The organism is Anoxybacillus sp. UARK-01 (genome assembly GCF_002075365.1).
In the GTDB taxonomy this organism is placed as follows: Bacteria; Bacillota; Bacilli; order Bacillales; family Anoxybacillaceae; genus Anoxybacteroides; species Anoxybacteroides rupiense.
This window is the reverse complement of the sequence record NZ_NASY01000041.1, coordinates 57,672-115,342: the sequence shown is the minus strand read 5'-3', so window position 1 is coordinate 115,342 and position 57,671 is coordinate 57,672. Positions and strand designations below refer to the sequence as shown.

The following is a 57,671-nucleotide window of genomic DNA, read 5'->3' as shown; positions in this document are numbered from 1 at the left end:
CCACAATGGCTTTTTTGCCAAGCTTGTTCAACGCCTGCCCCAACCCTACTGTAACGGTTGATTTCCCTTCTCCGGCAGGAGTCGGGTTAATCGCTGTCACTAAAATCACTTTCCCATCTGGCTTGCTGGCTAACCGTTTCATCACATCAAGCGAGATTTTCGCCTTATAGTGACCATATGGCTCAAACTCCTCCTCTAAAAGACCAAGTTCCTGCGCAATCTCCTGAATGCGCTTTAATTTGATTTCTTTGGCAATTTCAAGATCTGTCTTCCATTTCGTTTTCGTTGTCATCGCTTTTCCTCCATCTATTCAACAGCTTGTTCTATTAGTATTTATTTTATCATTTAGAGAAATGTGAAAAAATTGATTGAACAAAATTCGTAATGTTCTTATAATTAAATTATTTAGAAAAATAAGGAATGGAGGATGAGACGATTGCCTATTAATATTCCCAAAAATCTACCTGCTAAAGAAATATTAGAGCAAGAAAACATTTTCGTGATGGATGAAGAACGGGCTTATTCCCAAGATATCCGCCCGTTGAATATAGCGATTTTAAATTTAATGCCACAAAAAGAAAAAACAGAAACACAGCTATTGCGCCTGCTCGGCAACTCGCCGCTGCAAGTGAATATTACCTTTTTGCATCCGGAAACACATGAAGCAAAAACGACAAGCAAGCATCATCTCGAACAATTTTATACGACCTTTCCTTCGATTCGACATCGCAAATTTGATGGAATGATTATTACCGGAGCTCCTATCGAGCATTTGCCATTTGAAAAGGTGGACTATTGGCGCGAGCTTCGAGACATTATGGAATGGACAACAACCAATGTGACCTCGACCTTGCATATTTGCTGGGGAGCGCAAGCGGGGCTTTATTTCCATTATGGCGTTCCAAAATATCAGCTGCCGCAAAAATGCTTTGGCGTCTTTGAACACTCGATCAAAGCAAAAAATATCAAACTATTACGCGGGTTTGACGATGTATTTCGCGTTCCGCATTCGCGCCATACTGATATTTCGCACAAAGATATCGAAGCCGTTCCAGAGTTGACGATTCTAGCGTCCTCCGATAAAGCAGGAGTATGTCTCGTCGCCTCAAACGATGGCAAACACATTTTTCTAACAGGGCATCCAGAATACGATGCCACTACACTCCAAGAAGAGTACGAGCGGGATCTCGCTAAAGGCCTGCCTATTCAAATTCCGGAATCTTATTTTCCAAATGACGATCCGACCAAACCGCCGTTGAATACATGGCGTGCTCATGCCAATTTGTTATTTGTCAACTGGCTCAATTACTACGTCTATCAAGAAACGCCTTATATTTGGGAGTGATGTTATTCTTTTTTCTTCGTGTTTATCTAATTGAAGAAAAAACTTGATTTAATAGGTTTTTTCCACCTATCTTCCCTTATTGTTTTTATTGTATTTAACTCATTTTCACCTAATTACGTGGTCAAATGCGTGGTCAATGTGGTCACAGAAAAAGCGGGAGCAATCCCGCTTATTTTTTAGATATCATATTTACATAGAATTTCACAAAGAACGTCATATATTTGGGAGTAAGTCGATTCTTTTTCTTTAGATTCGGCTAAATTGAAGGGCTTATCAAATTAATATTTTTCACTTATTTTCCTATCATTCATTTTAATGTACCATCATCCACCGGGAAGTTTCCCCACCTCTTACGGAATGGAGGTGGGGGCATATTCTGCTTACCATTTTTTATCTCTCCGTCTATTCCCCCTGCATAATCCCGCTTATCGTACAAAATGAACGCCAGATCCTTATGTAGGCCTTTCGATCATTGACAGAAGCCGAGCTTCCTTGATATAATCCAAGGTAATTGAAGAGGCGATGGAGTTCGCCGTAATTGCCTTTGAGCTGATGACTCCTACCGGTATGCAAATACTGGTGGAGTCTTTTTTTGTCCAAACTATTGAAGGGGTGGAAAAAATGATTTATATTGTTGTTGGCATCGCTGGCATGATCGGAGCGTTGTCTCGCTATTATTTGGGGCTGTTCGTGGATATATGGTGGCATCACCCATTTCCGTTTGCCACATTGTCCATCAATCTGATCGGCTGCTTTGCAATCAGTTGGATCACCATGTATTTAGCGCGTTTGCATAGACTCCCTTCCGAGCTTATAACAGCCATTAATACCGGATTTATCGGTTCGTTTACAACATTCTCCACATTTAGTGTGGAATCGGTAAGACTCCTTCAACAATCCGAATGGGCCATCGCCCTTAGCTATATTTTCAGCAGTTTAGCAGGAGGGCTTGCAATGTCTTGGCTGGGAGCTCAGACAGGTAATTTCCTTTTTGTTAAATCAACACAAAAGCATCGTTTCGAAGGAGAAAAAAAGTAATGCTCAATCATTCTGCTTTATTAGTAGCGATCGGTGGATTTTTTGGCGCCATTGCCCGATTCAGTATAAACAATTGGTTGAAACGGAGTGGAAGCACCCCTTTTCCAACGGGTACCTTTGTAATCAATTTAGCGGGAGCTTTTCTATTGGGATACATCTTAGGCAAAGAGCTGAATCAAGGCTGGCAGCTGCTATTAGGCACTGGGTTTATGGGAGCTTTCACGACCTTCTCTACATTTAAATTGGAAGCGATTCAGCTGCATGCGAATCGGAAACGGAAAATGTTCCTTCTATACTTAGGCGCAAGTTATCTATTCGGGATGCTTCTCGCCTTTTTAGGCATGAAATTAGGCCAGCGATGACGTCTGCTGGCTGCATGTAAGACTTTAAATTAAAAATTTGTTATAATGTTTAAATGGTTGCTTGTCGACAGTACTATACTGATTCCTTCTACACAGCAAAACTTCTTATATCTCGACAAAAACAGCTAAAGGGTTCGACACAAAAAAAAGAGAAATAAAGAAGAAAGCGATTCAGCACAGAAAAAAGAAAGGGATGACATAGGGATGAGAGCCGAACGAAGAAAACAATGGAAAAGTCATTGGAAAAAGTATAAGCACCTATATAAAGGATCGCGGATGGAACGGCGCAACAAATGGCGAAATAAGTGGGAAGATAAATATATTGCCAGTTAAATAAAAAGCAGGTTGTAGACAAAGTTGATGTTGACGTTGTCTACAACCATTTTAATTTCAAGAGGCTTAACAAACAAGGAGCATAGCCGCGTAAAGACGCAAATCGAACAAGAAACGTTCATGAGCGGATGAATAAGGCCAATGACGCAGCCTAAAAGGGCTTGCCTTTGTTAATAGGCAAACCCTTTTAGGCTTTTTATAATAATAATATAGTAGATACTCGTGGTGCCAGAAGAACGGCTCACGCCGCTTTAGCGTTTGCGCAACATAAATAGCCACATAAATGTCAGCGCCTGTTTTAACTCTGTCGGCAGACCGGAAACAGCCTCTTCATCCACTTCTTTTTTATACATGCCTTTCCCGTCCACAAGTTCCCAGCCATTCTCTTGCGCCAGTTTTTCAAACTCCCATGGCATCATCGTATTGCAAATGACCGACTTGCCGTATAGACGCTGATAGCTGTTGGCTCGAGGGCCTGCTGTCGGACCAAGCAGCCCGACACATAAATAGTGGCCGCGCTTAATGACCCGTTTCATTTCATTTAACGCTTTTAACGGTTCTTCCGTCCATTCAAGCGAATTAATCGCCATCGCTCCGGAAAACGCTTCATCATCAAAGGGCAAATGAGTCAAATCCCCTTGAATAAACCGAAGCTGCTCATTTTCTCCTCTTATTCTCGCTTTTTCCACCATTTCATACGATAAGTCGATGCCTACCACTCGGTAGCCTGACTGCGCCAGCTTCCAGCTTCCATATCCGTCTCCGCATCCTAAATCAATCATTTCGCTCCCAATGGGGATATAGGAGGCAAGAAACGGCAAAATCGTTTTCCTGCTGCCGCGTTCCCACATGTCCTCACTGCTTTTATTCCAAAATTCGGCCCGTTCGTCCCACTGCTTTTTCGCTTCTTCGTGCCATTTAAACATGTTCATGTTCGCTGCTTCCATCTCCTCTAAGTGAAAAAGTGGCTGTAAACCGATTATACATTGATCTTCAATGATTGAGAAGGACCACATGCTTTAGACTAGCATGATAGCAAACTTTATTTTTTCGCTCCCCCCCTCTCCCACTTCCACTCTTAGGGTGAGAGACTCGCGGCGGATTAGGTTAAAACTCGATTCCCTTAACAGCGGAAATCCCTTCATGATAATCATGCTTCACCGCTTGCATGTTCGTTACAATATCGGCTAGAGCTATTAATTCCTTTGCGGCTGAGCGCCCCGTAACCACCAGATGAAGATGGGAGGGGCGCATTTTCATCAGCTCGACTACCTCGTCCAAGGAAAGAATATCATCAATAGGAAAACGCTGAATCGCCAGCGCATTATTGAGTTCATCTAAAATCATCAGATCATAGCTTCCCGACATGATTTTTTCCTTGGCAAACCGCCATGCTTCAGCTAATGCTCGACGATGCTCTTGCGGTGTTTTCGTCCATGTAAATCCAGCTCCCATCGCATGTATCTCAATCCCTAATTTTTTCAGCATTATATGCTCTCCATATGTCCGCTCAGGCGATTTAATAAATTGGATGATGGCTACTTTTTTCCCTCTTCCCGCCGCTCGCAGCGCCAGTCCAAGAGCGGCCGTCGTTTTTCCTTTTCCATCACCCGTATACACAATCAGTCTTCCTTTATTTTGTGTCAACGATCTCACCTTCTAATTCAGGAAACCATTGAATGGTTTCCCGCAACTTTACCACTTCTCCGACAAGAACGATCGCTGGATGAGAAATGCCCGCTCCTTCCGCTTTTTCAGCAATATTTTGTAGCGTGCCAACAACCGTGCGCTGCCGCATCGTCGTGCCCCATTCAATAATAGCGACTTTCGTTTCAGGATCCTTTCCATGTTGGATCAGCTGCTGGCAAATATAAGGCAAATTTCCGATCCCCATGTAAAACGCGATCGTGTCGCTCCCATCCGCTAACGCTCTCCAATTTAAGGAATCGGCTCCATGCTTGCTGCGGACATGTCCAGTCACAATGGTAAATGAAGTCGCCAGATGACGATACGTGACCGGAATGCCTGCATAAGCAGCAGCGGCAATGCCTGCGGTAATTCCGGGAATTACTTCAAACGGGATGCCGTGCTTTACTAGCACCTCCGCTTCTTCCCCGCCTCGTCCAAATACAAATGGATCGCCTCCTTTTAGGCGGACCACCATTTTGCCTTGCAGCGCTTTCTCCACAAGCCATTGGTGAATTTGCTCTTGAATGTTGTCATGCTTTCCCGGCTCTTTTCCGGCATATATCAATTGCGCCTCGTTTTTCGCATATTGGAGCAAATCTTGATTAACGAGACGATCATAAATAATGACATCGGCTTTTTGAATACATTCCAATCCATAAACGGTCATCAGCTTCGGATCGCCTGGTCCCGCTCCTACTAAATATACTTTTCCTTTGCTCATGTTTGCTCACCACCTTGCGATACACTCGCTTCTGCAAATGTCGTCATATTCAACATATTCACAGCAAATTGCAGCAACGGAAAGGCCACTGCCGCCCCGCTCCCTTCGCCAAGCCGCATGCTTAAATCAAGGAGCGGCTCTTTTCCTAACAACGTTAATGCCACATGATGGCCCGGTTCTTGCGAGCGATGCCCCGCAATCATATAGTCGGCTGCATAGGGATGAAACAATTTAGCTAGAAGAGCAGCAGTTGTACAAATAAAACCATCAAGTAAAATCGGAATACGCTTTTCCGCCGCGCGCAGCATCGCGCCAGCCATTGCCGCTATTTCGAGGCCGCCAATCTTAGCTAGCAGCTCAAGCGGCTGAGAAGGATCCGGACGATGAAGCCGCAATGCCTGTTCGATGACTTTCGTTTTATGGGCGATCCTATCATCGGAAATACCCGTTCCTTTTCCAACGAGCTGTTCGACTTTTTGGCCGCTTAATGCCGCTAAAATCGCACTGGCAACAGTTGTATTGGCAATTCCCATTTCCCCGACGATCAAACAGCGAATCCCTTGTTCAATCATCTCATTAGCTTGCTGATAACCGACCAATAATGCTTGCTTTGCCTCTTCCTGCGTCATCGCTTCTTTTTCGCAAAAATGATTCGTTCCATATTTAACCTTTTGACGAATAACCCCTTCTTCCGGAATATCGGATGCTACCCCCACATCCACGACAGCAAATAATGCGCCAATTTGTTGGCTAAATGCATTGATCGCCGCCCCGCCGCGCACGAAATTCAGCACCATTTGCGCCGTTACTTCTTGCGGAAACGCAGAAACACCTGTTTTGGCCACTCCGTGGTCGGCAGCAAACAGAAGCACACCAGGCGGGGTCACCTGCGGAACATGAGACCCTGTCATTTTGGCAAGCTCAATGACAAGCTGTTCTAAACGTCCAAGGCTGCCAGGCGGTTTGGTAAGCTGGGTGACATGGGCTTCTACCTTTTGTGCCGCTTGTTCATCTAATGCTGGAATATCAAACAATGGGGTTACCTCCTTTGAAACTCCTTCATTTTTTGTTCAATTGTCTCGATTCGGACATGGCGCTTGACACAATCCGCTAACCGATCAAAGGCCTGCTCGCGCATCGCTCGATACGAAGGACGGTCATATAAAGGCGGAAGCCCTTTGCTGTGCCGGATGTGATTTAATAAATGGGCGCGAAAGGAATCGTTATGAAAAATATCATGAAAATAGGTCCCCCATACCCGTTCATCCTCTGTCTTGCATCCGTCTGTATGGGCTCCCATAGCAATCAGCGAAAGATAGCCGTCACAAGGCGTTGAATGTCCCATATGAATTTCATATCCGCGTACTTGGAAGCGCTCATTGCCAAGCGTCAACACACCCTCTGAAAGCACGGTTGTTTTTTCTTTCTCCAAGGTCGTATCGATCGGAAGAAAGCATAGTCCTTTCAGCTGCTTCACGGTTGTCTCCACGCCGAATGGATCGCGAATATGCCGGCCAAGCATTTGATAGCCGCCGCAAATTCCGATGATGGCGGTATTTCCTTGTTCATAAAGACGATTGATTTCGTCTGCGATTCCACTTTCTTTTATATACAGCAAATCTTCCATCGTATTTTTGCTTCCCGGCAAAATCAATAGATCCGGCTGACCAATTTCTCTTGCTTTTGTAGCAAAACGAACATGACAATCCGGCTCGCTGAAAAATGGATCGATATCGGTAAAATTCGAGATGCGGGGATATTGAACAACGACAATATCAATCTCTTTTTGAGCATTTTTGTATCTAGAAAACTCCGCCAGCTTAACAGAATCTTCTGCATCAATAGGTAAATCCGGCATGTACGGAACGACGCCGAGCACCGGCACATTTGTATAGGCTTCAAACCAATCCAATCCGGGCTGCAAAAGCGCCACATCACCGCGAAATTTATTAATGATCACGCCGATCACTCGTTTGCGGTCGGCTTCTTCTAAAAGCTGCAACGTTCCTACTAAACTTGCAAACACGCCGCCCCGCTCAATATCGCCAATCAAAATGACAGGAGCGTTCGCCATGCGAGCAATACGCATATTGACAAGCTCACGATCGTTTAAATTAATTTCAGCCGGACTTCCGGCTCCTTCGATGACGATTCGATCATATTCAGCCATCAGCTTCCGCAATGAGCGCTCGACAACTTGCAGCCCCATCGCAAAAAATTCGTTTCGATATGCACTTGCTTTCATGTTTCCATACGGTTTTCCGTGGACCACGATCTGCGACTCATTTTCCCGGCTCGGCTTAATTAAGATGGGATTCATATCTGTAGTTGCCACAATTCCCGCTGCTTCCGCCTGTACTCCTTGTGCGCGGCCAATTTCTTTCCCGTCAAACGTGACATATGAATTGAGCGACATATTTTGCGATTTAAATGGAGCTGTTTTCCATCCCTCCTGGGCAAAAATCCGGCAAAAAGCAGTGGTAATGATGCTTTTGCCTGCATCGGAATGCGTTCCTTGAAACATAATCGGCAGCGCTTTAGGCATGATGCTTCATCCTTTCGCATTGTTGAAGCCAACGCTTTACCATATCAGGACATGATGGAAAATACAGATGAATATAGCCAGCGACAAGATTTCCACGCATATAGCCATCCTTTTTCACTCCGCGCAATCCTTTTGCTTCATAGGCAAAATCGCTTTCTGCCAAACGCGTAAAAGTAGAATAATGAAATTCATGACCTCTGGCCGCCGTCCCTTTCGGAAGCAGAAAATGATCTCCTGTTACTTCACGATAACCAAGAGCGGCTAACTTCTCCTGCATGCGCACTCTCCCCGGAATGACACCGACCATCTCGTAAAACGTGCGGTCTGTCGTTTCAATTCCTTCTGTCAAAAACATAAATCCTCCGCACTCTGCAAGGGTAGGAATTCCGCGTTCAATGGCCTGCTTTATTGATTGCTTCACATGCTCTTGCTTGGATAGCTGTTCGGCAAATTCTTCCGGAAATCCCCCGCCGATATACAAACCGTCTGCATCATCTGGAACCGTTTCTCCAGCCAGCGGTGAAAAAAACATAAGCTTCGCGCCATATGCTTCCAGCATCTCAAGGTTTTCTGGATAATAGAAATGAAAGGCAGCATCCTTCGCAACCGCGATCCGAACAGAAGAGACAGCATCACTGGATAAAAAAGAAGGCTTCACTTCTAATTCGGGAGCTTGAGCTAATTGCAACAGCCGATCAAGATCAATCGTTTGGGCGATTCGCTCGCCAAGCTTTGCAAAAAAATGGTCAAGCTCGCCGCGTTCAATGGATGGCACGAGTCCCAAATGCCGTTCAGGAATATGTAAATCGTCTTGTTTTTGCAAATATCCAATGACCGGAATGCCGCATTCTTGTTCAATCGCGGCCTTGACTAATCGAAAATGCCCTTCGCTGCCCACGCGATTCGCAATGACTCCAGCAATATGCACGCGCTCATCCAACAGCTGAAAGCCGCGGACAACAGCAGCTGCACTGCGTGCCATCCCTGAACAATCCACCACTAACAACACCGGGCTTTTTGTCAATAAGCTGATTTCGGCCGTCGATCCTTCTATCGAAGTCGCTTGCTTGCCATCAAAGAAGCCCATGACACCTTCAATCACGGCAATGTCTGCTCCTTCCCCCCCTTTTTGGCAGACCGCTTTCACAATGTCCTCTCCGCCCATCCAGCTGTCTAAATTGCAGGATGGACGGCCGGTAACAGCGGCATGATAGGTCGGATCAATATAATCAGGACCGCACTTAAATCCCTGAACCGTATATCCTTTCTTTTTTAGCGCCGCCATCACGCCAATAGTAATGGTTGTTTTGCCGACACCGCTTCCCGTTCCGGCGATCACCATTCTGCGCATTGCCTTTTCTCCTCCTGAAGCAAGGCAACGGAAATCGTTACATTGCCTGATTTTTTCTTCACAAGCGCAAGCGTATCAGCGCCGCTGTACAATTTTGCTGCCGGCTCGCTGACACCATACGCTCCCGTATAACGAAAGACCGTTTCCGAAGGTTGTTCGATCTCCACTTGATTAAGCTGTGCGGGAGAATAACAAATAAACTCCCAACCGTATTTTTGCACAACCTTAAGGAGCCCTTGTTCGTCCTTTTTCAAATCAATTGTACAAATCGCTTTCACGCTCTTCCAGGAAAATTGCAGCTCCTTGAGCGTTTCCATAATGACCGCTTCAATCTCCTCGGCAGATGTGCCACGATTGCAGCCAACGCCAAGAACAAGAACCTTTGGACGATATAGCACGCCATTCTGTAAAATCGCTTCTTCATTTTTGGAAAGCAGCCGATGCGTAACAACAAGGGCCGCATCCGGCTTAGCAGCAAGTGCATCTGCAATCGAAGCATAGACGCGAATATTAGACGGTAAAGGCGTATCATATCGCCACCAATTCCGTTCGCCTGATTCTTGGATAATGGCGACATGCTGCTCATTCACCACCGCAGCGCTCACAGGGGTCAGCTTGTCTTCCGACTCCCATGCCCAGCCGAATGAGCGGCCGAATAAATCTACAGCGATCGTTTTTTGAACATCGGAAGCGGTTGTGATAACGGGATGGGCATGCAAAAGTTGAGCTACCTCACGCGTTAATTCGTTCGCCCCGCCAAGATGGCCAGATAATACGCTTATGACATGCTCCCCTTTATCATCAATGACAACAACGGCCGGATCTGTTTTTTTATCCTTTAATAGCGGAGCAATCATCCGCACAACCGCGCCAAGCGAAATAATGAGAATCAACCCACGGTATGTAACAAACAGTGAGGGAAGCAAGAGACGCACATTTCCTTCAAATAAATGAATGCCTTTCTCCTCTTCATCGCCTCTGGCAAATTTGCTCGCGTAATATACACGGGCGCCTGGCAGCTGCTCGCCGATTTGGCGCGCGATAGTCACCCCATGCTTCGTAATCGCAACAACAGCGTACATGCTATTTCTCCCCCTGCCTATATCCATGCGTAAACGTTCGATCATAGAGCTTTGAGCGGTACGAACGCTCAGCTATTGCCGAATCAAGCGCCCATCCTGCCAAGATCAGCGCGTGCTTGCGAATGCCGTTGGCACGCATATCTTCATCTAATGTTCCGACCGTTGAACGGACAATTTTTTGATCTGGCCATGTCGCTTTGTACACTACAACGATTGGCGTTTCCTCGCTCCATCCCGCCTCAAGCAGCGCTTTCGTTACCTTTTTCGTCAACGTGGCGCTTAAAAATAACGCTAGCGTACAATGATGTTTCGCTAATTCCTCCAGCTTTTCCTTCTCAGGAACAGGGGTGCGTCCTTCTGCGCGCGTTAAAATCACGGTCTGGGTTAAATCGGGAACGGTAAGTTCAGCATGAGCAGCAGCCGCTGCTGCAAATACAGAGCTGACACCAGGAACGATTTCAACGCCAATCGCTTCTTTTTTTAATTGAACCATTTGTTCAAGCGTTGCTCCATAGATCGACGGATCGCCGGTATGGAGGCGCACCACTTTTTTGCCGCTTTTGACGCGCTCCACCATCAGCTGAACGATCTGTTCTAAGTACATGCCTGCTGTGTGGAAGATTTCCGCTTCCGGTTTAGCTTGCTTAAGTAAGGCATCATTCACAAGCGAATCTGTATAAAAAATCGCATCCGCTTCTTGGAGCAGCTTTTGCCCTTTCACGGTAATCAGCTCTGGATCACCGGGTCCGGCACCGACAATATACAGCTTCATTTTTTCACCACCATTAACGTTAAGTATTCGAGCTCTACTCCTTCGAGCTGCTCAATATCCCAAATCACTTCTTCGTTTGATGTCACCTTTGTCACCACCGCGGCTTTTTGTACTAAATCAAGCTCCCGCAACAGCCGCAGCATCATAGGAATGACTTTGGCGACTTTAATAAATACGACACAATCGTGGGTTTCAATCGCTTTTTTCATCTCCTCATAATCATCGCGTGCTGGAATAATGGCGACATGCTCATCGCCATCAGCCAAAGGCAACTGCAAACGGGCGGCAGCCGCATTGACAGATGAGATGCCCGGGATCACTTCGATACGCACATCCGGATAGTTCGTTTGCATCGTTCTCATAAAATGAATAAATGTGCTATATAAAAATGGATCGCCTTCAGTGACAAACGCAACATTTTTTCCAGCAGCAAGATACTCCCACACAATCTGAACCATTTCCTTCCATTTTTCCTGTAAAACGGAGGAATCCTTTGTCATGGGAAACACGAGACCAAGCATTTCTTTTTCGCTTGGGGAAAAATAAGCTTCAATAATTTGCTGAGCATAGCTTTTACTGCCGCGCTGCTTTTTCGGATAGGCGATCACATCCGCTTCTTTTAAACAGCGAAACGCCTTGACTGTCAATAGCTCTGGATCTCCCGGGCCCACCCCGACACCGTACAGCATTCCGATCATTGTTCTTCTTCCTTCCTATAAGCAGAAATAATATAAATAGGGTTTAGAGCATCAAAGCGGGTCAGCTGCAAAATCGGTTTGCTTCTTGATAATTGCGCCAATGTGATATCAGCCTGAAATCCCCGCTGTTTTAGCCCTTCCGCCGCTTCGTGCAATGTTTCGATCGTCACCGCGTTGATCACGATACGTCCGTTTGGCTTAAGCCTCTCGCAGCAAACATCAAGCAGCCGGTCCATTTCCCCAGATGTACCGCCGATAAAAATCGCATCGGGATCGGGAAATTCATTGAGATGATCCGGCGCACGGCCGTGAACAAGGGTGAAATCCGTGCGGAATTTCCGCATATTCTGCTGGCAAATATCGATATCATATTCATTTTTTTCAATCGCAAATATCGCTCCCTCGCGTGCGATTTTCGCCGCTTCAATCGCTACAGAGCCCGTGCAGGTTCCGATATCCCAAACAACGCTCGTTTCCCGCAGCTGAAGGGCACTAACGCTTAAAATCCGAATCTCTTTTTTTGTAATTAGCCCTTTTTCTGGTTTGCGCTGCAAAAAGGCTTCATCATCGATTCCAAAAGGCCAAATAGGTCCGGCTTCTTTTTTTTGCAAAATAACAATATTTAAAGGATGAAATTCGGTTTGTGCCATCTCTTCCAATTCAAAAAAGCGGCACCGCTCCTCATCGCTGCCGAGATTTTCCCCTACAAATGCGCGATATTCTGTCATTCCATATGAAAGCAGGTAACTAGCAATCTCGTTCGGTGAATGCTCTGCATCCGTTAAAATCGCTACTTTATCGCGCCCGTCAATTCGTTGCGCCAGTCCTTTCATGCTTCGACCATGCACGCTGACAACATATGCATCCTGCCAGCTCTCTCCCATCTTCGCAAATGCCCACTGTAGCGAGCTGACAGATGGATACACTTCAATTGGAAGCTTGCGAGATAAGTAGCTACCGATCCCATAAAAAAGCGGATCGCCCGATGCTAAAATCACGGTGCGCTTTTCTTCCGTGCGCAGCCGTTCGACAAGAGCAGAGAGACCGTTTTTGATCACCAGCTTTTCCCCTCGATAATCGGAAAAAAACGATAAATGGCGTTCTCCCCCGACCAATCGTTCACTATTTTCGATCCATTGTGCATACAAGGACGGCAGACTTTGTTTTCCGTCTGCGCCAATACCGATCAGTTTAATCGGTTGCATCCGCTTGCACCGCCTTTCCTAAAAATTGTCCGCTCATCGTATAAAGAGAGGTTTCCACCACAAGACCGCCGCCAACTTCTCTTAAAGCAGAAGCGCAGCAATGCTCACATAGTTTTTCAAAAAATGACATGTGTGCTGCTTCATACATCAGATCGCCGACTTGTGAGGCGGTATTGGCTTCCTGAATGGAACGAACAAGTTCAGGAGAAGCCCCCGACGCTTGAGCAATCGATGCTAAGAAATGAAAATCAACAGGAGCGCTTTTTGAATGGACCATCATGACTCCTTGAGCAATTTTCGAAAACTTCCCCATCATTCCAACCATCGATACCGTTTTGATTCCTTGCCTTTTACATTGCTTAAGCGTAAATCCAACAAAATCCCCCATCTCAATAAACGCTTCCTCTGGCAGATGAGGATATTGCTTCATCGCATACTTTTCGCTTCTTCCTCCTGTCGTTATGACGACATGATGACAACCCGTCGCTTTGGCTACTTGAATCGCCCGAACAATACTTGCTCGATAAGCAGATGTTGAAAAAGGGACAACGATGCCGCGCGTTCCTAAAATAGAAATGCCACCGATAATGCCAAGCCGGGCATTTAACGTTTTTTTCGCGATTTCTTCTCCTTTTGGAACAGAAATCACGATACGTATGCCACCAACCCTTCCGTATTGCTGAAGGACATCTCGCGCGGCCTCGATAATCATTTTGCGCGGCACTGGATTGATAGCTGCCTCTCCGACAGAGACGGGCAACCCCGGCTTCGTTACCCGTCCTACCCCTTCTCCTCCATCTAGTTCAATTCGATGATCTTCCATCCAGGAAACGGTCGAAACAATTTCCGCTCCATGCGTAGCATCCGGATCATCTCCGCCATCCTTGATGACAGCGGCTGTTGCCCTATTGTCAACAATTTCGCACCGTTCCACTGCAAAAGTGACCCATCGCCCTACAGGCAAATAGATCGTCGTCTCCGTTTGCGGAATGCCCGTAATGAGAGCGGTCAGCGCTGCTTTGGTCGCCGCAGTGGCACAAGCGCCTGTCGTATATCCTTCACGCAATTTCGTTTCTCCCATCTTCTACCCTCACTCAGCTAAAATCGAAAGTGCATTCAGCGCCGCTACCGTGACTGTGCTGCCTCCTTTTCGTCCGATATTCGTAATAAACGGAACATCTAACTTTGCAAGCTCCTCTTTCGACTCGGCAGCCGATACGAATCCGACAGGCAAGCCAATCACTAATCCCGGCCGCGCTTCTCCTTCTTTAATGAGGCGAATCAGTTCAAGCAATGCCGTTGGTGCATTTCCAATCGCAAAAATGCCCCCATCGGCTTCTTTGACCGCTTTCCGCATAGCCACGATCGCTCTTGTCGTATTCAATCGCTTCGCTTCTTCTATCACATCAGGATCAGAAATGTAGACGTGCACACTTCCGCCATATTTTTCAATTCTTGCTTTATTCACGCCAACTTGCACCATTTGGACGTCAGCGACTACTTTTTTCCCTTCACGAATCGCTTGAATACCTGCGCTGATCGCATGTGGATGAAACAGCAGGCTTTTTCCCAATTCAAAATCAGCTGATGCATGAATGACACGTTGAACAATTGGATATTGCTGTTCCGTAAAAGGGTGCTCTCCCATCTCTTCATCAATGATTTGAAAACTGCGTTCTTCAATTTGCTGCGGTTGAATCGTCACAGGACGAAATTCTGTACGAAAGTCCATTGGCAAAACTCCTTTCATTTATAATCGTGGTAAGGATTCCTTCAGCGCAGCAAGGACGTCGGAAAATTCGGAATAGACCGTGCCATACTGAATCGATGGTCTGCGAATGACAATCGTTTCAATTCCCATTTCTTCAGCAGCGGAGATTTTTTCATCGACAAATCCCACTTTGCCGCTTTCCTTTGTAATCAAAAGTGTGACGCCAAAATGTTTAAAAAGCGCGAGATCTAATTCTTTCGTAAACGGTCCTTGCATCGCTACAATATTTTCTTGAGGAAATTGCAGCTTTTCGCACTTTTCCATATTATCCTTGCGCGGAAGCATGCGAGCAATCACACGCACATCCGGCAAACCAAGCAGCTTGTCCGCAAAGATAGGCAGCGTTTTGCTCCCAGTCGTCAGCATAATAACCCCTTTTTTTATTGCCGCTAAATGAGCGGCTTCCTCATAGGTATCAACGAATGTGACGCGTTCATACGCCACCGGAACAGATTTTCGTTCATAACGAATATAGGGAACGTTAGCATCCTGAGCCGCTTTTATTGCATTTTTCGAAGCTTCTTCAGCAAATGGATGACTGGCATCAACAATGGCTTGAGCTTCTTTTGTATAAACGAGCTCCGTCAATTGAGCGGATGTTAAACGGCCGAGGTGAACTGAAATCCCTGCGCTTTCCAATTGCTCGGCTGCGTGCTCTGTGACGACAGTCGCCATCACACGATAGCCCGCTTGCTGAATTTCAAGCGCCAATTCCCGCGCATCGCTTGTACCTGCTAAAACAATAATCATAGCATCTCTCCTTAATGATGATGGTGGTGGTGATGGTGATCGGCCATATGCAAGCGATATTGGCATAAATCGCAATTCATCTTCACCGTTTGTCCAAGGGCTTCCTCTAAGCGATCAAGCACAATCGTTTGCAGCTTTGGGTGAAACCCGAAATACCCAGCTAAAGCAAACTGTATTTGCGGATAACGACCGCTAAACTCGGAAACTTTGGCTTCAAGCCTTTTGATAAGAACGCCGGTAAATAGAAAATACGGCAAAATAACAACCTTTTTCGCACCAAGTTTTATACAGCGTTCCACCCCTTCCTCTAAAAGCGGAGCTGTGACCCCCATAAACGCCGGCTCAACGAGCGAGTAGTTCGTTCGTTCCCAAAACAGCCGTGCGATTTTATATAAATCGCTATTGGCATCAGGATCGCTGCCCCCACGTCCAAGCAGCAAAATAGCGGTATCAGGATCAGGAGCTTCCACATTTTCACCAATTTCTTGCAATCTTTCTTTTAAAATAGTAAATGTTTGCTCATGAATGCCAATCGGTCTACCATATATAAAGGTGACATGCGGATATTGCTGTTTCGCTTCATCGATTGCAGCTGGAACATGTAGCTTGGAGTGGCCAGCCGCAAGCAAAATAATCGGAATGACGATCACTTCATCTGCTCCTTCTTCAACACAGCGTTTCATTCCTTCCAACATCGTCGGCAAGCCAAACTCTAAAAAACATGTTTCAATATGATAGCGAGCATCCACTTGCGGACGCAAACGCTCCACAAATTGGATGACTTGTTCGTTCCCTTCCGGATCCCGGCTTCCGTGTCCTACAAATAAAATCGCCTTCACTCTTTTTCCCCCTATTCTCCACACGCCGAAACTTCGATTTTTTGATTGGTGCGAGGTTCTTGGTAAACAAAACCTCCTGCTTTTTTTACTCTTTGGAAAAATTTATGGAATCTTTCATTAGGATGCCCGTGTTCCTTATATTCTTGAATAATTTGTATGACGACAGGAACGATTTGCTCAGGCGGTATCCCCTCTGCCACAAGCTGCCCAGGATAGGCATTTCTCCCAATCGTTTTTCCACCTAAAAATAAATCAAACGCGCCTTTGCGGTAGACAATGCCTATATCTTCTCTTACCGCTCCGTAGCACGCCATTCCACAGCCGTTAATTCCCAGCTTTAGCTCTTTTGGCAGCGCCATTCCTCCCAGCTTTTCGTGCAGCTGTTCAGCGTATGGAATCCCCTCTTTTTTCTCACCATCGCAAAAATCGCATGCTTTAACGGTTAATACGTTGCCAATCGGCATGACAACAAGACCTGCTTCCTTCAATTTTCGAACCATGTCATCAGGACGGTCTGTCAACATTTCCAGCTTTAAATAATGATCCGGTGTATACATCATCTTGCCACGGTTCCCGACCATTTCAGCAATCAGCAGCATTTGCTGTGGCGTAAAGGCCTTATTCGCGACTCCCGGACTTACTGCCAGTTCAAAAATCTCCTCGATTGCTCTCGCTTGTTCGTATTGACGAATGGCCACTTTTTGCAGGGCTTCTTCCGCTGTTTTGCGCACTCTCTCTGTTTCTTCTGTTTGATCGAGCGCCCACGGCTCGGCCTCCTTGCGCAGCCGTTCGTGCGGTTTTAGCCGCTGCTCCAGCTTATCCAAGCTATATTTCCGCTGGTATCCGCGCGGCGTAATCATCAGCCCATCATGCACAAATGTCGATGAATTGCCAATAATGACAGTCGTTAGCATACCTATATCATGTTCCAGCATATGTTCTAGATCTGTCATAACCACATTCTGCCGGGGGCGGTATGCGCTTTTCACCAGACCAACAGGGGTTTGTGGAGAACGGTAGCGCAGCAAAATGCGCTGAGCTTCGACAATTTGCCTCGTTCTCCTTCCGCTTTTTGGGTTATAAAGAGCAATGACAAAATCGGCCATCGCCGCTGCTTCAATCCGTTTCTCAATCACCGCCCACGGCGTCAAGTGATCGCTTAAGCTAATGGTACAAGCATCGTGCATAATAGGGGCCCCTAATAGCGCTGCACATGAATGGATGGCAGAAACTCCGGGAATGATTTCGACTTCTATTCCGCTTTCTTTTGTCCATCCCTTCTCAATTAATACCTCATATACAAGTCCCGCCATGCCATACACTCCTGCATCGCCGCTTGAAATAACCGCTACTTTCTTGCCCTTTTCCGCCCATTTCACCGCTTCCTGCGCTCGGCCCACCTCTTCTGTCATACCTGTGCTGATAATCGGCTTTTCTCCTATTAAATCCGCCACAAGCTCGATGTAAGTCTTATAGCCAATCACAATATCACTTTCTTCAATCGCTTGTCGTGCCCGTTTCGTCATGTGGTCGGCACTGCCCGGCCCAAATCCGATGACCAATAATTTTCCTTGCATTGTTTCACCTCTTTCTTTATGATTCAACCTTCTCCTTTAGCCATGAAGGTTTAACAAGACGACGGCCGAGATCATGTCAACAAAAGGCCAGATAGCAACGCTTCCAAAGTTCATCAATGTTTGAAAGCGGCTTGCGGCTCAAGAATTCGGCCATCAAAACTATAAAATGATGCCTCTATCACTCTAGAAGGCTGGGAACCTAGCAAACTGGCTAACCGTTTATGATTTAGTCTGATTTAAAGCATTTAAGAATCTTAAAAAAGCGCGTTCGCGTACCATTCTGCTTTTTCGCCTAATCGTTGCTTCAGCTCGCAAATATCGCGAGGGATTTTTGCGTCTTCGGGAAAAAGGGCGTTCCAAACGGAAGCAAGCAGCGGAATGCCGAGACGGTATTCTTGCAGTATGCTCGGCCGTGCAAACAGCTCTTGCGGTTCCCCGTGCATCACAATTTGCCCATCATGCATCACAAAGACGATGTCAGCCCATTTCAAAACAAAGTCAAAATCGTGAGTCGCAATGAATACCGTTGTTCCTGCTTGATGAATATCATTGATTTTTTCTACCAATCGCTCTGTTTGTAAGAGATCCAAATAGGCTGTCGGTTCATCTAACACTAGCAAATGCGGCCTCATGGCCATCACCGAAGCAAGAGTCAGCCATTTTTTTTGGCCGAGACTTAAATGGTGGACAGGCTTGTCCATCCATGATTGCAGGCCAAATTCACGAACCGTTCTGGCGATTTCCTGATTGATTTCTGCTTCATGTAGCCCCAGCTGATGCAAACCAAAGGCTAATTCATCTCTCACAACAGGAGCCAAAAGCTGATGTTCTGGATTTTGAAAAACAATGCCTACCTCTCGGCGCCATTGTTGAATCGTTTGGCGCCGGTCAGCCATTTTTTGCTCTTTCCAATAGATGCATCCGCGATTGGGGCGCAACAGCCCGTTCATATGCAAAAATAACGTCGTTTTCCCACAGCCATTATGGCCAATAAGCGCATATTTTTTCCCTCTGAAAATCTGAAGAGACACTCCCTTCAGCACTTCTTGGCCATGAGGATATTGGTAATACACCTCTTCTAATCTCAACATCTTTTTTTCCTCTCGATCATCTCATCCATATGAGTACCCCCATTCCGGCAATCGCCTCTACAATATAGCGCTTGCTCCATACACCACCCGTTTCGTTTTGAATATAGACAAGCTCATCGGAAAACCCGCGCGCCCGTAATGCGAGCAATAAAGCATGGTAAGCGCCCCATACTTTTTGCCAAAGCTGAAAAATAAGCATGGCGCCATGCCGCCAATGACTGCCGCCGTTGCGTGCTTTCATCGCCGTATACAATTCCTCCGCCGCCTGCTCAAACACAAAGATAAATCGATACATAAAAAATAGTAATTCAATCATAACGGATGGTATTTTCAGTTTTTTTAATACATAGAGCAACTCTGGAAACGGCGTTGTTACTAAAAGGAAAAATAAGCACGACCATGCTGCAATGGAGCGCAGCGATACATCGATTGCTGCCGGAATATTTCCTCGATTCACGGATATGTGCCATGAATCAAGGGAAATAAGCAAAATCGGCCAGCTAATTAAAAGGAAAAGGATGACCATTCCCAACGTTTTTACATATACTTTCCAAGAAACACCTGCATACCCAATCGTCCATATGGCTAGCCAGAAAATAATAAAAAGATGCGTTCCTCTGCTTCCTACCATAGTGTTCAAAAGCAAGAGAAAAGAGAATAAAGTCTTTTGTTCAGGCCGCAGACGGCGCAGACGATTATGATAGGCAATCATGTCAAAATGCCGAATCATTCCGCTTCATCTCTTCGACCGGCTCGACCTTTATAAACGCCGATAATATAGCCAATCACCCCGGCGCCAAGCGCGGCTTGCAAAGAAAATAACAATGTTTCCACTTCCCCACCCGGCGGTGAAAAGATCGTCTCAAACCAAGGCTTATAATCCGGGACGATCGTTTGAATCGCTTTTTCCGCTTGATCATCTGTACCGCCAAAATCCGAATTGCGAACCAATAGCAAGGGAGCGACAGCTAATACAAAAGCAAGAACAATAAGCAAGAGATTTCGCTTCATCTGCTAGGCTCCTTTCTGAAGTTGATTCAGCTCTCGACTGCTGTAAGTAGATAAAAAGTTCCACACAACAACAGTCAGCAGCCCTTCGGTGATCGCGAGCGGTATTTGCGTAATCGCAAAAATTCCGGCAAATTTAAGAAATGAAGCTGCTACTCCTCCTGTTGTGTCGGGAAAAGCAAGCGCCAATTGCCATGATGTAACTACATATGTGGCCAAGTCAGAAAGAAAAGCGGCTAAAAAAATGACAAATCGCTGCGAAATGTTATACCTTTTTCCTAAACGATACACCCCGTATGCTACTAGCGGACCGCATACCGCCATTGACATCGCGTTCGCTCCTAATGTCGTCAATCCCCCATGCGCCAGTAGTAACGCTTGGAATAAAAGAACGATGCTCCCCATCACCGTCATCGTTAGCGGACCAAATAAGACGGCCCCGAGCCCGACTCCAGTCGGATGGGAGCTGCTGCCTGTCACCGATGGGATTTTTAATGCCGAAAGTACAAAGGTAAAAGCTCCTGAAAGCGCAATCAACAATTTTAATTCAGGATGGCGCTTTGTGATCTTCATCAGCGCTCGCACTCCGGCGATGAAAAACGGCAGAAAAACAATCCACCAAAATAGCGCCCATTTCACCGGCAAAAATCCTTCCATAATATGCATAGCATAGGCTGGTGTACCGCTATTGACAGTAAAATAAACAACAAGGCCACATAGCAGCAGCAGAAACTTCCATTGCTTCATACCCTCTCCTCCTTGATGCTAGCTTTTTTAGTAATGCCAACCGCAGCTGTTGGATGGCACATCGATAATCCATCTTCTCCATACTGATAGGTGACGATATCTTTTAAAGGATCACCATCTTTTAAATGTGTTTGGACAAGCTCTCTTCCTTTATCCGGCGTCACCCCCTTGTACCAAACTCCTTGCGGATACACGATTACTACGCACGCATCATTACAGCGGCCATTGCAGCGCGTTCTCGTTGTGTGTACAGTGCTGTCCAATTCCAGCCGCGCAATTTCATCACGAATGGCGATTGTCACCTCCTCTCCGCCTTTTCGCATGCAGCTGCCGCCGTTACAGATCAATACGTGATGCTTTACTCCAGTTAAATTCCACGTTGTCACACCGATCCTCTCCTTTTTGATGAAATAAAAAAGCACCTCTATCGATAGAGGTGCAGAAAAATGCATACGGCCAATCACAAATGCATATGTATACCATTCCCCCGCACGTCTACCTATAATCCCGTAGGTATCCGGCCGAGCAAATAAGGCAGGTCTCCTGACTTAGAATCATCGCTTCATTGCGCCTTCCCGAAGTTTCCTTCAGTGACATGATGCAATGAAGCTCCTCATCACAGTGGCGGGTACCGTGACGGCTTTTCACCGTACTTCCCTTTTAAGCCTGTCCCAATAGAGAAAGGCACCTTACTTGCTTTAGCAAACGATTCAATGATTCAGTTGTTCCTCCACAATGATATGATGAATTTTCGAAAAAAGTCAACCATTTTTATTTTTCGAACAGTTTTGTTTTAGCGACAACAACTCCATCGCTATCAACATACACATGCGCGCCCGGCTCCCAATGTACGCCCCCGAATTCAAGAACGTGATCACGCGCCCCTTTCCCTTCTTTTTTGCTTTTGACAGGGCATGTCCCAAGAGCGATTACGCCAAGCGGCATTTGCGCAATTTCAGCTGAATCGCGAATGCAACCATGGACAATCACGCCTGCAAGTCCTCGTTCACAAGCGATTTGTGCCAGACGATCTCCGAGCAATGCACAATTTCGCGAACCTTTTCCATCAACAACTAACACCGTGCCTGCCGGAATGGTTTCTAGCGCTTCGCGAACGAGCACATTGTCCTCGAATACCTCAACAGTGGCAATCGGTCCGGAAAACTCTGTTTTTCCGCCATAAGAATGCAACGGTAATTGGCACACTTGCAGCTCCGACAAAAATTGATCACATAAATCTGCTGTCTTCATTTAATTTCCCTTCCCCCATTTTTCTTTGTCTATTAAATCCTTTTGACATTTTGAAAAAAAATCCTGCAAAATCCGTCAAAAAAAAAAACAGAGGAACGGTGAAATAAGAAGAACTAATATGGTTTCCCGCAAGTGTGGATGATCATTTTACTAAAAATATGGAATGATTGAGCTAGACACAAGCTTTTCTGCCATATGCATGCCCAGTCGGCAAGTCATTTGCTTGCCGACTACGGTAGAAAAGCTGGGAATCAAGTAATGCCAATGATTTTTATTGGATCATCAGCACACCGGATTGTTTACATAAAATTATTATCGTAACACATTCTAGTCGAGCCTCTGCAGGCAGTCCCTATATAAGCAGGTTTCGACAGCACGCTTTGGCGTGACCGAGACAAGTCAGCGGCCTATCCTCTAACCGTGGTTCTCCATTTTATACAGCACGAGAAATAAAACAAGTAATCCACCACCAGCGATTAGGTCAACAGCTAAAACCGTCCGGATTTATAAATTAAATATAACAGCCATAAAAACATCAAAGAGGCGATACCAAACCCAATCTCAATTGCTGGAATTTTCCAAAGTAAAGTCGATTGCCTACCTAAAGAAGAGCCAATAATAATCCCTGCCATAATAATGCTGAAAGACAGCAGCACAATACTGAAGGATAAGCGATTACTAATTTGATCTAATTTTTTTAAAAAAAGCGGCCATTCAGGAATATCCATTTTCAAATGCAGCTTTCCTTGTTTAATAAATGCCGTTAACTCCTTCATGTTCTTAGGGAAGTCCAGCAACATTTCTCCATAATTGAACACGCGCTTCCACACTTCTTCGGTTAGATGTTTAGGATGCAAGCGCTCCTTTAATAGCTGGCGTCCAAATGGTTCAGCAATATTGAGAATGTTCAGCTCCGGATCTAACTGCTCTGCTACGCCTTCCACTGTTAGCAACGTCTTTCCCAGAAGGGTTAAATCCTTCGGAATGCGAATAGAGTGTTGAAAGGCAACATGAAACAAATCATGAAGCGCCTCGCCAAGACTGATTTGGCTGAGCGGAACATTGTAGTACTTCTCTCTTAATTGTTCGATATCCTCATGCAATCGCGATACATCGACATGCTCAGGAACAAGCCCCATTTGATACAGCGATTTAACGATCCCATCTGTATTATGACGCATTAAAGCAATCACTAACGAAGAAAAGTGATATTTCATATCTGGCGTCAGACGCCCGATCATCCCAAAATCAATAAAAGCGATCACCTCCCCCGGCAATACGAATAGATTGCCGGGATGAGGATCTCCATGGAAAAACCCTTCTCTTAAAATTTGCTGCAAAATTGCCTTGGTTAGACGTTCGGCCAAATGTTTCAAGTCATATCCGCTTTCCTTCAGCCGCTCCAACTCGTTAAGTTTGATTCCTTCCACATATTCCATCGTTAGCACTTTTTTGCTTGAATACTCCCAAAATACTTTTGGAACATAAATGCTAGGATCTTGTTTAAATTGCTGAAAAATTTTATCAGCGTTCCTCGCTTCAATCGTATAATCAAGCTCGGCCCGAAGAGATTGCGAGAATTCTTCAACCATATCGCCGATTTGATATTGCGCAGCCCATGAAAGGCGGCGCTCAGCGAGAATCGCTAAATCTTGCAGAATTTCTAAATCCGTTTCAATCATATGGGCGATATTCGGGCGCTGAATTTTAACAGCGACTTGTTCTCCTGAATGCAAGATGGCTCGATGAACTTGTCCAATCGAAGCGGCCGCAATCGGAACCGCCTCGAACTGTTGAAACAATCGATCCACATCACTTCCTAATTCCTCTTGAACTGTTCGTGCGACTTCGGCAAATGAAAAAGAAGAAACTTGATCTTGCAGCTTTTCCAATTCCCGAATAATAGGGCCAGGAATTAAATCCGGACGCGTGCTCGCAATCTGCCCCAGCTTCACGAAAGTTGGACCCAACTCCTGTAAAACGAGCCTGATTCGTTCTCCAATTGTTTTTTCATTCTTTTCCTGCGCATCGAAAAATAATCTTTGTGGAAGAGAAAGAAACTGGGAAAACCCGATTTCCTCCGCTACGATCCCAAAGCCATGGCGAATCAAAGCGACAGCGATCTCCCGATAACGACTTACATGACGCATCCTTTTTCCGGCCATTGGTCTGTCTCCTTTTGCAGCTCCAAAATCTTTTTATTTACTCGTTTTTCTGCTCCAAGCGTTGAATTCGTTCTTCTAATTGGCGAATATCCTCTTTTGTAGCTAAATCAAGTTTATCAAGCATTTGTTTTAGCTGCTCACGCACAGCGCGTTGAAACTCCGCTTTCCCTTCTTCCTTTTGCCGAATCCATTGATCAATTACATCTTTTGACTCTTCTAAAGATAATTCTCCTCTTTTCACTAGCTCATCCACCAATTTCTCTGCTTGCTCTTTGCTGACAGACGCCAAACCAAGCCCAAACGCCAACATTTTTCTAATCATATCCATTCTTATCCTTCCTCCTTCATTATGTGTTTTTTACATCTTTTGCATTTCGTGTTTGTTAGCTTCAATGTACCTTTGAATTTCGCTCCTGTCAAACATCTGTGCCTTCTGTTCCACCATAAAATGACGTTGCTTTGAATCCATCATGCCCTTTAGCAATAGAAAAGTTCCGCCAAACGGGCTATAAACATCGAATAAATCATCTGATTGAAGGAGTCGGCGGCTCGGTTCGTCCTTGTCACGCAAAGGCATGACGCTCTTACACCAATAAGAGGGAGGAAACAAAAAGCGATATATGATCGGCTGCCCAAAGCCGTTGTTTTTTTCCTTTGCCCAGTACCCAGCATTGTCTTTTTTCTTAAAATCGCTTATAATTCGTCGAAATAGGGAGGAGGAAACGCTTTGTTTCAAGTCGTTGAATATAAACGAAATGATATGATGATTTCCACTAATCGTGCCCTCATTCAAATGGACCGCGTATGCGAGTTTCTGGCTCAGTCCTATTGGGCCAATCAAAGGGAACGAACAACGATTATCCAATCGATTGAACATTCGCTATGCTTTTCTCTTTTTCACGGCCAGACACAGATTGGATTTGCACGCGTGGTTACTGACGGAGCGACATTCGCCTATTTATGCGATGTTTTTATTGATGAAGCCTATCGCGGCAGAGAGCTTGGCAAGTGGCTGGTAGAATGTGTCCTGCAGCACCCGGATCTTCTCAATATCCGCCGCTTTTTATTAGTGACAAAGGATGCGCATGGTCTTTACCAGCCGTTCGGATTTGAAGTGCTGCATGAGCCAGATCAGTTTATGGAAATCTTTCGCCATTGCTAATGGTTGCTGCTTAAGTTTGCTTTCTACCCGGCACGTGCTCAGCTATGCCGGGTAGAAAAAGAGCAAGCATTTTTTAATATTTTGCAATGAGCCTCCCCCACCTACAATCCGTTAAAGAGACGGGAGACTTCTTGGTGGATAATGTTAAAACAAAAAAGTAATTCTTTTTTCCTGCTCATTCCACACTAAATGGGCATTAAATGTTTTATCCCCTTTTTTAAATCCTTTGATTAAATCTGTCTTTCCGTGCTGCAGAAGCTTTTTTACATTCGTTTGTGAAATCTTTTTACCGAGAATCACCTTTGAGATCGTAAATGAGCATTTTGTTTTCGCATAATGCGCGCAGCCATAAAACTCTCCTTTATCAATGACTGTTCCGCCGCAATACTTGCATTGGCCGATCGGTTTGCCAAGCGTTGCTTTCGATGTTGTACGCTGAATAGAAGCGGTATCGAATCCTGAGAAATTCCAATCCTTCGCCATCGCTGTTGCATCTTCTATGATTTTTATCGACAGCTTTTTTACTTGTTCCATAAATAGGGAAGCAGAGGCTTTTCCTTCGCCAATCTCGCTTAAACGCTGCTCCCATTTTGCGGTCATTTCCGGCGAGGCTAAAATCTTATCCCCAATCGCTTCAATTAAAATTTTTGCTTTGTCAGTAGCATATACTTGATTTTTTTTCACTTCGATATACTTTCGGTTTTTCAACATCGTAATAATGCCAGCCCGTGTCGCTTCCGTACCGAGACCTTCCGTTTTAGCAAGCACTTTTTCCAATTCTTCGTTTTCTAAAAATTTCCCCGCTGTTTTCATCAACGTAATCAATTGACCTTCTGTATACCGCTTTGGCGGCTGCGTTTTGCCTTCTTTCACATCGACTTTTTCCACTTTTCCCTGTTCTCCTTCCGCAAGCGGCGGAAGAGCGGCTACATTCTCTTCGTCATGCTGAAAGAAAACTTTCCGCCATCCTTCCTGAATTTGCTGCTTTCCTTTTGATATGAAAACCGCCCGCCCATCAACAAGCGTCGTCACTGTCGTATAATCAAAAATGGCTTCAGGATAATGGGCAGCAAGCAATCTCCGGACAACTAGATCATAAATATTTCGCTCCTCTTTCGATAACGTTTCAGGATTCACCACCTGCTCGGTTGGAATGATCGCATAATGGTCTGTCACCTTTTTTTCGTTTACATAACGTTTATTATGTAAAATACTTGTGTTTGGAAGCGGAAAGAAGGATTGATACGCTGCAAATTGGTTTAATTTTTGCAAAATTTCCGGAAACGCTTCCGCTTCTCCTCTTGTTACATATTGTGAATCAGAACGGGGATACGAAACGATTCCTCTTTGATATAACTTTTGTAAAATATCAAGCGTTTTTTGCGGAGAGAATTGATAAAGTTTGTTAGCCGTTGCTTGCAGCGACGATAAATTAAATAAAAGCGGCGGCTGAAACTTTTTCCGTTCCGTCTTGATTTCTTTGACTTCCGCTTGTTTATCTTGGCAAAATGCGGCAATTTTATTGGCCAGCTCTTGGTCCTTTAAACGAGAATCCTGCTGTTGCATCCATTTGCCCTCATAATGTTTGCCGTTCATAACAAATGAAGCAACAACCTCCCAAAACGGCTCTGGTTTAAAGCTTTCGATTTCTTTTTCACGCTTGACAATTAAAGCGAGAGTGGGGGTTTGCACCCTTCCAGCTGAAAAAACATCATTCATTCCTTTTTGTTTAAGTAAAATGCTGTAAATGCGAGACGCGTTCATGCCGACAAGCCAATCGGCACAAGCGCGCGCATATGCCTCTTCAAATAGCGGCCATGTTTCTTTTTCATCAAGCAGCCGGCGAAACCCTTCATCAATCGCTTTTGGAGTTAACGAAGAAATCCAAAGACGTTTCATCGGCTTTTTCACACCGCTCATGTAAATGATATTGCGGATGATCAGCTCTCCTTCCCGCCCGGCATCTCCCGCGTGAATAATTTCCATAACCTCCGGTTTTCGCAAGAGCTCCTTCACTATTTGAAACTGCTTCGCCTTGGATTTTTCCACTTCATAGCGAAATTGCTCGGGAATGATCGGCAGCGTTTCCAGCTTCCACTGCTTCCACTCCGGCCGATACCGTTCAGGCGGAGCCAGCTGGAGCAAATGGCCGACTGCCCATGTCATATAAGCCCCCTTTGGAAACAACTCGTTTGGTAAAATTTCAAGATAGCCCTGGCGTTTTTTAGTCTGAAAAATCGAGGCCAACGCGATTCCTTGATCTGGTTTTTCCGCGATAATCACTTTCATAGCTTCTTTCTCCTTTAACCGATAAACGACATTTTTCTATATTAATCAACTTTAAAGATGAACCGAAGGATATCCCAAAAATATCCAGTCGAAAAAGTCCCATCACGAACATGACCGTTGAAAAACAGGCCAAACTCCTGCATGCAAAGGTAAACATGCCAAGTTCCATCCATCTCTATCGAGTAAGTTCGCTATTTTTGCACATACTACTATATGGAACCTACAGGAAAGGGAGTGGCAAAAATGAAGCGAATGCTTCTCATCATGCTCACGCTGTGGATGATTATCATTCCGCTCCATCATACACAAGCAGCAAGCAACGCTCAACGTTATACTTGGAATCTCGCCGATATTTATCCATCTGAAGACGATTTCAACAAAGATTACGAAAAAGCAGCCAAAAACATCCCGTTATTATCATCCTATCAAGGAAAGCTTCATAACGAAAGCAATGTGGCCAAACTGTTCGCTCTGCAGGAAAAAACAGCGCGCACGCTTGAAAAACTCTCTCTTTATGCACATATGAAGCAAGATTTAAATATTGAAGACAAAACAGCAGCCAGTTTAAAGGCGAAGCTAGAGGTGCTTTTTTCTCGTTATCAAGCCGCTACTTCATTTATCGAACCAGAAATTTTATCGCTTCCTAAAAGCAAGCTGAATGATTTTCAAACAAGCAAACAACTAAAAGGATACCGCCGCTATTTTCAAGAGCTGCTGGAGCAAAAAAAGCATACGTTGTCAAAAAAGGAAGAACAACTGCTCGCTAAGCTCTCTCCAATCACAAGCGATGCCGAAAATATTTACAATAACGCTTCACGAGGCGATTATACTCCTCCCGTTATGAAAACGGCGGATGGCCAAACGGTGCAGCTTACAGAAGGCAATTATTTAAAAGCGCTTGAGCACCCTGACCGGGCCTATCGCCAACAGGCGTTCCAAACATTTTTTAAAAGCTATGAGTCCATCAAAAATACCGCAGCAGCAACATTATATGCTTCCGTTAAGGCGGATGAGCTATATGCCAAAGCACGCCGGTACAAATCAGGCCTTGATGCGGCTCTATCGGCCGATGATGTACCGGAACAAGTGTTCACGAATCTGATCTCAGGAGTCAACCAGCATTTATCGTCGCTGCACCGCTATGTGGAGCTGCGAAAAAACATATTGAAAACAGATCAAATTCATAGCTATGATATGTACGTTCCGCTCGTCTCACAAACAGTGGCCAACCAAATGAGGTTTCCGATTGACAAAGCACAGGCGCTTATACTCGAAGGCTTAAAACCGCTCGGCAAAGAATATATAAAGCAAGTGAAATATGCCTTTGACCATCGTTGGCTTGATGTCTATCCCCGCCCTAAAAAATATACAGGCGGATATAACACGGGAGCCTATGATACCCATCCGTTTATTTTATTAAATTATGACCATTCACTAGACCAAACATTGACGATCGCTCATGAGATCGGCCACGCTATGAACTCTGTCTATACAAACCAAACACAACCTTACCGCTATTCAGGGCAATCCATCTTTACGGCAGAAGTGGCTTCGACAGCTAACGAGTGGCTGATGATGGATTATTTCATCAAACAGGCAAAAAACGATGAAGAAAAGTTATATTTACTCAATCAACAAATTGATCAAATTCGCGGTACCTTATATACACAAGTGATGTATTCTGAATTTGAAAAAACGATTCATGATCAGGTGCGGCAGGGCGGCAGCCTAACCGCTGAAGATTTGAATGCGCTTTGGCTTCGTTTGTTGAAAAAATACCACGGCCCTGCTTATGCGGCAGATCCTGAAGCCGGTCTTGGATGGTTGCGCATTCCTCATTTCTATGACGCCTTTTACGTATATAAATATGCAACATCGATTGCCGCATCGTTTGAGCTCGTCAAACAAATGAAGAAAGACCAAACAGGAGAAGCGACAAAGCGCTACTTAACATTTTTAAGCTCCGGAACATCGGATGATCCAATTTCTTTATTAAAAAAAGCCGGAGTGGATATGACTTCTCCGCAACCGTTAAATAGTCTTTTCGCTTACTTCGATTCGCTCGTCAATGAAATGGAACACATTTTGCGAAAACAAGGCAAGATATAGCAAAAACAGACCGCTTCCATACGAATGGAAGCGGTCTGTTCATTACGATGCCTGCTCGTTTGACATTCTTGCTGATTTCAGCTGCATGCGAAAAATCAACGATTGAATAATCGAAAAACAACCGCCGACTACCCAATATAATGATAAAGCGGATGGAACAGAGTTCGCCCCTATAAAAATCATGATCGGCATAATATAGGACATGATGGCCATTTGTGACATTTGCTGCTCCGACATCGTTGGTGACAATTTCATGGAGATGAATGTTGTGAGAGCAGCTAAAATCGGCAAAATCAAATATGGGTCGCGATGCCCGAGCTGTACCCATAAAAATGAATGAAGTGTAATTTCCTGCGTCCGTCGAATCGCATAATACAGTGCCATAAAAATCGGCATTTGAATTAATGCTGGCAGGCAGCCATTCATCGGATTCACTCCGTGCTTTTGATATAGCTGCATCATTTCCTGCTGAAGCTTTTGTTGTGTTTGCATATCTTTGCTTTTATACTTTTCCTGCAATTTTTGGATCTCCGGTCGAAGCTTTTGCATCGCTAACGATGTTCGGAACTGCTTCAGCATGAGCGGAAGCAAACAAAACCGCACCATCAACGTAACAGCAATGATCGCCGGGCCATAGTTTCCACCAAACAAATCTCCCAATACCAAAAGCAGCTTGGACATCGGATAAACAAAATAATGATCCCAAATTCCTTGGCTATGCTCATTAATCGGAGCATTGCGATTGCAGCCACTTAACACTCCGACAATCACGAATAACATCAACAGCCATTTTTTCTTCATCATTTAGCCTCCTTGCTTATTCTCTTTTTAGCGAAAAGCAAGGAGACTCCTTCCATCCTCATCGGAAACAGGCGATCGTTCCCTGACTGGAATCTTTCGCTGCCTCCATATAAACAAACGATACAGCGGCAGCCGTATCCATTGATTATCCTGCTGCCGGCTGTGTACCTCCACATCATAAAACTCAAGCTGATGGAGAAACAGCCTATTTTTCCGATATTGAGTCATGTAGCATTTCATCGCTACAAACAAAGCGCTCACTAACGATAAATAGGGCAGCAGATCAAAGGGTGTTTCCATTTCCCCTACCTCATTTCTTTCAGCGTCCTACCTAACATAAACATAACAGATTTGTTTAAGAAAAAAAAGCGAGATGTTCGCCCCCTCACCATATTTGCTGAAAAAACGACCGCAGCGATCGCAGCCATTCATGAAACAGCTGATACTGGCTGGCTATGTAGATCAGCAACGAAAAGGAACCATAAAAGAGGACCGTTTCCAAGCGGCTCCCTGTCCGGTATAACGGAATTTTGTATCGTTTATCCTGCAAAGGCCAGAACAGCGGCACTCCCTGAACCGATAAAAAATCCTCTAAAATGTGAAGCAAATAACCTAATACGAGCCCGCTTGCAAAAACCGACGGCGATTCAAGCATAATAATAAGAGCGAGTACAGCCCAAACAAAAAGCGAGTGAGTCATTCCGCGATGGCCGAACGCCTGCTTCACTTTTTGCGCAGCTCCTAATGACCGGCGGCCGACATATGATTTCGGTTCATCAATATCCGGCAGCAAGCTCCCCGCTATAATCCCGGCCGTATAGCTAATCGTAAACGGCAAAGAGGTTTGTGAAGCGATTGCCGCTCCAATGCACAACGATGTCACCACATGAGTATGATACCGCAATCAACCATCACCTACAAACACGTTTTCATTGATGATACCACAAAAAAGAATATTTGTTCGTCTCCTCACATTCTAATACGAAAAGCGCCTAATCGCAATAGATGGCAAGAAAATTGGTGAAAAACTTTAGCCATTATCCTAGGTAAATCCCTCTCACCATGATTACTCCTCATACGTGTTTAAACCGGCTTGCTGATTGCCTGTTCATTTTTTCTCATCCACTCTATTTCATTTCCTCGCTTTTTAAAAAAGAAGGCATTTTATTTTTTTAGCACATATATTATGTATATAAGGGAGGGGTGCTATGTTTCCAAACTACAAAGAATTTTATCCTACCTCGGCTATTCCAATGGGGGAAAATGACCGCACCGCTTTTATACAAAATCTTTCTGAAAACAACAAAACGTTGTTTTCCGCAACCCATTGGGTCATCGCCTTAGAAGGCTCGCCAACGGACCACGCTAGCGAGCTGTATTATTGGACCGTCAAAGTATACCCATCAAACAATGAAAACATATTTTACTACGAATATCCTCATCTCGCCTCACTGCCGCTTTACTCATTTCATGATGCCGAACTGCTTGCTAAAGAAATTGAGCTGCAAATCAAAGCCGACGAGTTATTTACAGAAAAAGAGCCTTTATTAAGATTTATATAGTGTTTAGTTTTTTTCTCTTTTTACATCGCTTTGTGAAAAAGCATACAAAACTTTCTTGTTATTTTCGCCATTCTTAATTAGCACTAAAGTGTTTGGCAAGAGTAATGATCATCGCTCCCATACGCTCCAGCTCTGGAGCAACGATGCGATCAACCCCTTCCTCAGAAAGCGCCTCAGCCGTTACTTTCCCAACGGCACAAGCGACCACATCCCTAGCAAAAGCCCGACGCAGCTGCTCAAGGTCTTTCTTTTCCTTAGCAAAAGAAAAGAAAAAACGCACTTGCATCGCTGTCGTAAAACAAACAGCATCAACCTGCTGGTTCGTCACTTCTTCATATAGCTGCTCAAGAACCGCTTCATCCGGTGCAATATGCTGATAAGGCAACAATTCCGTATAAATGGCGCCCGATTCCAGGAGAAATTGCCTTAATGACGGAGCAGTATCTCCGTATAGTTGGACAACCACACGTTTTTGAGCAAATGAAAATGATTGTAGCGAGCGAATTAATCCTTTCGTCGTTCCGTCATCGCTTTCCGCAATAGGAGCGATTCCGATTCGTTTCAGGGCGGCTGCCGTTTTATAGCCGCGAATAGCAACATTCGCTTGCCGAATCGTCTCCAGCCACTTTTCTTTCATTCCTCCTCGCTCAGCTGCTTCTAATAATGCATCTACTCCAATCCCCGTTGTAAAGACCATCCAACTTGGGCGGCTTGCAATCACCTCTTCGATTTCGTGAACAAGCTCTTCTTTTTTAGCAAATACCGTTCCTTGAGCAGGTCGCACAAGCGGAATGCCTCCTTGCTTTTCAATCAACGTTGCCATTTCTTCCAGCTTTCTTGATGCACATAAAGCGACTCGTTTTCCCTTCAATTTTTGCTTCCCCTTCCTTGCAATGATGTTTATTTGCTAGACAAAATCAACATGAACCTTGCCCTATCATTCTTGTAAACTATCTTATGTCGATTTCTTCAGCCGCAAATGGCTTAAGAGCGCAGCCATGCGAGGTCCATAATGCAGAATACAAAACATTGGTCAACAGTCTCTAAAACGTTTAGAGCTTGATTGACTTGTATATCCATGTAAAAACCAACGGTCAGAGTCGGGGGCATCATCTGCTCACATGAAAATAGATGTTAAAGCAGTAACCGTACGTTATGCTCACCTAGCACCGCGGATCCTAATTTAAACAACCATAGACCAAACAACGGCTCGCTTGCTAGCCAAAGGAAACACAGGTTTCAGATTTGTTTCATTTTTCATACACATAGTATATAACAAAAGGAAAAGCGTTGGCCACCTATCCATATAAAACCTCTAAAAGCGACAAAGAGCGGTCACAGACCGCCCTTTTTTTACAGCATATACATATGTATCAGCTTGCGCCGATCAAACGAACCGTAAATACGTGTTGGCTTGATGGAGATAATATCGTCAAAAGCAATATTCATCAACCGCATTTCTCTGTTGTATACAAATAATTTTTGCGCATCTTGATATAGCTTTACCGGCAAAAATGTTGCTTCTCCATGACGCATCTTGATTTTGACAGGCTGTTTTTGCTGAATCCATTGGATAAGTTGGTTATACTGATCCCCTGTCATAAAACTCCCCCTTTTTCTTTCCATTCCAATAAAATTATATAGAAGAAAATATTGAACAATAAACCAAAAAAAATCAACAAATTTTTGAGCAGTTAAACGAACCTTGTCATTTATGCATCAATGTGTTGAAAAAGCAGGATTTATGTCAAAATAACTCTAATGATTCCCCCTTAACATTTGACAGTTTTTTTGTTTACAATGAAATAGACTAGTACATGCTGTCGAAATGCGAAAGAAGGTGCTTTTATGCTTAATATTTTGAAGGATTTTTTGTTGAATTTATTTTTCATTTTAGCTCCCATTTTCGCCGTTCCGTTATGGCTAGAGGAACGAAAGGTGCCAAAACTGCTTAAAAATCATGTGCTAACCGTTTCGTTTGCTTTAACGACCTTTCTTTGCATGACTTTTCCAATCAGCACCGACACAGAGCGCGATTACAATCTGCACCAAATTCCTCTTTGGCTCGGAAGTTTATATAAAGGACCGCTTGTTGGCTTCATTCTTTGTTTGCTTGCAATTGGATATCACATACTTTTAGGAAAAGAACAATGGATGATTACCGTCATGCCATCCTTTTTTGTGATGTTCGTTAGCATGCTGCTGTCAAAATATTTTTTATCATTGTCTGTTAAGCAGCGTATCTTGCTCACCTTTGTTTTATCCACCTTTTCCGGGATGTTGACCGTCCTATTGGATCAAATGGCGTTCTCATCGCTGCCGTTTTGGTCTTCGTATTTGATTATTCAACCCATTAGCATGGCAACAGCCTGTTATTTAAAAGAAATGCTTTATAAAAACAACTCATTGCGCAAACAAATTATTCGAGCAGAAAAAATGGAAGTCGTTAGCCACTTAGCCGCTTCCATTTCTCATGAGGTGCGCAATCCGCTCACTGCCGCCCGAGGTTTTATGCAGTTGCTTGAGCAGAGCCATTTGCCACCGGAAAAACGAAAGCAGTACATCCAAATTGCCATCGAAGAATTAGATCGGGCGGAGTCGATTATTACGGATTATTTGACATTTGCTAAACCGGCCCCAGAATATGTAGAAAAGCTCAATGTCAAAACAGAAATTGAACGAGTCATTGATTTGCTGCGTCCGCTTGCCAACATGAACAGTGTGGATATTCAAGCATCGTTAATCCCCTTCCATGTAAAAGGAGAACGAGAAAAATTCCAGCAATGTTTATTGAATATTATGAAAAACTCCATTGAAGCAATGCAAAATGGCGGAACACTTGATATTTATGTATCTATTGAGCATGAGCAAATTTTAATCCGCGTGAGTGATACAGGAATCGGCATGACAAAAGAACAAATCGACCGGCTTGGTGAACCTTATTTTACGACGAAAGGCACAAAAGGAACAGGACTTGGCATGATGGTCGTTTATCGCATCGTTGAATCGATGGACGGAACCATTCATATTACAAGCGAAGTTAACAAAGGGACAACCGTATGTATCTATTTCCCATTAGCGCAATCAAGACAAAAGCAGACGGCCAGCGACCAAGAAAATGCTCTAGTCATTTAACCTTTTCCTTCATATACATAATATGAACCGCTCCAGCCTATGCGCTGTCAAGATGAGAGATTTCTCGGCAAATATGTTAAAATAAGAAAGAAAGATGAGAATAAAGGAGAAGCTTATTAACAATGATTCATTTAAAAACAGAACGAGAAATTCAGCTTATGCAGGAAGCCGGAAAATTACTGGCTGCTTGCCATCAAGAAATTGCCAAACTCATTCAGCCAGGAATAACAACAGCAGAAATTGACCATTTTGTTGAGAATTTTTTAGCTCAACATGGAGCTACTCCAGAACAAAAGGGGTATAAAGGCTATCAATATGCCACATGCGCTTCGATCAATGATGAAATATGTCATGGTTTTCCACGCCATGAGCCGCTGAAAAACGGGGATATCGTCACCATTGATTTCGTTGTAAATTTGCATGGAGCGCTTGCTGATTCGGCATGGACATATGCCGTTGGCGAAATCAGCGAGGAGCTGAAATCCTTGTTATTTGTTACGGAACAATCTTTATATAAAGGAATTGAACAGGCTGTAGTCGGAAACCGGATCGGGGATATCGGTTATGCTATCCAAACATATGTGGAAGCACAAGGTTTTTCAGTTGTCCGCGACTTTACGGGTCATGGCATCGGTCCGACCATTCACGAAGAACCGTTCATTCCCCACTTCGGGCAAAAAGGAAAAGGGATGCGCCTAAAAGAGGGCATGGTGATTACGATTGAACCGATGGTAAACACCGGAAAATGGCAGAGCCGCATGGACAAGAACGGCTGGACAGCCAGAACGGTAGACGGATCTTATTCTGCCCAATACGAGCATACAATTGCCATTACGAAAAACGGACCGTTAATTTTGACTACTTGTTCCATATAAAATGAATGGAGGTCCGCCTTTTGCGCGGACCATCTTATTCACTTTTTATTTGCCGTTCGTACAAATCATTTAGATACATCGTGAAAAATGAACCTGTCAAAGCAGCAGGAAGAGAGAATGTGATATGATAGCTCTCAAACGGTTTAAAAAGGAAGGAAAGCATCATGAAGCGATATGAAAATTTAGACCTTATTTCGACTAAAAAAACATTTTCTGACTTTCGTCGATGGCAAAAAGAACGAAAAACCAAACAAAAGGATCTTTCCTATCAAGTTCCACACGTTGATCCGCCTGAATATCAACAGCTTCATGAGAATCAAGCGAATACATTGCTTTCATGGATCGGCCATTCTACCTTTGTTATCCAAACAAATGGAATAACGGTTGTGACAGACCCTGTATGGGCTAAAAGAATGGGGACAGCTAAACGGCTTACTGCTCCGGGAATTGCGATCAACGACATGCCAACTGTCGATGTTGTTCTTATTTCACACGGCCATTACGACCATTTACATTTTTCCAGCATTCGCAAACTAAAAGGAAATCCTCATTTTTTCGTTCCAGTTGGCCTTGGACGTCTATTCCGCCGAAAAGGATATCAACATGTGACAGAATGCTCTTGGTGGGATACCGTGGAGTATCGAGGAACATTCTTTACCTTTGTGCCCGCACAGCACTGGACAAGAAGAACATTGCTAGATATGAATACCTCCCACTGGGGAGGCTGGATCATCCATACAGATGGACAGCCAACCTTTTATTTTGCCGGTGACAGCGGCTATTTTCGCGGCTTTCGCGAAATTGGTGAACGTTTTTCTATCGACTATGCGCTCCTGCCCATCGGCGCTTATGAACCAGAATGGTTTATGGGGCCGCAGCACGTGACTCCTGAGGAAGCCGTTCAAGCCTTTATGGACTGTCAAGCCAATATATTTATTCCCATGCATTATGGAGCGTTCCGCCTCGCTGATGACACACCGCAGGAGGCGCTTGACCGTCTCGTATCTGAATGGCAAAGGCGCCAGCTCGATCTAGAACGGCTGCGCTGCTTAAAGCTTGGAGAAGTATTGAATTGCTGCGGCTAGCCAGCATAGGCAGACAGCCCTTGCTGCTTAATAAACGGCAAGGGCTGTCTGACGATCATCCATCTCCTATTCCATTTGCTAACGGTCATAGCCGCGAAACACATAGGGCTCTTCCGGTTGTTTCATCGTATGCCAAGATGCTACCTTCACATATGGAATAACAGCATTATACGGCTGGTAATACATAGTGGATAGTTCCCCTTTTATATGAATCCATTCATCATTTTTGAGAGCAGGCGGTTTTGCAAACTCAGCCAGCAGTCCATAGACCCCTGAATCAGCTACACAATGGATGATACCAAATCGCAAAATAAATACTTGGTCCTTATTCGTTGTTTCATCATGGTAAACAAAGCCATCCAATTCAATCTCTTTATCGCTAAACTCACCTGGAAATTGATAAATGGTCTCAATCGCTTTTAAATAGTTTTGGTCATTGAGAATCAGACTGGATTTTTTAGAGAACTGAGCCAAATCCTTTCTCATTAAATCCTCATAGCCGCTTCGATCATAATAAATGCTTGTATCAGGACGCAAAAACTGCCGCTGCACGGTAGGGTCTTCGCTTTGCGTATCAAATCCTGGAATATGAAACCCTTTGGCTTTGACAATGTCTGAATCCAACGTAGCGATGGGAAATGCTAATGCTGAGACGATCGGAAAAATGAAAATAGCATAATTAAGCGCTTTTTTCCACTTCGGCTGCCCCTCTTCATGATGATGGCAGCAATCATCATGACAATGGTGATGATGTGTATGTTTCTCCTTTCGATTTGCGATGATAAATTGAATAACCGTTAGAAAAACAAACAAAAAAATGGCACTAAACGACAAGTAAGAGTAGCGCATATTAATGTATTTGCTTATATCACCAGTGGCATGCAAATGAAAAAAAACAAAAGCAAAGCCAAGTAAAATATATGTGCGCAGCATCGAACCGCCCCCCTTATTCACCGCTTTTTTATGCTGAACTGCCAGCAAGACATGGCCACCAAGCTGCTTCATCTCATCGATTCAACTATCGCCCTGCTTCCAAGCCATATGGATAGTAAAATTTCCGGATCAGAAAAGTCGTTCTCCTTAATGAATCCCCCTCCACTTACCCTTTGTTTAGAGGCGGGAGACTTCTCGACAGGTTATGTTAAATCAATAATGAGCCGATAAAAACAAAGAGTGTAATATAAGCAATCAGCACAAGCACAAATCGTGTTTTAAACGATTGAAGCAGCATAAGCGTATTCTTAATATCCAACATCGGTCCATATACTAAAAAGGCAGCCAATGCTCCAAAAGAAAATGTATTTTGAAACGACGAAGCAATAAATGCATCCGCTTCAGAGCATAATGAAAGCACAAACGCCAGCGCCATCATCACAAGAGATGCCGTCATTTTCCCGTGTCCAATGGCCAGAAGTGTTGATGTTTTGACGTACGTTTGCATAGCAGAAGCGATAAAAGCACCGATAATTAAATATTTCCCTGACGTAAAAAATTCTTCCACCGTATGCTCTAGCGTCCCCATCCATTTTTCCTTCAATGTCCGGGACGGGGAAGCATGGATCACTTCTTGGTTTCGCAGCTGCTCATCTTTATATTGTATCGATAATATGAGTCCAACCATGACAGCCACAATATACGCAAAAACCGCACGATAAATCACCATTTTAAAATTGCTGCCAAAGGCAATATACGTAGAAAACAGGACGATTGGATTAACGACAGGCCCTGTCAACATAAACGGAATGGCAGCATGTAGCGGCACCCCTTTCGTAACTAAACGGCGGGTAATCGGTACAATGCCGCATTCGCATGCTGGAAACAACACGCCAATGAGAGCTGAATACAGGACAGCCAGCACTTTATTTTTCGGAACCCATTTTTTGACCATTTCTTCTGTCACAAACATTTGAATAATACCCGAAATAAATACACCAATTAATATAAAAGGAATAGACTCTATTAAAATACTAACAAAAATAGTATTAAGCTGTAGAAAGGACTTCATGCGGCCTCTCCTTTTCTTTAATAAAGTTCATAACAGGATCTCACCATTATATCTGTATAAATTATAACTAAAACAATTGAACAAATGGTATCTGTAACAGCCCTCGGTCGAAAGGGTCTCGCGACTTGTTTTTCACCACGCACTTTTGTAACGAAAATGAGTGAAAAAATCGGTTCAACCTTCGTATCCATGCAACTGTGAACATGACCAATTCCAACTATATATTGGCCATTCCATCAACGGATCATGTTGCAATCAGCCGACTGATTCCATCGTTCCAGATGTGCCGTTGCTGTATGCGAAGCATCGATGATCGTTATACTATCATAATACAACTGAACGTTTCAAACTTTCTATATGGAAATACAGATGGAGTTTTCACCAGAAACCCATCTCCTCCATTTTTTCGACAACGGAAGATCAATCGGTAACGGACTTCTGTCACGCCAAAGCGCCACTGAGCGCCGAACAATCAGCCGCTTACAAACAAAGCCACTTGCAGGAAGCAGCATCGGTTGCCCCTGGCAATCGGATCATCATATAGAGGTCTATGGCAAAAAATTTATTAATAAAACACCTTATTTGTTGAATATGTTTCCGTTTATCCGCATTGGCCAATAGCGTCTTTTTATGCCGGATGAAACAAATGATCGCTGACGGAAGCCAATCGCCAGAGACTTACCTGTCGCACGAATGTATAGCAAAAGTTCACACAACACCGTTTTCCGACCGATTCCGTCGTTATTGACAAATATACCCTAACAGCAACTTTTTTATTTTAGCACGACTGATCCATCCTTTTCATGAGAATTTCATAAAATTTTCTCATAAAAAAAACGAAGCGTTTCCACGCCTCGTTTTCCTATCCATCTTTTATTCTTTCACTTCTTTTTTCCACAGACCAACCATCAAGGCTGTGACGATGGATCCTATTAAAATAGCAAGTATATATAACCATGGACTTCCTTTGACGATCGGAATGACAAAAATTCCGCCATGCGGCGCTGGCAGGCCGATTTTAAACAGCATCGTTAACGCTCCGGCAATCGCCGACCCGACAATAATCGAAGGGATGACACGCACTGGATCGGCGGCTGCAAATGGAATGGCTCCTTCCGTAATAAACGTGGCGCCCATAATATAGCATGTTTTTCCAGCTTCCCGTTCCGCTTTTGTAAATTTACGCTTAAACAATGTCGTGGCCAAGGCCAGACCGAGCGGAGGAACCATCCCTCCTGCCATAATCGCCGCATGTGGAGCGTAATTTCCGGCATCAATCATGGCAAGTCCGAATGTAAAGGCCGCTTTATTAATCGGTCCACCCATATCAATCGCCATCATTCCGCCAAGAATGAGTCCCAATAGTACAAGATTCCCTGTTCCCAGACTGGAAAGCCAATGCTTCATTCCATCATTTAATGCTTTTACTGGATCGACAATTACATACAGCATAATAAACCCAGTGATAAGAATACCAAATAGCGGATAAATCAATACAGGCTTAATGCCTTCAAACGCAGCAGGGAGCTTATGAAAGGCTTTCTTAAGTCCAACCACTAAATATCCGGCTAAAAAGCCTGCGATTAATCCTCCTAAAAATCCAGCCCCGCCATTAGCTGCGATAAATCCGCCAACCATTCCTGGCGCAAATCCTGGGCGATCAGCAATGCTCATGGCAATGAACCCCGCAAGTACAGGAATCATAAGCGCAAAGGCGTTGCCGCTTCCAATATCCATCAATGCCTTGGCTAATGGATGAAACGATGGATCGTTTGGATCAAAGGCTTTGATTCCAAACAGGAAGGAGATCGCAATCAAAATCCCCCCGCCGACCACGAACGGAAGCATGTTTGATACGCCGTTCATCAAATGCTTGTAAAAGCCTGTACGTCCTTTCACATGAGTTGATTCCAGCTTGGCCCCACTTCCTTGATAGACGGGTGCTTCTTGCTTTAAGGCCTGCTCAATCAGCCGTTCCGGTTGGCGGATCGCTTGAGCAACAGGCACTTGCAGCACAGGCTTCCCTCTGAAGCGCTCCATTTCTACTTGCTTATCTGCCGCAACGATAACAGCAGATGCTTCTTCAATATCTTTCGCTGTTAATTCATTTTTGACACCGCTTGAACCGTTCGTTTCAACTTTGATGTCGATATTCATTTCTTTCGCTTTCGCTTTGAGCGCATCAGCCGCCATATACGTATGGGCAATTCCGGTTGGACAAGCTGTAACCGCTACTATTTTTTTCGCTGAAGCTGGCGCCGTTTCAGGCTCTATCTCTTCTGCCGCTTCTTTTTCTTTGATGACAGAAAGCAGCTCTTCCTTAGTTGAAGCGCTTTCAACACGTGAACGAAATGCGGCATCCATCAGCATGGATGATAGACGGGCGAGCGCTTCCAAATGAGTGTGATCCGCCCCATCCGGAGCAGCAATCATAAAAAATAAATGGCTTGGCTTTCCGTCCAATGCGTCATAATCGATTCCAGGATTAGATCGGCCAAAGGCCACCGCCGGTCTGGCCACCGCGGATGTTTTCGCATGAGGAATGGCAATTCCATCGCCGATTCCCGTCGTACTCTGCGCTTCACGGAGCAAAACCGCCTCTTTAAACGCTTTCAAATCATGCAATACACCTGCTTGCTCTAATGTTTGAGCAAGCTCGTCAATAATTTCCTCCTTTGTTCTCGCTTTCGCCTCAAGAACAATCGTTTCCTCTGTTAATAAATCCGTAATTTTCACGATCACACCCTCCTTTTAAATGCGCATGATTTTTACTTGGCCAAGCAACCGCTCGACATTTTCTTTTGTGCATAAGTCTTGCGAAAAAGCGGTAGCGCTTCCGGATGCGACACTATAAGCAAATGATTCTTCTACACTTTTTCCGCTCGTATAGGCAGCTAGAAAGCCTGCGACCATCGAATCACCAGCGCCAACCGAATTTCTTACCGCTCCCTTCGGCGCTTCAGCAAACAGCGCGGTTTCCTTATCAAAAAAGAACGCTCCCTCTCCTGCAAGTGAGACAATGACATGCTTCACACCCCATTCAACTAGGCGGCGTCCATATATGGCGGCCTCTCTTTTCGAATGAAAAACCGTATCAAATAATTCTCCTAGCTCGCGATGATTCGGCTTCATTAAAAACGGCTGGTCGTTCATGAGCCTCTTTAGGGCGGGGCCGCTTGTATCCACGATCACTTTTACCTGCGCTTTTTTCGCCACGTCCATGATTTGTTCATAAAAACGCACAGAAAGCGAGGAAGGAATGCTGCCAGCCAGCACGAGAAAGTCATCAGGCCGCAAACATCGAATTTTTTTGAGCATTTCCTTTTGCGAATCAAAGGAAATCGTCGGGCCTTTTCCATTAATTTCGGTTTCTTTTCCCGATTTTAATTTAATATTAATTCGCGTATCTTCCGGCACTTTGACAAAATCAAACTGAATATTTTCGCGCTGTAATTCATGCTCAATAAAGGCTCCTGTAAATCCACCAATAAAGCCTAAAGCCGTATTTGGCACACCAAGACGTCTCAGTACGCGCGATACATTAATTCCTTTTCCACCTGGAAAGGTCGTTGCACTCAACGCTCGATTCAGTTCACCAATTTGAAAATGATCTACTTCGACAATATAGTCAACAGAAGGATTTAGTGTACATGTATAAATCATGTTGTCACAACCTTAACCTCGGTCTTTGCTTCGTATTGTTCCAGCAGTTCTTCATCTAACTCATCTGTAATAATCGTGGCCGCTGGCAAATCGGCAATTTTCGCAAATGTGCTTTCATTTATTTTCGAGTGGTCTGCTAAAACATAGGCTTGCCGAGAAAGCTTAATCGCCATGCTTTTCACCATCGCTTCTTCCGGATCTGGTGTTGTGTATCCGTATTCAAGATGGATGCCATTCACACCAATAAAGCATTTGTCAAAGCTATAATTTTCTAATGAATGAAGCGCCCCGCGTCCAATTAGCGCCTTTGTTTTCTTTTTAATCAATCCCCCTAGCAAATAAGTGGGAATATTTTTCTCCAGCAATGCTTCTAAATGAGTGATGCCGTTGGTCACAACAACAAGATCTTTGGCATTTAAATGCGGTATCAATTCAAGAGTCGTTGTGCCTGCATCTAAGTAAATGCAATCGCCAGCTTCAACAAAACCCGCGGCATATTGAGCGATCATTCGTTTTTCTTGTATATACTTTTCTGATTTCTCAAGTATGCTCAATTCCTCTCTTTTTTGATGCAAAACAGCAGCTCCTCCATGAACGCGCCGCAATTTTTTCTCCTTCTCCAGTTGGTTTAAATCGCGGCGGATGGTTGATTCGGAAGACGCCGTTGCTTCAACCAGTTCCTGCAATTTCACAATCTTTTTTTCTGCTAATAATTCTAGAATCAGGCGATGTCTTTCCACTGTCAGCACGGTCTCACCTCCCCTTCTGAATCATATCGTTGCTTTCATCATATCGTATGGCGAACGAAAAATCAATCAAAATCAATCAATTTCATTCATAAAAAATCAAAAATTATCTATAAATCAATCAAAAATAATCATTCCCGATAAATACAGCTTGAAGGTCGAACAAAAGGTCTCTAAAAAATAACGGCCGAAGATAAGTCCACATACTCATCTTCGGCCGTCAAAAAACAACACGAACTCTATATTCATATACATGGCTAGCGATTCGTCCGCTCCAAACGCGGCATATATTGCGTTTCGATAAACTGAATAAACTGCTGGGCATAATAAGGGTCAAACTGTGTTCCTGCACAGGCGCGTAGTTCGGCCACAGCTTCTTCAAATGTCTTGGTGGGCTGATACGGGCGCTCTGTTGTCATCGCATCAAAGGAATCGATGATGCATAAGATGCGAGCCAGCTTCGGAATTTCCTCTCCTTTTAATCCATATGGATAGCCTTTTCCATCATATCGTTCATGGTGAAGCTCAACAAGCGGCAGCACATCTTCAAACCGGCGATTCGAAGCTAAAATTTCTTTTCCCCATATCACGTGCTTTTGGATAATTTCCCATTCATGAGGCTCCAGCTTTCCTTTTTTATTTAAAATGTCGCGCGGCACTTCGATCTTTCCGATATCGTGAATAAGCGCTCCTAAAATAAGCGTTTGTTTTTCATGATCGGTTAGATCAAGCCGTTCACTGAATTCAAGCGCATACGTAAAGACCCGCTTGCTGTGACGGTACGTATAGACATCCTTTGATAAAAAAATTCTCAACAGCTGCTCCATGTCCTCCAAATCTTCTTTAAATTCAATTTGACTCCAACAAATATTTTCCTCGTCATATATTTGTACATTATTCTTTCCTTGCGCTTTTGCATAATACATGGCTTGATCTGCTTTATGAATTAACTCACCGCTGTCATACATTCCTTTTTCATATTCAGCAATTCCACAGGAAAAAGAAAGACAGCGATAAGGAACATATTCAACACCAATAAAATACGTATCATTCACTTTTTTACGCAGCCGATCGAGAAATAAAAAGGCCGCTTCTTTCGTTGTGTTCGGCATTAAAATGGCAAATTCTTCGCCGCCATAACGCGCCACAATATAATTTTTCTCCTTTGTTTCGGCTTGCAATAAATCACCGAAAAACTTCAACAGCTCGTCCCCGCGCAAATGGCCATTGCAATCGTTATATTTTTTAAAATCATCCAAATCCAGCAACGCGAGGCAAAAAGATTGCGGCAACTTTTTCACATCTGCAAAATGTTCTTTTAACGTTTCTTTAAAAAAACCATGATTGTACAAACCCGTTAAATCATCCCGATTCGCTCGTTCAGCGACGGATTGATATAATTGTAGAAATTTATTGAATACAAAGGAAAGTAATACAACTAAAACCGTAAATAAAAATAACCCGAAATATTTTTCCTGTTTTAACAAAAGAGCCAAAACTAGGGAAAGCAACAAGGTGACAGAATAGCTAACACATGCTTCCTTCAAAACCCCTAAATCTAGTGCTCCTTTAAAAATTTGTCCTGAAAAGAAGAAAAACAGAAACATTAATGTCACATTTATGATAAAATAAGCCATTAAACTCATCACGTATGGCCATAAATTATACGTATTGATTGCACCAATTTTTCCATTAAATAAGAGAAAAGAATAATACGCTCCCAGAATCATTAAACAGTACATGGAAAAATTAAAGAGATGTCTCCATAAGGACATTTTACGTCTGTAAAAAAGCTCTACTATACTACAAAGCAGCAGAACTTTTAAAGCTAAATCCGTTCCGTACAAAAATACAGTGGCAAGATATACCGACGAATCCATTGAAAATGAATTATCTTTTGGCGGAAGATTGATTAGAAAAAAATTTAACAAAGTAATCGAGCCAGCTAGCATATAAATTAAAACCCAATCCTCTAGGGATTGAGTATGAAAGTGATCTTTTATAACAAACATAAATATTCCTAAAATTGAGATAAATAATGTATAGATCTTTTCATGGCTTTTCAAATCTACCTTTACAAACATATTAAATCACTCTCATTATAAGAATTTTAAGAAGGAGTAGTATCATGCTACTCTCCCTCTTTGTTAAATTAACCACCAAGCTTAAATCCCGATGTCAACGCCACGATAACAGAACCGATGATTAATAGGTTCACAAGCACTTTTTTAACGGTTACGTTCATCCTGTTCACCTCCCTTCATGGGCGGTTTGATGTGAAGAAGGATTATTCTGTCCATTCACCATAAGATGCTGAACAAAGAGAAACGCTCCTACATTCATGACCACATCGCCGATGCTGATTACTTGCCGGCGCGGATATGGCGGGGAAAGCGGAATAATGTCTCCTAAAAACGGCAAAACAGTGGAAGCGTGAATCGCTTCATGCTTTCCATATATGCCAGCCTTCAAAATTTCGACATACTCCCGCCCAAGCGTTTGTGCAGCTTCAATGGAAACAGGCATCCTTCCGCCGTTGACTGCCATAACAATGAAATTCAAAAACACTCCTGCAAAAATCACCAAAAAACCCGGCTGGTGTCGATTCATCCAGAGAAAAATCAGGCCAACTACATAAATCAAAAGAAACAAGACATTGCTAGCTTGACCAATTATATCTATTTTATTTTGCAACATAAAAATACAAATTTCAATCCCTAGTAAAATAGGAAAAAGCCAGCCGCCGCGCAAGTTTATATGGGCAATCCCTTTCAAATTTCCCCCGCGCAATAAACCGATTAATAATGATAAAAGAATACCGTCATAAACCATCTTTTACTCTCCTTTACCTCTCGCACCTTCCATCAATCGTCAAAATTCGCGCGCATGCCCTATGCCATCTCATTCCCTGAATCTATATACATCCTCCTTGCGAAGAAATGGGAAGTCAATGGTTGGAAGCCAGTCCAAGCACTTGCTTTTCTCATGCAAAAATCAAAAAAATATTTAGAAAATTATTACCCTTTATATCCATTAAATCTATTCTTGTATAAAAATGTAAATAGGAGTTTAGAACTATTTATATCAAGATATCTTTCAATCGCCCTTCTTCTCGTTTCAAACTCTATTATACAGCTTAAAGCGAAGCAGCCGGCTTATCGACCTCACACCTTTCCTTTGCGTCATGCATCTTGATGACGAAAACGGTCGTCCGAATACCCTATCTGATCATTGGCGAGAGAAATGTGGACACATTCCATTCATACCGTTGCACTCGATTACACCACGAAAAGAAAGGTTCATTCCGTTCTCTATCGATCATTTCGCATAACAAATGGCCGAGCGGCACCGCCTTTCACTGCCTGCCAAGCGATGATCTTCGGCCACCTTTCAAAAGGAGAAGGCGTTCCAGCGTCTCCTTCACTTAGAGATAGGATTGTCTTACTTGCTTCTATGTCCCCCTAAATGCCCCTCCCGAAAAAAATAACCACGATTTATATCGCTTTATTTTTTATGAGCTTGATCGGAAATACCATATGCTCTGCTAACTCCGGAACATCAATAAACGGGTTGCGATTGCCTTGAATCAGAAAAATGGCTTGATTTCGATGTCTTTCATAAAGCGTAGCGGGAAACTGTTTGTGCCAGCGAATAAGCAACGGAACATCAATTTTACGGCGGACTCCCTTGGCAATTTGCGTCGGATAGCGCAGTAAAAAATATAACATCGCTCTTGCCACTGTCCCTTTTCCGTATTCCGGTTCAAAAAAGCCATTTTCAGCGACGCCGCAATGATTTTGAATTAGTTCATCAGGTGATTCTGGTTCATAGAAGGGAAAGTCAGCATATGGAAAGTTAGAGCGGACCGTATTGCATTCCGGCTGGCACACAAACAGATGATGCAAATCTCCTTTCATCGGCTCTCGCGCTCCAAACCATGATTGCGGCACAACATGCTCCGTGTTAAATTTAAATTGCTGTTCAATCCCTTTTATCTTTTGTTCGACATTCAATTCACTTTTTCTTATTTTTTTTAACAGCAGCCGGAATTCCTCATATCTCTTTTTAACGATTTCATAATCTCGGACAATCATCGTTTCCGGGGCCTTTTTCTCTCCTGAATAAATGCTTTGAACGGAGCCATCCGGATGAAGATCGACCCATGTATACAAATACTCATCCTTACTGAAAAAATACGGCAATCTCCGCTTATGCGTTTTTGTAATCAGTTCGTGATACTGTACAAACAGGGACAGCTTATCCGCTTGATGCTCAATCTTCCGGTAATATCTCTTAATCGCTTGACCATCTTTTGTTTCATCGTAATAGATCCTTGCATCCGCTTGGATTTGCTGCTGGTTTTCCTTCAATACCATCAACTGCGTATCGCAGTCCTCGCAATTCCACTGTTCAAGCTCCTGAACACTTTTCAACAGATTTATTCCATTTTCCATCTTCCTCCACCCGCCTTTTAGGAGGTTTATCCGCCAGTTTTTAGGCAAACAACAAGCGTCTCTGTCCCCTGATTGATAAACGGCTGCATATGGATCGTCATTCTTTCTCTATATGGTACGTCAATGCTTGCTTTCTTGACCGTGCGCATCTTGTTTGGCTTTCCATTTTACACTAGAACGCCACGGGTCATTTGAATTCACTAGACAATGAGAAGACAACAAGGAAGGGGATGATGATTGATTGTTTCTTCTGTCTACAACTAACGTAGCAGCTAGCTCTCAGGATGAAGCCGATGATGCAACTGGACAAATAAAATGGTGATTATCTGTATTATATCAAAAAAACCGATTGGCAGATATTCACCATTTGAAAAACTGTCGAGGCATGCCTAATAAGCAAGGTTCAGTAACTGGAAGCTCTGAAAAAATAGCGGCCGGAGGCAAGTTCAAAAACCTTCCTCCGGCCGTTGAAAAACCGCACGAGATCCATATGAATCAAGTGACCCTTATATAGCACTTTTCAGCCATGCTACCAGACTACCGCATAATAAACGACATGACGCTGAATAAAATGACGGCTAGGCCCGCTGCAATAAAAGAAGGAAGCAGCTTCGTGCGCGCATATTCAATCACCGGCAGATCTAAAATGGTACAAAGCGTTACCGTGTTATCGCTAAGCGGGGAAGCAAAAGCGCCAAATGTACCGCTAGCAAATACAGCGCCAATCACTAATAAAATGTTCGTGCCCGATTCATGAGCAAGCGTAACGCCAAGCGGCATTAATAATCCCCACGTTCCCCAAGAGGAGCCGATAAAATAAGAAATCAGCGCACCTAATAAAAACAATACAGGAGCTACAAAATAGTGAGGAATCCAGCCTTTTACATGATCCGTAATATACTGCGAGAATCCCAAGTCCTCAGAAATCGCGGACACCGCCCAAATTAATGAAAGCATAATAATGACAGACATTAACTCATTTCCGCCTTTGACAAAATGAGTGAGCAAATCCGCTAGCTTAAATTTTTGAAACAAAAAGTAGGCCACAGCGATGATGACCGTTATGATTAACGATTCCAGCATGACTCCAAGGGCATCGCTGCGCAGAAAAGCATCAAAAAAGCTGTTTGCTCCTTTCCGTCCGTCCCACCAGCTAAGAAATAACGTTAATACAAGCACAAATGAAAGAGGAATCATTAAATTCCAAGGCCTGATCGGCGTTTCTTTTTCAAATGCCTTTGGACAGGTTTCTAATCTTTCTTCCCCTTGAGCCTCGTTCGGATTGGCTTCCGCCTCGCTTGCCGCTTCAACCATGACCGCCTGATTCCATTTTTTTATGTCGGCCATCGGCTCCGTTTTTTTCGAGTATTTGAAAAAGCTATAATACAGACCAACCACAATAATGGTGAATGAAAAAAAGTTAAAAGGAATGCTTTGGACATAAATGGTGTAGGCTTTTTCATGAATCCCGGCGGTTTTCAGCGCTTTATCAATCACCGACACCATGTATCCGACAAACGCAGTCGCCAGCGGAATCAACGCTACGACAGGATTGGAGGTCACTTCAATTGTAAAACCGATTTGCTGAGACGATAAATGAAGACGTCTTTTCAGCGCTTTCATAATAGGAGCCACTGTCACAATCCGAAAATCAGGATCGCTAAAGGTCACCATCGTCGAAACCCACGTAAGCAGGAGAGCGCTTCTCGCTGTTTTCACCTTTTTACTCACGAGGTGAACAAAGCCTTTGATTCCTCCTGTATATTTGATCATACTAATTAAGCCAGCAAATACATAAAGAAAAATAATAATTCGGATGTTATTCGTTTGCATAAGATTATGAACGACATAAGACAGCATCGTTTTTAAACCGCCAAGCAGCGTTGGCTCTATTAAGTAGCTGCCTAGCATCAGCGCAGCAAACAAACCGGGAATGACTTGCCGCGTCCATATTGATAGTGGAATCACAATTAAAAATGGGAGAAGAGATTTCCAAGAAGGCTCCATCATGAACCGCTCCTTTGTCAATAAATCTTTTACTTTATATGTTAGTATGATTCGTACGGCTAAAATGTATTCTCTCCTCCATTTTGGCTATTGGTTTATCCGCGCAGACGAAAGTGAGCATTCATTTGTCCTTTTAACATTTTTTCTCTAACTTCCTTTGTCAACTCTTTGCGAATTTCTCGGGTCGTAACGCCCTCTTCTCGCTTATCGGCAATATCCATTAATCGTTCTACATCATCAAATGAATATTTGCGCGCTCCCTTTGATCGATCTGGAAAAATGAGCTTTCGTTCCTCATAGTAGCGAATCTGCCGTTGCGAGAGCCCTGTTAACTCACTAACAATTCCGATCGAAATAACCTTTTTGAATTTATAAGAATCTTCTTTATGTGACATGGCGCCCCTCCTATGACAGTTTTTCTAACATTATTATAAAAGTTTTAAGGGAAAACTGTTACCATATTGTTAAAAAAATTAACAATCATTCCGATTTTATGTAAGAAAAACTAACAAAAAGATATGAATTCATTAGCTGAATCATATAAGATGAAAAGAAAAAGGGAGTTGATCATATGGGAGCATTCATGCGGAAAGCCCTGTCGAAACAAAAGCAGTTTTATATTTATGAACTGATGAGGACGGGACAGTTTGTCAATCCCGATCTCCTTTCCCAATGGACCGTAAGCGATCTGCGTCATGAATATGAGAAAAATAAAAGCCGGCGGAAAAGAAACGGAGGGGATGATGTTGAATCGGCAAGCTCTTGAATTAGCTAAAAAAGTCGTAGATTTAGATATAAAACGCGACGAACTGTTTGAACAGCTTATTCTTCTTGTCGGCGATCGAGCGTACGAATTGTTGCGATTCGTACAAAACAGATGACCTTTCATCGCCCCCTGCCTCTCACTCCTTTTCGTTCAGGGGGCCCTATGTACAAAAAAGGAGCATAAAATTAGCTCCTCTTCTTCATCAGCATTTTTTCAATAGCCTTTTATGTCTCGTTTCCATCCCTTGATTTTCCATTTCAAATAAAGTGAACTAAACCAGCTTCCTCTATAATTCCAACCGTTGTCGCAATGCTTTGACATAATTCCGGCTCACCGGAATTTTATCGGCCGTTCCCTCGAGTGACAGCTGATATGCTCCATTAAACCAGGGGGTGAGCTGCGCAATTTTTTCCACATTCACCAAGTAGCTTTTATGCGGCCGGAAAAACAGATTTCCTTTTAGCTTTTGCTCCAAATCCTTTAGCGACACCTTCGTATAATACGTTTTTTGCTTCGTAACAATAAGCGTATCTTTAATTTCTCGACAGCAATACAAAATATCGTGTGGCGAAACATAAACAATCCCGTCGTCTTCCTCGACGGCCAGCTTGCGAACCGCCTCCTCAGAAGCAGCCGGCCTTTCTTTTTCAAATTTGCGAATCAAACGCCATATCGTTTCGCGAATCTGCCCTTCATCAAATGGCTTCAGCAAATAATCGACCGCTTCACATCGGAACGCCTCTACCGCATAATTAGGATAGGCGGTAGCGAACACAATGCTCGGCGGCTGCTTCATGCGCTGCAGCATTTTAGCTAGACTTAATCCGGACATTTCCGCCATTTCAATATCAAGAAAAACCACATCGGGCTCTAATGTAACAATTTTCTCTAATGCGCTTTCTCCGCAATCCGCTTCACCGACAAGTTCGATCTGTTCATATACACAGAGCAGATGCTTTAACTCTTCGCGGCTCAAAGGCTCATCATCTACGACCATAACCTGAATACGCAACCGCATATCCCACCTTTCTTTCTGTATATGGAACAAGCAATTGAACCGTTGTTCCCTTTCCTTTTTCAGAGGCAAGCGAAAGCTCCGCCTCCTCCCCAAGCAGCGATTTTAAACGCTCATAGACATTATACAATCCGATTCCTGCACCGGATTGGGAAGCAATCGGCGCCTTCAACAATTGCGATAATTGCTCCTCTGTCATTCCTTTTCCATTATCAGAAACGGAGATTTTCACCATGCTTCCCTCTGCTTTGACAGAAATAACAATTTCGCTTCCTTTTTTCATATGCTTCAAACCATGCCGCACCGCATTTTCGACAAGCGGCTGCAATGTCATCGTCGGCAGGGTCATTTGCTCATACCCGGCCTCGATTTCATAGCGGACGCGCAATTTATCTTGAAATCTCGCTTCTTCAATCGTCAAATACGCCTGGACATGCCTGATCTCCTCTTCCAGTGTTGACAGCATCTCCGTTGCATCCGCTAAATTTTTGCGAAAATAATACGCTAAAGACACAAGAAGCTGTCTGGCGCGATTCGGATCGATTCGAATACATGAGACAATCGTATTCAACGCATTAAATAAAAAATGCGGGTGCACCTGTGCGTGCAGCGCTTTAATTTTCGCTTCTTTCATAAGCTGATAATATTTTTCTGCTTCGGCAATTTCAAGCTGCAGGCTTAAAAGCGAAGATAGCCCTTTTACAAATTCTACTGCAATCGATGATAGCTCCGCTTCCGAATGAAAATAAAACTTAAGTGTCCCAATGGTTTCATCTTTTCGCTTCAGCGGAGCAATAATGGCTTTATGCAGCGGACAATGCCGGTGGCCGCAAATCACACGATCGCGCACAATCATCATTTCTCCTGTTTCAATCACTCGGCGCGTCATTTCTGTTTGGATCGGCTCGTCAGCCAAGTGGTGGTCACTGCCTGCCCCCACATGGGCAAGAATATGAGTTCGATCCGTAACGGCCACCGCTACGGACGGCACCTCCCGAATAAAAAGCTCGCATATCGCCCTAGCGGATTGCGGAGTCAAGCCGTTTCGCAAATGATGAACGGTTGCTTCGGCCAGACGCATCGCTTTTTCAGCCTGTAAAGCCCCCGCTTTTTCTTCCTCTTGAAAAACATTGCGAATCACTAAAATAAAAATGGCGCTGCCAAGCCCGTTCGCAATAATCATTGGAATTCCGATTTCTTCTACCAAAAGCCACGCACTCGCAAAGGGCTTGGCCACCAACAAAATAACAAGCATTTGCAAAGACTCGGCGGCCATTCCCACCATAAGTGCCACACGCGGCGAAAGAGCGTTCGCTCTTTTTTTACGATGATGCACAATCCCAGCAATAGCACCGGCAGCCATCGTAGAAATTCCGCAAGCCACAGCGGTAAATCCACCAAGAAACAACCGGTGAATTCCAGCAATCAGCCCGGCTCCAAGCCCTACTTTCCAGCCGCCGAGAAGACCGGCAATAACAACTCCAATAACACGCGAATTAGCAAGCGCTTCATTCTCTTTTAACGACCATGGCCATTTCATAATTTCAAATGTTTCAACCCGAACGGTCAAGCCTGTATAAGTACCAACAATGCCGAAAATTCCGAAAATGACCATAATAATAAACCGCTGCATCCCGTCTACTTCTTGATGATAAATTAAGCGGCGAAAATATGGAAGACGCGTCAATAAAAAAGCGACCATCACAATAATTCCAAGCCTTTCAACCATGGAAAGACAAAGCTGCCACATCGCTCTCACCTCTATTTTTTATCATATCATGTTTTACACATTTCGCTAGAACTTTTGGTGTTGATATTTACAGAAAAATCAAAAAATATATCCGTTCTACTTTCGCATCAGACAGTGCTCGAATAGCCAAAAAAGCGATAAAAAAACGGGGCTAGAAAATCAGCTTCTCCCCCGCTTTCATGATTGATGAAAAATCATCTATGCTTTCGTAGGCAATCCATTTTACAGATCCAAAACCATCCTTTCCGCCCATGCTTCCTTCAGCTGCTCCCTTAATAGTGAAAGCAGTTCGGCTGCCGGCAGCGCCTTAGCTAGCCGATATCCCTGTCCAGCCCATAATGCCATCGCATGCGGGTCGCCATGTTGGGCAGCAGCTTTGCGCAGCTGTTTAGTCAAATGATGCACCTGCGGATAAGCAGCTGGAGCGGTTGCATCATGTTGAAGGAAAAATCGATTCACAAGACCTCGTGCCGGCCGCCCTGTAAACGCACGGGTAACCGCTGTCGTTTGAAACTGCGGATCAGCAAGCGCTGCCTTGTGCACCGGATGTGCCCCGCTCTCTGGGCAACGCAAAAAAGCGGTTCCCAACTGTGCGGCACATGCTCCTGCCGCCAACACGGAAGCAATATCCCGTCCTGTCATGATTCCCCCTGCTGCAATCAACGGCACCTTGACAACATCGCGAACTTGCTGCAATAAAACCAATAAGCTCGTTTGGTCGTCCGCTTCTTTGCTGTTGCGAAATACGGAACGATGCCCTCCCGCTTCCATTCCTTGCACACAAAGAGCATCCGCTCCCTCTTGTACTGCCTGGATCGCTTCATCCTTTGATGTCACGGTTACAATTATAAAGGAGCCATGAGCTTGTAATGACTCCATCACCTCGCGTGAAGGACAACCAAATGTAAAACTGACGACCGGGACTTTTTCTTCCCTTAAAACCGCAAGCTTCTCCTCCCACTCATCATCGTCCCATTTTTCTGCTTCAAGCGTGATGCCAAAACGTTTCGCTTCTTCCGCTAATTCTGCTTTGTAGCTGATTAATTCCTGCTCGTCTGCTTTATTTTCCCCAGGTACAAATACGTTGACGCCAAATGGAGCGGCGGTCAAGCCCCGAATCTTTTTTATTTCATTTCTCATTTCTTCTGCCGTTTTATAGCCGCCAGCTAAAAAACCGAGCCCTCCGCCATTGGACACTGCCGCGGCCAGCTGTGGAGTTGAGGCCCCGCCTGCCATTGGGGCCTGAATAATAGGAAGCTGAAGCGAGCGCAGCATTCCGTTCATCGGCATCTCCCCCTTTCCGACTGTTGCGCACCCATAAAAAGCCGCATGATGTCATAGATGAATACAGGATAACTATCCGAAATCCAACAACCATTTTGGGATAAATTTTCTTTACAGTCCACCGAAATACTTTGCTTCTGTTGAAAGAACCGTATATATAAGCTACTTTCCGATAAAATTTGGCTTCCGTTTTTCAAGAAAGGCGCGAATCCCTTCACGATGATCTTTCGTTTGCCGCATATGCTGCTGCCATTCTGCTTCAAGTTGCAATACCTTTAATAACTCATTTTTGCCTAAACGGGCATACAACATTTTACTGGCAATCATCGCTTGCAGCGGCTTAGCCTGCCATTCGCTGATTTTTTGCTCGATTTGCTCCCCATCTTCCGCCAGCCAATCAACGATGCCGAGCTCATAGGCTTCGTGTGCGCTCATTTGTTTTCCTTCCCAAATCAATTGCTTAGCCTTGATTTCACCGATCCGTTTCGCTAAAAAGAAATGACCTCCTCCATCCGGGATCAGCCCAATCCCAATAAAATTCATGGCTAAACGCGCTTCCTTCGCAGCCATCACATAATCGCCCGCTAAAGCCAAGCTTAATCCCAACCCTGCTGCAGGCCCATGAATCGAAGCAATGACGACCTTCGGCAACGTATACAAAGTCACAATAATCTTTTGAATCGTACTCATCACCTTATGAAACGCTTCTGGATCATCTACATTAAGCATCGTTTTAATATCGCCACCGGCGGAAAACCCTCTTCCTCTGCCGCGAATGACAAGAATGGAGGCCTCACTCTGCTCAACTTGATGCAACGCTTCTAACAGTTCATTTAGCATTTGAACATTGATCGCATTTAATGATTCGGGACGATTCAGCTCTAATAACGCCAAGTTTCCTGAAAAAGAAAGCACGACTGTTTCCATTTTTCTCCCCCTTGTTTGACTCATATGGGTGCGATCATTCATAGCAAGACCGTCTTATTTTCATTTTCTGTAAAACTGCCGGCATGACAGACGGCATGCGGAAAAAAGCTTGAACAATCCACAGCCCTTTTATTTGTATTTCCTCACAGCAAGCAAAATTCCTTTTTTATAAGCCAAAATCCACCCCTTCGCATCTAGTAAAGCCATCATTATGGCCCGTTACCCTCAAAAAAGAGCAGCGGCGTAAAGCCGACAACCCAGCCTATAAACAAATAGAGTTTTGAAACGAAAATAAAAATTTCATATAATAAAGTTAATGCACCAATGAGTAGGAGGACAGGCAGTGGACAAAGAAGAACAGGTCTTAATGAGCTTCAAGAATTTATTAAATAAGTTGATTTTGCTTAATAAGACTAAGATGGAAGAAAGTCTTAAGGGTTATAAGCCTTCTGAAGTACATTGCATCGAATACATTGGAAAACATGTAGATTCCAATGTAACAAAACTTGCGGAGTTCTCTTATATGACTAGAGGTGCCATAAGCAAAATGACCAAGAAGCTCATAAAAAAAGGCCTTATCGAAAGCTACCAAAAGCCGGATAACAAGAAAGAAATCTATTTTAGACTCACTGAGCAAGGGAAAATCATTTATAAAATCCATGAGGAACTGCACAAAGAGTTTCGAGAGCGAGATAAAGCCGTATTTGAGCAAATAACAGAGGAACAACTTGATATGATGATCCATTTCGCTGAGAAGTATAGCAGGCATTTGGAGGCGGAAATAAAAAAACAGGGGATCAAAATAAATCAGAACAAATTTGATGAATAAAAACGAACCAAAGACAGCCCAACTCTACCTGAGGAAAGGCTGTCTTTTTATCGCGATTATTTTGTTGACAAAGAAACAAAAATGATATATTGTTGACAAGGAAACAAAATGACACTTTTAAGGAGAGGAGCTAAATGTTGAAATTTAGAGCACACAATGGACAGAACAGAGAACAAACCATAGATACAAAGGCTTTACTATTCGGTCTTATGTCCGTGTTTCTTTGCGGTGTAGGCTTCAGCATCATAGCGCCTGTCGTCCCATTCTTAGTGCAGCCTTATATAAACAATCCGGGAGAACAGGCTATCGTTGTGACGCTGCTGACCTCTGTTTATGCGGTCTGCGTGTTTTTTGCGGCCCCCGCACTTGGGGCTTTGAGCGACAAATACGGTCGTCGCCCATTGCTCTTAGTATGCCTTTTGGGTTCGGCCATAGGGTACTTCGTTTTTGGTATAGGAGGAGCTCTATGGGTGCTATTTGTCGGGCGCATCATAGAGGGAATCACAGGCGGGAGCATAGGCACGATCTTCGCATATTTCGCAGACATCATTCCTCCGGAACAGAGAACTAAATATTTTGGATGGATGAGTGCAGTTGTAGGCGCAGGCACTGTCATTGGCCCGACTCTGGGCGGATTGCTTGCCAAGTTGGGGTATTCTGCACCCATGTATTTTGGAGCGATCATCACTTTATTGAATGTTGTTTATGGATTCTTGTTTATGCCTGAAAGCCTTGACAAGAATAAAAGACTGAAAGAGATTACCATAGTAAGACTGAACCCATTTACGCAGCTTACCAACATACTTTCCATAAAAAACTTAAATAGGCTGCTTGTCTCCGCGTTCTTGCTTTGGATACCGAACGGAT

57 protein-coding genes and 2 riboswitches (2 of these 59 cut by a window edge) are annotated in these 57,671 nt (G+C 43.9%); of the genes, 12 read left to right on the top strand and 45 right to left on the bottom strand.

Features of this window, described 5'->3' with window-relative positions; all coding sequences use genetic code 11:
* Positions 1-292: the 5' end (the start) of a formate--tetrahydrofolate ligase gene (locus tag B6A27_RS09310; RefSeq protein ID WP_080861876.1), read on the bottom strand. 1,397 nt of this gene lie to the left of the window's left edge; the window shows 292 of its 1,689 coding nt (coding positions 1-292); the start codon lies at positions 290-292; its stop codon lies beyond the left edge, outside the window.
* Positions 293-436: 144 nt separating this feature from the next.
* On the opposite strand from B6A27_RS09310, the gene metA reads away from it, so the two are divergent.
* From metA to crcB (B6A27_RS09295), 3 genes are all read left to right on the top strand, one after another.
* Positions 437-1,345 carry a homoserine O-acetyltransferase MetA gene (metA, locus tag B6A27_RS09305; RefSeq protein WP_080861874.1) on the top strand — a complete coding sequence of 303 codons (909 nt, stop codon included), beginning with the start codon at positions 437-439 and terminating at the stop codon, positions 1,343-1,345.
* A gap of 509 nt (positions 1,346-1,854) precedes the next feature.
* Positions 1,855-1,914, top strand: a riboswitch (Fluoride riboswitch).
* 52 nt (positions 1,915-1,966) lie between these two features.
* On the top strand, positions 1,967-2,383 hold the full coding sequence (gene crcB / locus B6A27_RS09300; RefSeq protein WP_044743507.1) for a fluoride efflux transporter CrcB: 417 nt from the start codon (positions 1,967-1,969) through the stop codon (positions 2,381-2,383).
* The gene (gene crcB, locus B6A27_RS09295; RefSeq protein ID WP_044743462.1) at positions 2,383-2,745 is read left to right on the top strand and encodes a fluoride efflux transporter CrcB; all 363 of its coding nucleotides are present in this window, start codon (positions 2,383-2,385) and stop codon (positions 2,743-2,745) included. The genes crcB (B6A27_RS09300) and crcB (B6A27_RS09295) overlap by 1 nt, the downstream gene beginning before the upstream one ends.
* A gap of 584 nt (positions 2,746-3,329) precedes the next feature.
* Here the strand turns inward: crcB (B6A27_RS09295) and B6A27_RS09290 are convergent.
* The 23 genes from B6A27_RS09290 to B6A27_RS09180 form a co-directional block, all read right to left on the bottom strand.
* Entirely contained in the window at positions 3,330-4,010 is a 681-nt protein-coding gene (locus B6A27_RS09290) for a class I SAM-dependent methyltransferase (protein WP_080861867.1), read from the bottom strand.
* Positions 4,011-4,185: 175 nt separating this feature from the next.
* Positions 4,186-4,725 carry a cob(I)yrinic acid a,c-diamide adenosyltransferase gene (gene cobO, locus B6A27_RS09285; protein WP_066149213.1) on the bottom strand — a complete coding sequence of 180 codons (540 nt, stop codon included), beginning with the start codon at positions 4,723-4,725 and terminating at the stop codon, positions 4,186-4,188.
* On the bottom strand, positions 4,712-5,488 hold the full coding sequence (gene cobA, locus B6A27_RS09280) for a uroporphyrinogen-III C-methyltransferase (protein ID WP_080861865.1): 777 nt from the start codon (positions 5,486-5,488) through the stop codon (positions 4,712-4,714). Before cobA ends, cobO begins: the two co-directional genes overlap by 14 nt.
* Positions 5,485-6,522 carry a nicotinate-nucleotide--dimethylbenzimidazole phosphoribosyltransferase gene (cobT, locus tag B6A27_RS09275; protein ID WP_080861863.1) on the bottom strand — a complete coding sequence of 346 codons (1,038 nt, stop codon included), beginning with the start codon at positions 6,520-6,522 and terminating at the stop codon, positions 5,485-5,487. The genes cobA and cobT overlap by 4 nt, the downstream gene beginning before the upstream one ends.
* Before the next feature lie 5 nt (positions 6,523-6,527).
* Positions 6,528-8,033: a cobyric acid synthase gene (locus B6A27_RS09270; RefSeq protein ID WP_080861860.1), complete on the bottom strand. Its 1,506-nt coding sequence runs from the start codon at positions 8,031-8,033 to the stop codon at positions 6,528-6,530.
* Complete coding sequence (locus B6A27_RS09265) at positions 8,026-9,384, bottom strand: cobyrinic acid a,c-diamide synthase CobB (RefSeq protein WP_080861857.1); 1,359 nt, start codon at positions 9,382-9,384, stop codon at positions 8,026-8,028. The genes B6A27_RS09270 and B6A27_RS09265 overlap by 8 nt, the downstream gene beginning before the upstream one ends.
* Complete coding sequence (locus tag B6A27_RS09260) at positions 9,369-10,466, bottom strand: cobalt-precorrin 5A hydrolase (protein WP_080861854.1); 1,098 nt, start codon at positions 10,464-10,466, stop codon at positions 9,369-9,371. The genes B6A27_RS09265 and B6A27_RS09260 overlap by 16 nt, the downstream gene beginning before the upstream one ends.
* Position 10,467: 1 nt before the next feature.
* Complete coding sequence (cobM, locus tag B6A27_RS09255; protein WP_066149202.1) at positions 10,468-11,238, bottom strand: precorrin-4 C(11)-methyltransferase; 771 nt, start codon at positions 11,236-11,238, stop codon at positions 10,468-10,470.
* On the bottom strand, positions 11,235-11,936 hold the full coding sequence (gene cobI / locus B6A27_RS09250; protein WP_080861849.1) for a precorrin-2 C(20)-methyltransferase: 702 nt from the start codon (positions 11,934-11,936) through the stop codon (positions 11,235-11,237). Before cobI ends, cobM begins: the two co-directional genes overlap by 4 nt.
* Complete coding sequence (locus B6A27_RS09245) at positions 11,933-13,141, bottom strand: bifunctional cobalt-precorrin-7 (C(5))-methyltransferase/cobalt-precorrin-6B (C(15))-methyltransferase (protein ID WP_066149198.1); 1,209 nt, start codon at positions 13,139-13,141, stop codon at positions 11,933-11,935. Before B6A27_RS09245 ends, cobI begins: the two co-directional genes overlap by 4 nt.
* The gene (locus tag B6A27_RS09240; RefSeq protein ID WP_080861846.1) at positions 13,128-14,222 is read right to left on the bottom strand and encodes a cobalt-precorrin-5B (C(1))-methyltransferase; all 1,095 of its coding nucleotides are present in this window, start codon (positions 14,220-14,222) and stop codon (positions 13,128-13,130) included. Before B6A27_RS09240 ends, B6A27_RS09245 begins: the two co-directional genes overlap by 14 nt.
* A 9-nt stretch (positions 14,223-14,231) precedes the next feature.
* On the bottom strand, positions 14,232-14,873 hold the full coding sequence (locus B6A27_RS09235; RefSeq protein ID WP_080861843.1) for a precorrin-8X methylmutase: 642 nt from the start codon (positions 14,871-14,873) through the stop codon (positions 14,232-14,234).
* 18 nt (positions 14,874-14,891) lie between these two features.
* Complete coding sequence (gene cobK, locus B6A27_RS09230; RefSeq protein WP_080861840.1) at positions 14,892-15,662, bottom strand: precorrin-6A reductase; 771 nt, start codon at positions 15,660-15,662, stop codon at positions 14,892-14,894.
* An 11-nt stretch (positions 15,663-15,673) separates the two neighbouring features.
* Positions 15,674-16,501 (bottom strand): sirohydrochlorin chelatase, encoded by an 828-nt coding sequence (locus B6A27_RS09225; RefSeq protein ID WP_080861838.1) that lies wholly within the window; start codon positions 16,499-16,501, stop codon positions 15,674-15,676.
* A gap of 11 nt (positions 16,502-16,512) precedes the next feature.
* On the bottom strand, positions 16,513-18,078 hold the full coding sequence (cobJ, locus tag B6A27_RS09220; RefSeq protein ID WP_080861835.1) for a precorrin-3B C(17)-methyltransferase: 1,566 nt from the start codon (positions 18,076-18,078) through the stop codon (positions 16,513-16,515).
* Between the two features lie 254 nt (positions 18,079-18,332).
* Positions 18,333-19,169, bottom strand: coding sequence for an energy-coupling factor ABC transporter ATP-binding protein (locus tag B6A27_RS09215; protein ID WP_080861833.1), 837 nt, complete (start codon positions 19,167-19,169; stop codon positions 18,333-18,335).
* 16 nt (positions 19,170-19,185) lie between these two features.
* Positions 19,186-19,899, bottom strand: a complete 714-nt coding sequence (cbiQ, locus tag B6A27_RS09210; RefSeq protein WP_080861830.1) for a cobalt ECF transporter T component CbiQ — start codon at positions 19,897-19,899, stop codon at positions 19,186-19,188.
* Positions 19,896-20,180: an energy-coupling factor ABC transporter substrate-binding protein gene (locus B6A27_RS09205; protein WP_066149180.1), complete on the bottom strand. Its 285-nt coding sequence runs from the start codon at positions 20,178-20,180 to the stop codon at positions 19,896-19,898. Before B6A27_RS09205 ends, cbiQ begins: the two co-directional genes overlap by 4 nt.
* Positions 20,181-20,183: 3 nt before the next feature.
* A complete protein-coding gene (locus B6A27_RS09200; protein ID WP_080861827.1) occupies positions 20,184-20,924 on the bottom strand; it encodes an energy-coupling factor ABC transporter permease in 741 nt (246 codons plus the stop codon).
* The gene (locus B6A27_RS09195; RefSeq protein ID WP_044743442.1) at positions 20,921-21,310 is read right to left on the bottom strand and encodes a (2Fe-2S) ferredoxin domain-containing protein; all 390 of its coding nucleotides are present in this window, start codon (positions 21,308-21,310) and stop codon (positions 20,921-20,923) included. Before B6A27_RS09195 ends, B6A27_RS09200 begins: the two co-directional genes overlap by 4 nt.
* Before the next feature lie 130 nt (positions 21,311-21,440).
* A riboswitch (cobalamin riboswitch) is annotated at positions 21,441-21,631 on the bottom strand.
* Positions 21,632-21,695: 64 nt separating this feature from the next.
* Complete coding sequence (gene rraA / locus B6A27_RS09190) at positions 21,696-22,175, bottom strand: ribonuclease E activity regulator RraA (protein ID WP_080861824.1); 480 nt, start codon at positions 22,173-22,175, stop codon at positions 21,696-21,698.
* 488 nt (positions 22,176-22,663) lie between these two features.
* The gene (gene ubiB, locus B6A27_RS09185; RefSeq protein ID WP_080861821.1) at positions 22,664-24,340 is read right to left on the bottom strand and encodes a 2-polyprenylphenol 6-hydroxylase; all 1,677 of its coding nucleotides are present in this window, start codon (positions 24,338-24,340) and stop codon (positions 22,664-22,666) included.
* Positions 24,341-24,377: 37 nt separating this feature from the next.
* On the bottom strand, positions 24,378-24,668 hold the full coding sequence (locus tag B6A27_RS09180) for a phasin family protein (protein ID WP_044743439.1): 291 nt from the start codon (positions 24,666-24,668) through the stop codon (positions 24,378-24,380).
* A 399-nt stretch (positions 24,669-25,067) separates the two neighbouring features.
* Here B6A27_RS09180 and B6A27_RS09170 point away from each other — a divergent pair, with 399 nt between their 5' ends.
* The gene (locus tag B6A27_RS09170) at positions 25,068-25,502 is read left to right on the top strand and encodes a GNAT family N-acetyltransferase (RefSeq protein WP_080861815.1); all 435 of its coding nucleotides are present in this window, start codon (positions 25,068-25,070) and stop codon (positions 25,500-25,502) included.
* Positions 25,503-25,646: 144 nt separating this feature from the next.
* On the opposite strand, the gene B6A27_RS09165 is transcribed toward B6A27_RS09170, so the two are convergent.
* Complete coding sequence (locus tag B6A27_RS09165; RefSeq protein WP_080861813.1) at positions 25,647-27,791, bottom strand: DNA topoisomerase III; 2,145 nt, start codon at positions 27,789-27,791, stop codon at positions 25,647-25,649.
* Between the two features lie 243 nt (positions 27,792-28,034).
* On the opposite strand from B6A27_RS09165, the gene pepF reads away from it, so the two are divergent.
* The gene (gene pepF, locus B6A27_RS09160; protein WP_080861810.1) at positions 28,035-29,900 is read left to right on the top strand and encodes an oligoendopeptidase F; all 1,866 of its coding nucleotides are present in this window, start codon (positions 28,035-28,037) and stop codon (positions 29,898-29,900) included.
* A gap of 42 nt (positions 29,901-29,942) precedes the next feature.
* Here pepF and yidC read toward each other — a convergent pair whose 3' ends face one another.
* The 3 genes from yidC to B6A27_RS09145 form a co-directional block, all read right to left on the bottom strand.
* Positions 29,943-30,701 (bottom strand): membrane protein insertase YidC, encoded by a 759-nt coding sequence (gene yidC, locus B6A27_RS09155; RefSeq protein ID WP_080861807.1) that lies wholly within the window; start codon positions 30,699-30,701, stop codon positions 29,943-29,945.
* 27 nt (positions 30,702-30,728) lie between these two features.
* Positions 30,729-31,001 (bottom strand): hypothetical protein, encoded by a 273-nt coding sequence (locus B6A27_RS09150; RefSeq protein ID WP_066149164.1) that lies wholly within the window; start codon positions 30,999-31,001, stop codon positions 30,729-30,731.
* 85 nt (positions 31,002-31,086) lie between these two features.
* Positions 31,087-31,605: a metal-dependent hydrolase gene (locus tag B6A27_RS09145; protein WP_066149162.1), complete on the bottom strand. Its 519-nt coding sequence runs from the start codon at positions 31,603-31,605 to the stop codon at positions 31,087-31,089.
* Positions 31,606-31,909: 304 nt separating this feature from the next.
* Between B6A27_RS09145 and B6A27_RS09140 the strand changes: the two genes are divergently transcribed.
* Positions 31,910-32,263, top strand: coding sequence for a hypothetical protein (locus B6A27_RS09140; protein WP_080861804.1), 354 nt, complete (start codon positions 31,910-31,912; stop codon positions 32,261-32,263).
* 73 nt (positions 32,264-32,336) lie between these two features.
* Here B6A27_RS09140 and B6A27_RS09135 read toward each other — a convergent pair whose 3' ends face one another.
* Positions 32,337-33,134, bottom strand: a complete 798-nt coding sequence (locus B6A27_RS09135; protein WP_080861801.1) for a uroporphyrinogen-III synthase — start codon at positions 33,132-33,134, stop codon at positions 32,337-32,339.
* Between the two features lie 482 nt (positions 33,135-33,616).
* The gene (locus B6A27_RS09130; protein ID WP_044743430.1) at positions 33,617-33,865 is read right to left on the bottom strand and encodes a hypothetical protein; all 249 of its coding nucleotides are present in this window, start codon (positions 33,863-33,865) and stop codon (positions 33,617-33,619) included.
* Positions 33,866-34,111: 246 nt separating this feature from the next.
* Here B6A27_RS09130 and B6A27_RS09125 point away from each other — a divergent pair, with 246 nt between their 5' ends.
* The 3 genes from B6A27_RS09125 (at position 34,112) to B6A27_RS09115 (ending at position 37,358) form a co-directional block, all read left to right on the top strand.
* Positions 34,112-35,398 (top strand): ATP-binding protein, encoded by a 1,287-nt coding sequence (locus B6A27_RS09125; RefSeq protein ID WP_066149156.1) that lies wholly within the window; start codon positions 34,112-34,114, stop codon positions 35,396-35,398.
* Between the two features lie 122 nt (positions 35,399-35,520).
* On the top strand, positions 35,521-36,273 hold the full coding sequence (gene map, locus B6A27_RS09120) for a type I methionyl aminopeptidase (protein WP_044743428.1): 753 nt from the start codon (positions 35,521-35,523) through the stop codon (positions 36,271-36,273).
* 161 nt (positions 36,274-36,434) lie between these two features.
* On the top strand, positions 36,435-37,358 hold the full coding sequence (locus tag B6A27_RS09115) for an MBL fold metallo-hydrolase (RefSeq protein WP_201722556.1): 924 nt from the start codon (positions 36,435-36,437) through the stop codon (positions 37,356-37,358).
* Between the two features lie 78 nt (positions 37,359-37,436).
* Here B6A27_RS09115 and B6A27_RS09110 read toward each other — a convergent pair whose 3' ends face one another.
* The 11 genes from B6A27_RS09110 to B6A27_RS09060 all read right to left on the bottom strand — a co-directional run bounded on the left by B6A27_RS09110 (position 37,437) and on the right by B6A27_RS09060 (position 50,628).
* Positions 37,437-38,291 carry a TIGR03943 family putative permease subunit gene (locus B6A27_RS09110; protein ID WP_044743426.1) on the bottom strand — a complete coding sequence of 285 codons (855 nt, stop codon included), beginning with the start codon at positions 38,289-38,291 and terminating at the stop codon, positions 37,437-37,439.
* A gap of 208 nt (positions 38,292-38,499) precedes the next feature.
* Positions 38,500-39,363, bottom strand: coding sequence for a permease (locus B6A27_RS09105; protein ID WP_066149152.1), 864 nt, complete (start codon positions 39,361-39,363; stop codon positions 38,500-38,502).
* An 873-nt stretch (positions 39,364-40,236) separates the two neighbouring features.
* The gene (locus B6A27_RS09095; protein ID WP_080861795.1) at positions 40,237-42,099 is read right to left on the bottom strand and encodes a PTS fructose transporter subunit IIABC; all 1,863 of its coding nucleotides are present in this window, start codon (positions 42,097-42,099) and stop codon (positions 40,237-40,239) included.
* Positions 42,100-42,114: 15 nt separating this feature from the next.
* On the bottom strand, positions 42,115-43,026 hold the full coding sequence (pfkB, locus tag B6A27_RS09090) for a 1-phosphofructokinase (protein WP_080861792.1): 912 nt from the start codon (positions 43,024-43,026) through the stop codon (positions 42,115-42,117).
* Complete coding sequence (locus B6A27_RS09085) at positions 43,023-43,775, bottom strand: DeoR/GlpR family DNA-binding transcription regulator (RefSeq protein WP_080861789.1); 753 nt, start codon at positions 43,773-43,775, stop codon at positions 43,023-43,025. Before B6A27_RS09085 ends, pfkB begins: the two co-directional genes overlap by 4 nt.
* A 254-nt stretch (positions 43,776-44,029) precedes the next feature.
* Entirely contained in the window at positions 44,030-45,856 is a 1,827-nt protein-coding gene (locus B6A27_RS09080; protein WP_080861786.1) for a diguanylate cyclase, read from the bottom strand.
* Between the two features lie 166 nt (positions 45,857-46,022).
* Positions 46,023-46,604 (bottom strand): DUF5317 domain-containing protein, encoded by a 582-nt coding sequence (locus B6A27_RS09075; protein WP_044746831.1) that lies wholly within the window; start codon positions 46,602-46,604, stop codon positions 46,023-46,025.
* Between the two features lie 662 nt (positions 46,605-47,266).
* Complete coding sequence (locus B6A27_RS09070; RefSeq protein WP_080861784.1) at positions 47,267-48,226, bottom strand: endonuclease I family protein; 960 nt, start codon at positions 48,224-48,226, stop codon at positions 47,267-47,269.
* A 26-nt stretch (positions 48,227-48,252) separates the two neighbouring features.
* Positions 48,253-48,375 (bottom strand): hypothetical protein, encoded by a 123-nt coding sequence (locus tag B6A27_RS19230; RefSeq protein WP_255375090.1) that lies wholly within the window; start codon positions 48,373-48,375, stop codon positions 48,253-48,255.
* Positions 48,376-48,763: 388 nt separating this feature from the next.
* The gene (locus B6A27_RS09065; RefSeq protein WP_080861781.1) at positions 48,764-50,233 is read right to left on the bottom strand and encodes a Na+/H+ antiporter NhaC family protein; all 1,470 of its coding nucleotides are present in this window, start codon (positions 50,231-50,233) and stop codon (positions 48,764-48,766) included.
* A gap of 95 nt (positions 50,234-50,328) precedes the next feature.
* Positions 50,329-50,628: a MerR family transcriptional regulator gene (locus tag B6A27_RS09060; RefSeq protein WP_044746833.1), complete on the bottom strand. Its 300-nt coding sequence runs from the start codon at positions 50,626-50,628 to the stop codon at positions 50,329-50,331.
* A 348-nt stretch (positions 50,629-50,976) separates the two neighbouring features.
* On the opposite strand from B6A27_RS09060, the gene B6A27_RS18635 reads away from it, so the two are divergent.
* On the top strand, positions 50,977-51,114 hold the full coding sequence (locus B6A27_RS18635) for a hypothetical protein (protein ID WP_156450531.1): 138 nt from the start codon (positions 50,977-50,979) through the stop codon (positions 51,112-51,114).
* A gap of 171 nt (positions 51,115-51,285) precedes the next feature.
* On the opposite strand, the gene B6A27_RS09050 is transcribed toward B6A27_RS18635, so the two are convergent.
* From B6A27_RS09050 to B6A27_RS09035, 4 genes are all read right to left on the bottom strand, one after another.
* Entirely contained in the window at positions 51,286-52,017 is a 732-nt protein-coding gene (locus B6A27_RS09050; RefSeq protein ID WP_066149140.1) for a LytR/AlgR family response regulator transcription factor, read from the bottom strand.
* A complete protein-coding gene (locus B6A27_RS09045; protein ID WP_080861779.1) occupies positions 51,983-53,764 on the bottom strand; it encodes a sensor histidine kinase in 1,782 nt (593 codons plus the stop codon). The genes B6A27_RS09050 and B6A27_RS09045 overlap by 35 nt, the downstream gene beginning before the upstream one ends.
* 222 nt (positions 53,765-53,986) lie before the next feature.
* Positions 53,987-55,039: an NAD(P)H-dependent flavin oxidoreductase gene (locus B6A27_RS09040; RefSeq protein ID WP_080862007.1), complete on the bottom strand. Its 1,053-nt coding sequence runs from the start codon at positions 55,037-55,039 to the stop codon at positions 53,987-53,989.
* 171 nt (positions 55,040-55,210) lie between these two features.
* Complete coding sequence (locus tag B6A27_RS09035) at positions 55,211-55,975, bottom strand: enoyl-CoA hydratase (RefSeq protein WP_066149139.1); 765 nt, start codon at positions 55,973-55,975, stop codon at positions 55,211-55,213.
* Between the two features lie 367 nt (positions 55,976-56,342).
* On the opposite strand from B6A27_RS09035, the gene B6A27_RS09030 reads away from it, so the two are divergent.
* Complete coding sequence (locus B6A27_RS09030) at positions 56,343-56,804, top strand: MarR family transcriptional regulator (protein ID WP_275900496.1); 462 nt, start codon at positions 56,343-56,345, stop codon at positions 56,802-56,804.
* A gap of 134 nt (positions 56,805-56,938) precedes the next feature.
* A protein-coding gene (locus B6A27_RS09025) for an MFS transporter (protein WP_080861776.1) crosses the window boundary here: on the top strand, positions 56,939-57,671 show its 5' portion. The gene runs 503 nt beyond the window's last position; only the first 733 of its 1,236 coding nucleotides appear in the window; the start codon lies at positions 56,939-56,941; its stop codon lies beyond the right edge, outside the window.

Coding starts and splice junctions, on each gene's coding strand:
- crcB (WP_044743507.1), top strand. CDS start 1,967: ATGATTTATATTGTTGTTGGCATCGCTGGCATGATCGGAGCGTTGTCT.
- crcB (WP_044743462.1), top strand. CDS start 2,383: ATGCTCAATCATTCTGCTTTATTAGTAGCGATCGGTGGATTTTTTGGC.
- B6A27_RS09290 (WP_080861867.1), bottom strand. CDS start 4,010: ATGAACATGTTTAAATGGCACGAAGAAGCGAAAAAGCAGTGGGACGAA.
- cobA (WP_080861865.1), bottom strand. CDS start 5,488: ATGAGCAAAGGAAAAGTATATTTAGTAGGAGCGGGACCAGGCGATCCG.
- B6A27_RS09270 (WP_080861860.1), bottom strand. CDS start 8,033: ATGCCTAAAGCGCTGCCGATTATGTTTCAAGGAACGCATTCCGATGCA.
- B6A27_RS09265 (WP_080861857.1), bottom strand. CDS start 9,384: ATGCGCAGAATGGTGATCGCCGGAACGGGAAGCGGTGTCGGCAAAACA.
- B6A27_RS09260 (WP_080861854.1), bottom strand. CDS start 10,466: ATGTACGCTGTTGTTGCGATTACGAAGCATGGGGTGACTATCGCGCGC.
- cobM (WP_066149202.1), bottom strand. CDS start 11,238: ATGAAGCTGTATATTGTCGGTGCCGGACCCGGTGATCCAGAGCTGATT.
- cobI (WP_080861849.1), bottom strand. CDS start 11,936: ATGATCGGAATGCTGTACGGTGTCGGGGTGGGCCCGGGAGATCCAGAG.
- B6A27_RS09245 (WP_066149198.1), bottom strand. CDS start 13,141: ATGCAACCGATTAAACTGATCGGTATTGGCGCAGACGGAAAACAAAGT.
- B6A27_RS09240 (WP_080861846.1), bottom strand. CDS start 14,222: ATGGGAGAAACGAAATTGCGTGAAGGATATACGACAGGCGCTTGTGCC.
- B6A27_RS09235 (WP_080861843.1), bottom strand. CDS start 14,873: ATGGACTTTCGTACAGAATTTCGTCCTGTGACGATTCAACCGCAGCAA.
- cobK (WP_080861840.1), bottom strand. CDS start 15,662: ATGATTATTGTTTTAGCAGGTACAAGCGATGCGCGGGAATTGGCGCTT.
- cobJ (WP_080861835.1), bottom strand. CDS start 18,078: ATGCAAGGAAAATTATTGGTCATCGGATTTGGGCCGGGCAGTGCCGAC.
- B6A27_RS09215 (WP_080861833.1), bottom strand. CDS start 19,169: ATGTTGAGATTAGAAGAGGTGTATTACCAATATCCTCATGGCCAAGAA.
- cbiQ (WP_080861830.1), bottom strand. CDS start 19,899: ATGATTCGGCATTTTGACATGATTGCCTATCATAATCGTCTGCGCCGT.
- B6A27_RS09205 (WP_066149180.1), bottom strand. CDS start 20,180: ATGAAGCGAAATCTCTTGCTTATTGTTCTTGCTTTTGTATTAGCTGTC.
- B6A27_RS09200 (WP_080861827.1), bottom strand. CDS start 20,924: ATGAAGCAATGGAAGTTTCTGCTGCTGCTATGTGGCCTTGTTGTTTAT.
- rraA (WP_080861824.1), bottom strand. CDS start 22,175: ATGAAGACAGCAGATTTATGTGATCAATTTTTGTCGGAGCTGCAAGTG.
- ubiB (WP_080861821.1), bottom strand. CDS start 24,340: ATGGCCGGAAAAAGGATGCGTCATGTAAGTCGTTATCGGGAGATCGCT.
- B6A27_RS09180 (WP_044743439.1), bottom strand. CDS start 24,668: ATGGATATGATTAGAAAAATGTTGGCGTTTGGGCTTGGTTTGGCGTCT.
- B6A27_RS09165 (WP_080861813.1), bottom strand. CDS start 27,791: ATGAAAGTGATTATCGCGGAAAAACCAGATCAAGGAATCGCGTTGGCC.
- pepF (WP_080861810.1), top strand. CDS start 28,035: ATGAAGCGAATGCTTCTCATCATGCTCACGCTGTGGATGATTATCATT.
- yidC (WP_080861807.1), bottom strand. CDS start 30,701: ATGAAGAAAAAATGGCTGTTGATGTTATTCGTGATTGTCGGAGTGTTA.
- B6A27_RS09150 (WP_066149164.1), bottom strand. CDS start 31,001: ATGGAAACACCCTTTGATCTGCTGCCCTATTTATCGTTAGTGAGCGCT.
- B6A27_RS09140 (WP_080861804.1), top strand. CDS start 31,910: ATGTTTCCAAACTACAAAGAATTTTATCCTACCTCGGCTATTCCAATG.
- B6A27_RS09130 (WP_044743430.1), bottom strand. CDS start 33,865: ATGACAGGGGATCAGTATAACCAACTTATCCAATGGATTCAGCAAAAA.
- B6A27_RS09125 (WP_066149156.1), top strand. CDS start 34,112: ATGCTTAATATTTTGAAGGATTTTTTGTTGAATTTATTTTTCATTTTA.
- map (WP_044743428.1), top strand. CDS start 35,521: ATGATTCATTTAAAAACAGAACGAGAAATTCAGCTTATGCAGGAAGCC.
- B6A27_RS09110 (WP_044743426.1), bottom strand. CDS start 38,291: ATGCTGCGCACATATATTTTACTTGGCTTTGCTTTTGTTTTTTTTCAT.
- B6A27_RS09105 (WP_066149152.1), bottom strand. CDS start 39,363: ATGAAGTCCTTTCTACAGCTTAATACTATTTTTGTTAGTATTTTAATA.
- pfkB (WP_080861792.1), bottom strand. CDS start 43,026: ATGATTTATACATGTACACTAAATCCTTCTGTTGACTATATTGTCGAA.
- B6A27_RS09080 (WP_080861786.1), bottom strand. CDS start 45,856: ATGTTTGTAAAGGTAGATTTGAAAAGCCATGAAAAGATCTATACATTA.
- B6A27_RS09075 (WP_044746831.1), bottom strand. CDS start 46,604: ATGGTTTATGACGGTATTCTTTTATCATTATTAATCGGTTTATTGCGC.
- B6A27_RS09070 (WP_080861784.1), bottom strand. CDS start 48,226: ATGGAAAATGGAATAAATCTGTTGAAAAGTGTTCAGGAGCTTGAACAG.
- B6A27_RS19230 (WP_255375090.1), bottom strand. CDS start 48,375: ATGCGCACGGTCAAGAAAGCAAGCATTGACGTACCATATAGAGAAAGA.
- B6A27_RS09065 (WP_080861781.1), bottom strand. CDS start 50,233: ATGGAGCCTTCTTGGAAATCTCTTCTCCCATTTTTAATTGTGATTCCA.
- B6A27_RS09060 (WP_044746833.1), bottom strand. CDS start 50,628: ATGTCACATAAAGAAGATTCTTATAAATTCAAAAAGGTTATTTCGATC.
- B6A27_RS18635 (WP_156450531.1), top strand. CDS start 50,977: ATGTTGAATCGGCAAGCTCTTGAATTAGCTAAAAAAGTCGTAGATTTA.
- B6A27_RS09050 (WP_066149140.1), bottom strand. CDS start 52,017: ATGCGGTTGCGTATTCAGGTTATGGTCGTAGATGATGAGCCTTTGAGC.
- B6A27_RS09045 (WP_080861779.1), bottom strand. CDS start 53,764: ATGTGGCAGCTTTGTCTTTCCATGGTTGAAAGGCTTGGAATTATTGTG.
- B6A27_RS09040 (WP_080862007.1), bottom strand. CDS start 55,039: ATGCTGCGCTCGCTTCAGCTTCCTATTATTCAGGCCCCAATGGCAGGC.
- B6A27_RS09035 (WP_066149139.1), bottom strand. CDS start 55,975: ATGGAAACAGTCGTGCTTTCTTTTTCAGGAAACTTGGCGTTATTAGAG.
- B6A27_RS09030 (WP_275900496.1), top strand. CDS start 56,343: ATGAGCTTCAAGAATTTATTAAATAAGTTGATTTTGCTTAATAAGACT.